This is a genomic window from Aerococcus sp. HMSC23C02 (assembly GCF_001806805.1).
GTDB lineage: Bacteria > Bacillota > Bacilli > Lactobacillales > Aerococcaceae > Aerococcus > Aerococcus sanguinicola.
In genome coordinates this window covers 326115-383785 of the sequence record NZ_KV786060.1, presented here as the reverse complement: position 1 = coordinate 383785, position 57671 = coordinate 326115, and the positions used below count along the sequence as shown (strand labels likewise).

Annotated in this window: 54 protein-coding genes and 1 CRISPR repeat array (1 of these 55 only partly in view); of the genes, 47 read left to right on the top strand and 7 right to left on the bottom strand. The window is 46.6% G+C overall.

All coding sequences use genetic code 11. The features are described from left to right. The 9 genes from HMPREF3090_RS08480 to HMPREF3090_RS08440 form a co-directional block, all read left to right on the top strand. A protein-coding gene (locus HMPREF3090_RS08480; protein ID WP_067974540.1) for a CRISPR-associated helicase/endonuclease Cas3 crosses the window boundary here: on the top strand, window positions 1-1158 show its final stretch. The gene continues 1623 nt to the left of window position 1, outside the view; only the last 1158 of its 2781 coding nucleotides appear in the window; its start codon lies beyond the left edge, outside the window; its stop codon occupies window positions 1156-1158. 1 nt (window position 1159) lies between these two features. Then, complete coding sequence (locus HMPREF3090_RS08475; RefSeq protein WP_067974549.1) at window positions 1160-2839, top strand: type I-E CRISPR-associated protein Cse1/CasA; 1680 nt, start codon at window positions 1160-1162, stop codon at window positions 2837-2839. Window position 2840: 1 nt separating this feature from the next. Continuing rightward, the gene (gene casB, locus HMPREF3090_RS08470; RefSeq protein WP_067974550.1) at window positions 2841-3476 is read left to right on the top strand and encodes a type I-E CRISPR-associated protein Cse2/CasB; all 636 of its coding nucleotides are present in this window, start codon (window positions 2841-2843) and stop codon (window positions 3474-3476) included. Next, a complete protein-coding gene (gene cas7e, locus HMPREF3090_RS08465; protein ID WP_067974552.1) occupies window positions 3469-4554 on the top strand; it encodes a type I-E CRISPR-associated protein Cas7/Cse4/CasC in 1086 nt (361 codons plus the stop codon). The genes casB and cas7e overlap by 8 nt, the downstream gene beginning before the upstream one ends. A 1-nt stretch (window position 4555) precedes the next feature. Then, the gene (gene cas5e, locus HMPREF3090_RS08460) at window positions 4556-5263 is read left to right on the top strand and encodes a type I-E CRISPR-associated protein Cas5/CasD (protein WP_070486455.1); all 708 of its coding nucleotides are present in this window, start codon (window positions 4556-4558) and stop codon (window positions 5261-5263) included. 1 nt (window position 5264) lies between these two features. Then, entirely contained in the window at window positions 5265-5906 is a 642-nt protein-coding gene (gene cas6e / locus HMPREF3090_RS08455; RefSeq protein ID WP_067974558.1) for a type I-E CRISPR-associated protein Cas6/Cse3/CasE, read from the top strand. 2 nt (window positions 5907-5908) lie between these two features. After that, window positions 5909-6853 (top strand): type I-E CRISPR-associated endonuclease Cas1e, encoded by a 945-nt coding sequence (gene cas1e, locus HMPREF3090_RS08450; RefSeq protein ID WP_067974563.1) that lies wholly within the window; start codon window positions 5909-5911, stop codon window positions 6851-6853. After that, window positions 6853-7749, top strand: a complete 897-nt coding sequence (gene cas2e / locus HMPREF3090_RS08445) for a type I-E CRISPR-associated endoribonuclease Cas2e (protein WP_067974566.1) — start codon at window positions 6853-6855, stop codon at window positions 7747-7749. The genes cas1e and cas2e overlap by 1 nt, the downstream gene beginning before the upstream one ends. Window positions 7750-7766: 17 nt before the next feature. Continuing rightward, a CRISPR array of direct repeats spans window positions 7767-8953; the repeat unit is 28 nt; unit sequence CTTCTTCCCGCATATGCGGGGGTGATCC. A 78-nt stretch (window positions 8954-9031) separates the two neighbouring features. Beyond that, a complete protein-coding gene (locus HMPREF3090_RS08440) occupies window positions 9032-9367 on the top strand; it encodes a helix-turn-helix transcriptional regulator (RefSeq protein WP_067974572.1) in 336 nt (111 codons plus the stop codon). A 301-nt stretch (window positions 9368-9668) separates the two neighbouring features. Here the strand turns inward: HMPREF3090_RS08440 and HMPREF3090_RS08435 are convergent, their stop codons facing one another. From HMPREF3090_RS08435 to HMPREF3090_RS08420, 4 genes are all read right to left on the bottom strand, one after another. After that, window positions 9669-10001 (bottom strand): hypothetical protein, encoded by a 333-nt coding sequence (locus HMPREF3090_RS08435; RefSeq protein WP_067974576.1) that lies wholly within the window; start codon window positions 9999-10001, stop codon window positions 9669-9671. A gap of 28 nt (window positions 10002-10029) precedes the next feature. Next, window positions 10030-11277: an aminopeptidase gene (locus tag HMPREF3090_RS08430; RefSeq protein WP_067974580.1), complete on the bottom strand. Its 1248-nt coding sequence runs from the start codon at window positions 11275-11277 to the stop codon at window positions 10030-10032. A 12-nt stretch (window positions 11278-11289) separates the two neighbouring features. Next, entirely contained in the window at window positions 11290-11748 is a 459-nt protein-coding gene (locus HMPREF3090_RS08425; RefSeq protein WP_067974583.1) for a flavodoxin, read from the bottom strand. Window positions 11749-11906: 158 nt separating this feature from the next. Further along, window positions 11907-12611, bottom strand: coding sequence for a winged helix-turn-helix domain-containing protein (locus HMPREF3090_RS08420; protein WP_067974587.1), 705 nt, complete (start codon window positions 12609-12611; stop codon window positions 11907-11909). Window positions 12612-12918: 307 nt separating this feature from the next. Here HMPREF3090_RS08420 and map point away from each other — a divergent pair, with 307 nt between their 5' ends. The 4 genes from map (at window position 12919) to coaD (ending at window position 16905) form a co-directional block, all read left to right on the top strand. Next, window positions 12919-13740 (top strand): type I methionyl aminopeptidase, encoded by an 822-nt coding sequence (map, locus tag HMPREF3090_RS08415; protein WP_067974590.1) that lies wholly within the window; start codon window positions 12919-12921, stop codon window positions 13738-13740. Between the two features lie 274 nt (window positions 13741-14014). Further along, window positions 14015-15469, top strand: a complete 1455-nt coding sequence (locus HMPREF3090_RS08410) for an LCP family glycopolymer transferase (RefSeq protein WP_067974592.1) — start codon at window positions 14015-14017, stop codon at window positions 15467-15469. 14 nt (window positions 15470-15483) lie between these two features. Beyond that, window positions 15484-16401, top strand: a complete 918-nt coding sequence (gene rbsK / locus HMPREF3090_RS08405; protein ID WP_067974594.1) for a ribokinase — start codon at window positions 15484-15486, stop codon at window positions 16399-16401. Window positions 16402-16410: 9 nt separating this feature from the next. Further along, window positions 16411-16905 carry a pantetheine-phosphate adenylyltransferase gene (gene coaD / locus HMPREF3090_RS08400; protein ID WP_067974597.1) on the top strand — a complete coding sequence of 165 codons (495 nt, stop codon included), beginning with the start codon at window positions 16411-16413 and terminating at the stop codon, window positions 16903-16905. A gap of 69 nt (window positions 16906-16974) precedes the next feature. Here coaD and HMPREF3090_RS08395 read toward each other — a convergent pair whose 3' ends face one another. Both HMPREF3090_RS08395 and HMPREF3090_RS08390 read right to left on the bottom strand, forming a co-directional pair. After that, window positions 16975-17496, bottom strand: a complete 522-nt coding sequence (locus HMPREF3090_RS08395; protein WP_067974602.1) for a PTS sugar transporter subunit IIA — start codon at window positions 17494-17496, stop codon at window positions 16975-16977. A gap of 109 nt (window positions 17497-17605) precedes the next feature. Further along, entirely contained in the window at window positions 17606-18241 is a 636-nt protein-coding gene (locus HMPREF3090_RS08390; protein ID WP_067974606.1) for a YigZ family protein, read from the bottom strand. 155 nt (window positions 18242-18396) lie between these two features. Between HMPREF3090_RS08390 and HMPREF3090_RS08385 the strand changes: the two genes are divergently transcribed. The 20 genes from HMPREF3090_RS08385 (at window position 18397) to trxB (ending at window position 42799) form a co-directional block, all read left to right on the top strand. Further along, window positions 18397-19767, top strand: coding sequence for an ATP-dependent helicase ComFA (locus tag HMPREF3090_RS08385; RefSeq protein ID WP_067974610.1), 1371 nt, complete (start codon window positions 18397-18399; stop codon window positions 19765-19767). Next, window positions 19760-20449 carry a ComF family protein gene (locus tag HMPREF3090_RS08380; RefSeq protein ID WP_067974613.1) on the top strand — a complete coding sequence of 230 codons (690 nt, stop codon included), beginning with the start codon at window positions 19760-19762 and terminating at the stop codon, window positions 20447-20449. The genes HMPREF3090_RS08385 and HMPREF3090_RS08380 overlap by 8 nt, the downstream gene beginning before the upstream one ends. Window positions 20450-20575: 126 nt before the next feature. Further along, window positions 20576-21133, top strand: a complete 558-nt coding sequence (gene raiA / locus HMPREF3090_RS08375) for a ribosome hibernation-promoting factor, HPF/YfiA family (protein ID WP_067974616.1) — start codon at window positions 20576-20578, stop codon at window positions 21131-21133. A gap of 171 nt (window positions 21134-21304) precedes the next feature. Then, window positions 21305-22424 (top strand): peptide chain release factor 2 gene (prfB, locus tag HMPREF3090_RS08370; RefSeq protein WP_180754567.1). Its coding sequence is split into 2 segments (ribosomal slippage): window positions 21305-21376 and window positions 21378-22424, totalling 1119 coding nucleotides; the frame shifts between segments, so codons are not numbered across the junction. A gap of 26 nt (window positions 22425-22450) precedes the next feature. After that, on the top strand, window positions 22451-23227 hold the full coding sequence (locus HMPREF3090_RS08365; RefSeq protein WP_067974623.1) for a response regulator transcription factor: 777 nt from the start codon (window positions 22451-22453) through the stop codon (window positions 23225-23227). Then, on the top strand, window positions 23224-25062 hold the full coding sequence (pnpS, locus tag HMPREF3090_RS08360) for a two-component system histidine kinase PnpS (RefSeq protein ID WP_067974626.1): 1839 nt from the start codon (window positions 23224-23226) through the stop codon (window positions 25060-25062). Before HMPREF3090_RS08365 ends, pnpS begins: the two co-directional genes overlap by 4 nt. 184 nt (window positions 25063-25246) lie before the next feature. Beyond that, on the top strand, window positions 25247-26134 hold the full coding sequence (locus HMPREF3090_RS08355) for a substrate-binding domain-containing protein (RefSeq protein ID WP_101603690.1): 888 nt from the start codon (window positions 25247-25249) through the stop codon (window positions 26132-26134). A gap of 96 nt (window positions 26135-26230) precedes the next feature. Then, window positions 26231-27109, top strand: coding sequence for a phosphate ABC transporter permease subunit PstC (gene pstC / locus HMPREF3090_RS08350; RefSeq protein WP_067974634.1), 879 nt, complete (start codon window positions 26231-26233; stop codon window positions 27107-27109). Further along, a complete protein-coding gene (gene pstA / locus HMPREF3090_RS08345; protein WP_067974638.1) occupies window positions 27109-27927 on the top strand; it encodes a phosphate ABC transporter permease PstA in 819 nt (272 codons plus the stop codon). The genes pstC and pstA overlap by 1 nt, the downstream gene beginning before the upstream one ends. A 25-nt stretch (window positions 27928-27952) precedes the next feature. Next, window positions 27953-28720 carry a phosphate ABC transporter ATP-binding protein PstB gene (gene pstB, locus HMPREF3090_RS08340; protein WP_219350802.1) on the top strand — a complete coding sequence of 256 codons (768 nt, stop codon included), beginning with the start codon at window positions 27953-27955 and terminating at the stop codon, window positions 28718-28720. Between the two features lie 190 nt (window positions 28721-28910). Further along, window positions 28911-31733, top strand: coding sequence for an excinuclease ABC subunit UvrA (gene uvrA / locus HMPREF3090_RS08335; RefSeq protein WP_070486450.1), 2823 nt, complete (start codon window positions 28911-28913; stop codon window positions 31731-31733). Window positions 31734-31793: 60 nt separating this feature from the next. Continuing rightward, window positions 31794-32954 carry an exonuclease SbcCD subunit D gene (locus HMPREF3090_RS08330; RefSeq protein ID WP_067974649.1) on the top strand — a complete coding sequence of 387 codons (1161 nt, stop codon included), beginning with the start codon at window positions 31794-31796 and terminating at the stop codon, window positions 32952-32954. Next, window positions 32951-36043: an AAA family ATPase gene (locus HMPREF3090_RS08325; RefSeq protein WP_067974653.1), complete on the top strand. Its 3093-nt coding sequence runs from the start codon at window positions 32951-32953 to the stop codon at window positions 36041-36043. The genes HMPREF3090_RS08330 and HMPREF3090_RS08325 overlap by 4 nt, the downstream gene beginning before the upstream one ends. 74 nt (window positions 36044-36117) lie before the next feature. Further along, on the top strand, window positions 36118-37482 hold the full coding sequence (locus HMPREF3090_RS08320) for a DUF4097 family beta strand repeat-containing protein (protein ID WP_067974656.1): 1365 nt from the start codon (window positions 36118-36120) through the stop codon (window positions 37480-37482). 13 nt (window positions 37483-37495) lie between these two features. Continuing rightward, window positions 37496-37792, top strand: a complete 297-nt coding sequence (locus HMPREF3090_RS08315) for a PspC domain-containing protein (RefSeq protein WP_070486448.1) — start codon at window positions 37496-37498, stop codon at window positions 37790-37792. A gap of 300 nt (window positions 37793-38092) precedes the next feature. After that, complete coding sequence (gene hprK, locus HMPREF3090_RS08310) at window positions 38093-39028, top strand: HPr(Ser) kinase/phosphatase (RefSeq protein WP_067974659.1); 936 nt, start codon at window positions 38093-38095, stop codon at window positions 39026-39028. Between the two features lies 1 nt (window position 39029). Further along, window positions 39030-39890: a prolipoprotein diacylglyceryl transferase gene (lgt, locus tag HMPREF3090_RS08305; protein ID WP_067974663.1), complete on the top strand. Its 861-nt coding sequence runs from the start codon at window positions 39030-39032 to the stop codon at window positions 39888-39890. Beyond that, window positions 39891-40964 carry an NAD(P)H-dependent glycerol-3-phosphate dehydrogenase gene (locus HMPREF3090_RS08300; RefSeq protein ID WP_067974667.1) on the top strand — a complete coding sequence of 358 codons (1074 nt, stop codon included), beginning with the start codon at window positions 39891-39893 and terminating at the stop codon, window positions 40962-40964. Window positions 40965-40986: 22 nt separating this feature from the next. Next, window positions 40987-41868, top strand: a complete 882-nt coding sequence (galU, locus tag HMPREF3090_RS08295) for a UTP--glucose-1-phosphate uridylyltransferase GalU (protein ID WP_067974672.1) — start codon at window positions 40987-40989, stop codon at window positions 41866-41868. A gap of 4 nt (window positions 41869-41872) precedes the next feature. Next, window positions 41873-42799 carry a thioredoxin-disulfide reductase gene (gene trxB / locus HMPREF3090_RS08290; RefSeq protein ID WP_070486445.1) on the top strand — a complete coding sequence of 309 codons (927 nt, stop codon included), beginning with the start codon at window positions 41873-41875 and terminating at the stop codon, window positions 42797-42799. 71 nt (window positions 42800-42870) lie between these two features. Here the strand turns inward: trxB and HMPREF3090_RS08285 are convergent, their stop codons facing one another. Further along, window positions 42871-43920 carry a hypothetical protein gene (locus HMPREF3090_RS08285; RefSeq protein WP_067974680.1) on the bottom strand — a complete coding sequence of 350 codons (1050 nt, stop codon included), beginning with the start codon at window positions 43918-43920 and terminating at the stop codon, window positions 42871-42873. Window positions 43921-44284: 364 nt separating this feature from the next. Between HMPREF3090_RS08285 and HMPREF3090_RS08280 the strand changes: the two genes are divergently transcribed. The 14 genes from HMPREF3090_RS08280 to HMPREF3090_RS08215 all read left to right on the top strand — a co-directional run bounded on the left by HMPREF3090_RS08280 (window position 44285) and on the right by HMPREF3090_RS08215 (window position 57638). Further along, window positions 44285-45166, top strand: a complete 882-nt coding sequence (locus HMPREF3090_RS08280) for a DegV family protein (RefSeq protein WP_067974683.1) — start codon at window positions 44285-44287, stop codon at window positions 45164-45166. A 17-nt stretch (window positions 45167-45183) separates the two neighbouring features. Further along, a complete protein-coding gene (locus HMPREF3090_RS08275; RefSeq protein ID WP_083272440.1) occupies window positions 45184-45645 on the top strand; it encodes an NUDIX hydrolase in 462 nt (153 codons plus the stop codon). Window positions 45646-45666: 21 nt separating this feature from the next. Continuing rightward, a complete protein-coding gene (locus tag HMPREF3090_RS08270; RefSeq protein ID WP_143485085.1) occupies window positions 45667-46455 on the top strand; it encodes a CpsB/CapC family capsule biosynthesis tyrosine phosphatase in 789 nt (262 codons plus the stop codon). A gap of 17 nt (window positions 46456-46472) precedes the next feature. Beyond that, window positions 46473-47213 carry a YveK family protein gene (locus HMPREF3090_RS08265; protein ID WP_067974691.1) on the top strand — a complete coding sequence of 247 codons (741 nt, stop codon included), beginning with the start codon at window positions 46473-46475 and terminating at the stop codon, window positions 47211-47213. A 12-nt stretch (window positions 47214-47225) separates the two neighbouring features. Next, window positions 47226-47960, top strand: coding sequence for a CpsD/CapB family tyrosine-protein kinase (locus tag HMPREF3090_RS08260; protein WP_083272439.1), 735 nt, complete (start codon window positions 47226-47228; stop codon window positions 47958-47960). Window positions 47961-48161: 201 nt separating this feature from the next. Beyond that, the gene (locus HMPREF3090_RS08255; RefSeq protein WP_070486443.1) at window positions 48162-49883 is read left to right on the top strand and encodes a phospho-sugar mutase; all 1722 of its coding nucleotides are present in this window, start codon (window positions 48162-48164) and stop codon (window positions 49881-49883) included. 61 nt (window positions 49884-49944) lie between these two features. Next, window positions 49945-50835 (top strand): RNase adapter RapZ, encoded by an 891-nt coding sequence (gene rapZ, locus HMPREF3090_RS08250; RefSeq protein ID WP_067974697.1) that lies wholly within the window; start codon window positions 49945-49947, stop codon window positions 50833-50835. Continuing rightward, window positions 50832-51860 carry a gluconeogenesis factor YvcK family protein gene (yvcK, locus tag HMPREF3090_RS08245; RefSeq protein WP_067974700.1) on the top strand — a complete coding sequence of 343 codons (1029 nt, stop codon included), beginning with the start codon at window positions 50832-50834 and terminating at the stop codon, window positions 51858-51860. Before rapZ ends, yvcK begins: the two co-directional genes overlap by 4 nt. A gap of 15 nt (window positions 51861-51875) precedes the next feature. Next, a complete protein-coding gene (gene whiA / locus HMPREF3090_RS08240; RefSeq protein ID WP_067974703.1) occupies window positions 51876-52808 on the top strand; it encodes a DNA-binding protein WhiA in 933 nt (310 codons plus the stop codon). A 188-nt stretch (window positions 52809-52996) separates the two neighbouring features. Then, entirely contained in the window at window positions 52997-53596 is a 600-nt protein-coding gene (locus tag HMPREF3090_RS08235) for an NfeD family protein (RefSeq protein ID WP_067974705.1), read from the top strand. Next, entirely contained in the window at window positions 53589-54569 is a 981-nt protein-coding gene (gene floA, locus HMPREF3090_RS08230; protein ID WP_067974708.1) for a flotillin-like protein FloA, read from the top strand. The genes HMPREF3090_RS08235 and floA overlap by 8 nt, the downstream gene beginning before the upstream one ends. Next, window positions 54569-55030, top strand: a complete 462-nt coding sequence (locus tag HMPREF3090_RS08225; RefSeq protein WP_067974711.1) for a hypothetical protein — start codon at window positions 54569-54571, stop codon at window positions 55028-55030. Before floA ends, HMPREF3090_RS08225 begins: the two co-directional genes overlap by 1 nt. 98 nt (window positions 55031-55128) lie before the next feature. Continuing rightward, window positions 55129-56100, top strand: a complete 972-nt coding sequence (locus HMPREF3090_RS08220; RefSeq protein WP_067974713.1) for a GMP reductase — start codon at window positions 55129-55131, stop codon at window positions 56098-56100. Between the two features lie 128 nt (window positions 56101-56228). Further along, window positions 56229-57638, top strand: a complete 1410-nt coding sequence (locus HMPREF3090_RS08215; RefSeq protein ID WP_067974717.1) for an aldehyde dehydrogenase family protein — start codon at window positions 56229-56231, stop codon at window positions 57636-57638. Window positions 57639-57671: the final 33 nt, after the last annotated feature.

Here is a 57671-nt window from a genome sequence, read left to right as displayed (position 1 = left end):
AATTTTGCGCCGCAGGAAAACCATCCCGTTGAAATCAAGCCGCTTGAAGAAGACCAATTATTTGATCAATTAGATGACTGGCTCAGTGGTGAAGGGGTGGTGGGCGTTGTAGTCAATACGGTGAAAAAGGCCCAAGACCTGGCTCAGAAGTGCGCAGCACGCTACGGGGATGATCTAGTCGATGTTTTGCACGCTTCTTTCATTGCGACCGAACGCAAACAAAAAGAGCGCCAACTCCTTAAAGAAATTGGTAAGGGGGCAGACCGACCCGCCAAGAAGATCATTATAGGCACCCAGGTGATTGAACAATCTCTAGATATTGATTTCGATGTGATGGTCAGTGATCTGGCCCCGATGGATCTGCTTATTCAACGGATGGGACGGCTCCACCGTCATGCCATCCAACGTCCTGCCCAACACCAAGAAGCGCGTTTCTATGTTATGGGTTTGTCAGATACTTTGGAATTCGATGAGGGATCCGAAAGTATCTATGGGAAAAATCTATTGATTCGGACCCAAGCTTTTCTACCGGAAGTTTTAAATATACCTGGGGACATCTCGCCCTTGGTGCAGAAGGTTTACGGTGATGCGCCCCTTGACTTAGCGGATGAGTTAAGACCGATTCTTGAAGAGGCTGAGCAGGATGAAGTAAAACATAAAAAGAAAAAAGAAAAAAAGGCAAAACACTATCTTCTCAAAGATAGATCAAAAAAACGTGCTAAGAGAAGAAAAGAAGAATCTTTGGTCGGTTGGTTGAATAACGCCAGTCCAAACCAGACGGAAGCGGGGGGCTATGCTCAGGTCCGCGACAGTGATGAGAGTATCGAAATTATCCTGCTAAAAGAGTTAGGAGAAGGTTATAGTTTTTTGGGTGAAAGTCGTGATATCTCAGAAGAGATTAGTGATTCTGACTTAGCAAAAAGGCTGGCCCAAGAGACCATCAAGCTGCCAGGCGTCTTGAGTAGGTCTTATAATATCGACAATACTATTCGATTCTTGGAAGATTATACACTCCAACATTTTAAAGACTGGCAAGATTCAGCTTGGTTAAAAGGCCAATTAGGTATTTTATTGGACGATGACAATAGCTTTATTTTGGATGGTTACCGCTTAACATACAGTCAAAAAATTGGTTTAATGAGAGAGAAGGAGGAATAGCATGGGGCACTTTAATTTGATTGATGAGCCTTGGATCAAAGTCTTAGATCTAGATGACCAGAACCAAGAAGTGTCATTAAAAGAAATCTTTCAGAATGCCCATCTCTACCAACGCCTAGCTGGAGAGACAGAAACACAAAACTTTGCGGTTTTGAGAATTCTTTTGGCCATCTTACAGACGACCTTTGATCGTTTTGATCTTGAAGGCGAACTCAGACCTCACTATCAGGATAATTGGAATATTGAAGATGATTGGGAAGTTCTGATAGATAATTTAGAAGATGATTGGGAAGAACTTTGGGAGGAACAGTTTCTTCCGAAGAGTCTATTTAACTATCTAGACCACTGGCATGACCGCTTCTACCTTTTTGATGACCGCTATCCTTTTATGCAAGTGACTGCGGAGGAGATTTCTGAAGATAAGATTAGTAAGAAGAAGGCTTCTAGTCTGTCGGGGAAAAATATTAACCGCTTGATTTCAGAAAGTGGGAATAAGGTAGCTCTTTTCTCACCCAAGTATGCGGCTAAAAAGAATAAAGAGATCCTCAGTGAAAGTGAAGTTGCTCGGTGGTTGATTACTTTGCAGGGCTATATCGGCCTTTCCGACAAGGTAATCTTTGGGCAAGAGAAATACAAGGCTTCCAAGGGTTGGCTCTTCGATATTGGCGGTATTTATCTAGAGGGAGATAATTTATTAGAAACTCTACTCTTAAACTGCCTGGCTGTGCATCCATATGATGAATTTTTGGGTAAAAAACAAAGACCAGCTTGGGAGTTATCTCCTGCTGAAAACGTTGAAGGCTATTTTACTCGCCTCGATCCAGACAACCTAGCTGAACTTTACACCCTGTGGTCTCGGGCTATCTATATCGACCCAGAAACGGACCTCAGCCAGCCTTTCGAATGTCAGGTGGTGAAACTGCCAGATCTTAGACACACGAATCAATTCCTCGAGCCAATGACTCTTTGGCGTCACAACGATTCAGGGGAGAACAAGGGATACTTTACCCCGCGCAAGCATCGGCCGGGACAGGCTATCTGGCGGTCCTTCGGTTTACTGGCTCTACCAGATTCGGATGCTGAAGACGAGAAGCAGCGGCAACCTGGAATTATCCAGTGGTTAAATAAACAAGACGAAATCATTGGCGAAAAAGTTATTAGCTTGCGCGCAGTAAGTATGGAGGATGACGGCAATGCTACTTCCTGGGTCCCGGTGAATGAAATTTGTGACCGTTTGGATATCCGCTCCTTTGCCCTGATCGATGTCGATGAGAGCCAATGGATGCCACGGATCAATGACACTGTGGATAAGACGAAGAAGATGATTGAAATTCACTTCCAATATTTTCTTAAAGATATTAATCAAATTCGAAATATTAAGCGTGACGATCCTAAGTATTATGGCTTCATTAACCAAAATATCGAAGAAGTCTACTTTCGAATCGATCGGCCCTTCAGAGACTGGCTACTTTCCTTAGAGATGTATGAATCTATGAATGAAAAAATCAAAGTTTGGGAGGATTGCCTCTATGATTTGATTAACCAGCAAGTCAATCAAATTATAGACAAGGCCGGGCCACGCGACTATACAGGAATCATTCAAGATAAAGAAGTAATGAATATTGCAACTGTCCACAATAAATTTTCTCGAATCTTGTGGAAAGCATTGAAGGAGGTATGACATGGCAGAAAGAATAGGGCTGTCGCAAGTGACTGAGTACCTCTTACACCAGCTCAGTCATAGTCTAGATAAGCCAGCAACCAAGGCAAGATTGGCTAACCTAAGGCACTCAATCGGGAGGGAGTTGAGTCAAAGCGTTGAAATCTGGCCTTTCCTTTTTGAAAATCTACCGGATGATTATCTGGGGCAGAGCGCAACTTTAACCGACCAGGAAGAAGCTATCCTACTTACCCTCCAGCTCTACGCCCTCTACCAACAAGGGAAGGACCAGGCAGTTTGGACGGAGGAAGTTGATCGACGTAAGAATTTCGGCCATTCGCTAGCTTATCTCAGACGAAATGAAGAAAATAAGGTGGCTACTGACCGGCGTTTTAACGCCATGATAACAGCGACAACTTATGAGGAATTTAAATACCACTTACGTCAAATGCTGCAACTGCTCAAGTCCAAGACGAAAGCAGAAGTGCCAGTTAATTTTGGCGGCCTAAGCCGAGATATTTATAACATCAAAGCAGACCGCTATGATTTTAAACATGATCGGCCTTATATCGAAGGCCTGCGCTTAAGCTGGTCTAAAGCCTACTATAGCTATCAAAGTAAAGAAGCGGACAAAGAAAAGGAGACTGACAATGACTAAACCACGTTTGTTTTTAGATATCCATGCCATCCAAACCCTACCTCCATCCAATATCAACCGGGATGATACGGGGAGTCCGAAGACCGCAAGATATGGTGGGGTACAACGGGCTCGGGTGAGTTCACAAGCTTGGAAGAAAGCTATGCGGGACTACTTTAAAGAATTTGGCGCCCTCGATAATGTTGGGGTGAGAAGTTTAGAAATTGTGCGTTATCTTGCTCATAAGATTCAAAAATTATCAGCAGACATGGCTTTAGAAGAGGCGATGGAACTAGCGGATAAAACCATTAATGCAGCTGGCGTAAAAACTAAAGACCAACGCGCTAAGGCCCTCTTCTTCCTTGGCGATCTCCAAGCAGAAAAATTAGCCCAAGCTGCACTTGATGGAGTCACAGACAAAAAACAATTGAAGGCTATCTTAAAAGATAATCCAGCCATTGATATTGCTCTATTTGGGCGGATGGTAGCCGATGATCCTTCCCTTAATGAAGATGCTTCCTCCCAGATTGCTCATGCCATTTCGACCCATGCGGTACAGACGGAATTTGACTTCTATACTGCCGTTGATGATTTTGGCAAAGAAGATAATGCGGGCGCTGGTATGTTAGGGACTATCGAGTTTAACTCGTCCACTTTATATCGCTATGCGGATGTAGCTGTCCATGAATTCCTTCAGCAATTAGACGGTGACCAAGAAACCCTTAAACGAAGCCTAAATTTATTCCTTAAGGCCTTCCTTAACTCTCTCCCTACTGGTAAAGTAAATACTTTTGCTAACCAGACTATTCCTCAAGCTGTTCTTGTTTCCTTGCGGTCCGACCGACCACTGAGTCTAGTGTCGGCTTTCGAGTCGCCGGTTCGCGCAGAAGACGGCTTTGTGAAACCTTCCATCGACCGTTTGCTAGCTGAAGTAAATAAGGCAGAAAAATTATTAGATCCCGCGATCGCAACGTTCTATCTTAATTTAGACGGGGATGAGCGTGATCTAGACCGTGTACAGACAGTGGATTCTCTAAGTCAACTTCAGGAAGCCGTGGATCAGCAAGTATCCGAGCAATTAGATCAAGCAGGTGAGTAAGTTGAAATCAATCGTTTTGAAGTTTGCTGGCCCCTTACAATCCTGGGGAACGCAGTCTCATTTCGAAAGCCGCCATACGGATTTGTATCCTTCGAAATCAGGGGTGGTCGGTTTATTAGCTGCTAGCCTAGGTTACCGGCGTGACCAAACCGAAGATATCCAAGCCCTCAATCAACTCGATTTTGCGGTCCGTGTTGACCAAGAAGGTGGGCTGAGGCACGATTATCAAACAGCTCATAAGTACAAGGCAAATGGTCAGCCAGATCGAACTTATGTGACTAATCGCTATTACCTAGAGGATGCGGTTTTCCTAGTCGCCTTGTCCCATACGGATGAAGAATTTATGGCAAAGATTGCCCAAGCCTTAAAGCAACCTTATTTCCAGCCTTATATGGGGCGTCGGTCTTTACCTCTTCCCTTAGATTTTATTATTGCGGAAACGGATCTGGGAGCAGTGGAGACTCTACAAAGCTTAGACTGGCAGGCTGCTCCCTGGTACCAAAGGCAGCACAGCCGGATTTTGGATGCTTATGCCGATGCAGGTTTAATAGAGGACGCTAAACGAGAACAATGGCGAAAAGATTTGGTGGTATCCTTCGACCAAAAAAATCGCCATTTTCAAACCCGGCGGGAGCTTAAGTTTCAAATCGAGCTTCCCAGCTTGATCCAGGAAACAGAACATGATGCTTTTGGCGAGTTAGGAGGTTAAGATGTATCTTTCACGTGTACAGATCGATAGTCACAACCGTCAAAAAATTAAGGATTTGACCCATGCGGGGGCCTACCACAATTGGGTAGAGCGGAGCTTTCCCGAAGAGTTCAACTCAGGCGAAAGAAGTCGAAAGCTTTGGCGCTTAGACCGCTTGCAGGGTAAAGATTATTTGTTGATTGTGAGTGAAGAGGAGCCAGACAAGGGACAATTAGAACGCTATGGCCTTCCAGGTAGTGCTGAAACTAAGTCTTATGATAATTTTCTAGGACAGATTGAAGACGGCATGCGTTTAGCTTTCCGTGTGACTTTAAATCCGGTAGTTTCTAAGAGTTCAGGCGAAAAAGGTGTACGTGGGCGCGTGATGCCCCATGTGACAGAAGAGCACCAACGCCAATTCTTGCTTGATCGAGCAGAAAAAAATGGTTTTATTTTAGAAGCTGAGGATTTTAAAATCGTGGAGAGTAAACGTGCCCTTGTCAAAAAATCTGGACAGCGGAACTTGCGCCTCATTCAAGTGACCTATGAGGGTGTATTGACGGTGGCGGATAAGGACCGCTTTATTAAGACCTTAACACAGGGCTTCGGCAAGAAAAAAGCTTACGGTTTTGGCCTGATGACAGTTATTCCATTGAGGGATTAAAGATGGATAAAAAATTTGGAGCTAAAAAGACTGAACTCCAAGAATTGCCTCGGATTGGGGACCGCGTCAGTTTTATTTATATTGAGCACGCAAAAATTAACCGCATCGATAGTGCCATTACGGTAAGGGATAAGCGGGGCGTTGTTAGGATACCCTGTGCGATGATTGGCGTTCTTCTCCTAGGGCCGGGGACCGATGTGAGTCACCGGGCGGTTGAACTGATAGGTGATACCGGAACTTCTATGGTCTGGGTGGGTGAACGGGGTGTCCGCTTCTATGCAGGGGGACGGCCTCTTGCCCATTCTACGCGTCTGCTCGAACGGCAAGCTAAGTATGTATCCAATCGCCGCTTGCGGCTAGCAGTTGCTCGTAAGATGTATGAAATGCGTTTCGATAATGAGGATGTATCCAAGTTAACTATGCAACAATTACGTGGCCGTGAAGGTGCCAGGGTTCGGCGGACCTATCGTTACTATGCCGATAAGTATGACGTTCCTTGGGACAAGCGCCAGTACAAGCCAGACGATTTCTTGGCTAGCGATGTGGTCAACCAAGCCTTATCAGCGGCTAATGTTTCGCTTTACGGTTTGGTCCACAGCATCACGGTGGCTTTAGGACTATCCCCAGGGCTTGGCTTTGTCCATACTGGGCATGATAAAGCTTTCGTTTATGATATTGCTGACCTTTACAAAGCAGAATATACGATTCCCTTGGCTTTCCAGATTGCCAGTGAATATACAGCTGAGGATGATATCGGTCGCTTGACGCGGTTAAGACTCCGAGATAATTTGGTTGATGGCAAATTAATGAAGCGCATTGTAAAAGATATCCAAGTCCTGTTAGATATCTCTGAAGAAGAGGAGATTATTGCAGAAAACTTTGGCCTCTGGGATGATAAAGAAGAATTAGTCAGCTATGGGGTTAGTTACGATGAGGAGGGAGATTGATGCCTTTCACCGTAATCACCCTCTCAAAGACTCCAGCTTCTCTAAAGGGAGACTTGACTAAATGGATGCAGGAAATTTCAACAGGAGTCTATGTGGGCAACTTTAATCGACGGATTCGCGAAAAATTATGGGAAAGAGTGAAAGAAAACGTAGGCAATGGAGAAGCAACGATTTCCTATGCGGCCCAAAATGAAATTGGCTATCGTTTTGAATCCTATAATACCTCGCGTCAGATGATCGAACTAGAAGGTATTCCGCTTGTCTTGCTCCCTCAGGCCGAGGACAAGGGAGCTTATATTAAACAAAGAGGCTTTAGTAATGCCAGTAAGTTTCGCAAAGCAAGGAAATTCTCACGACCAAACTCTATCAATGTTCCTAGCTACATTATTCTCGATATCGAGACAACAGGATTAGATCCTAAAAAAGATCAAATGATCGAAATAGGCGCTTTAAAGATAGATGGGTCAGAAGAGAACATCTTTCATTCTCTGATCGCTAATAAGAAAATCCCTGAGCAAATTCAAAAACTAACAGGGATTAGCCAGAAAGACATAGATGAAGACGGTAAAGATGAATCGCAAGTACTTGCAAAGCTTCTCGAATTTATCGAAGGTCAGGTTATTGTCGGTTACAATATCAATTTTGATATTAGTTTTATTAATGAGCAATTGAAAAAGATGGGACAGGAGAATTTATCTAATCCAATTCTTGATTTAAAGACTATTGTCAAAAAGGAGAAGATGTTTCTAAAAAATTTTCAATTGCAAACAGTTTTAGCGAGTTACGGGATCAATAAAAAAGTCCCCCACCGAGCCTTGGAGGATGTTAGATTAATGGCTGAGCTCATTTCTAAAGTGAATAAATTTCCAGTTTACTTAAAAAAGAAAGCCCGGTAATACAGGGATCCTTTAGTCTTCTTCCCGCATATGCGGGGGTGATCCTCAGCGTGTTTTCTGGGTACTTGATAGGGGTTCCTTCTTCCCGCATATGCGGGGGTGATCCTCACGGCCTAGGGACGCGCTATCCCCTTGTGCACTTCTTCCCGCATATGCGGGGGTGATCCTGACAACACGGGGAGCTACCTCCGCCAGGGGGACTTCTTCCCGCATATGCGGGGGTGATCCTCTTTTCGTTTCCGATGTTTATCTTTAAGGCACCTTCTTCCCGCATATGCGGGGGTGATCCTACTTACTACTATTGTTACTAACTGGAAGCATACTTCTTCCCGCATATGCGGGGGTGATCCCACAAAGTCTTCATCAGCAAATAGATCATACCCCTTCTTCCCGCATATGCGGGGGTGATCCCTAGACCGGGCGACTTCAAACATGCTTTACATGCTTCTTCCCGCATATGCGGGGGTGATCCCTTCAGGGAAGCTTGTCATCTCATTTAATGACTCTTCTTCCCGCATATGCGGGGGTGATCCTACTGGGGCAGTCATTAAACAGGGCGACACCACCTTTTTCCCGCATATGCGGGGGTGATCCCTACGGCCTCAATATCAACTGGGGCGGGTCCTGCTTCTTCCCGCATATGCGGGGGTGATCCAAGTTCCTGATGACTTGAATGAATATGTGTTAGCTTCTTCCCGCATACGCGGGGGTGATCCTCTAATTGAAATGTGATAAAGCTCCCGACCAGTCTTCTTCCCGCACATGCGGGGGTGATCCTCCCGAACATCTGCGAAGCGGTCGCCTCGTAGACTTCTTCCCGCACATGCGGGGGTGATCCCGCCCTCCAGTCGTGGTGGATAAGTACGCCAATCTTCTTCCCGCACATGCGGGGGTGATCCCGGAGAATTAGGCCTGATGCACCTAAAGAAGTTCTTCTTCCCGCACATGCGGGGGTGATCCCAACTACTTTGGCATGAAGGCTAGCCCCAGTTGCTTCTTCCCGCACATGCGGGGGTGATCCTGACGGCCACTATAGCTATGATATTGCGATTTTCTTCTTCCCGCACATGCGGGGGTGATCCCTCGTCCTCCTTAATTGCTCGATTGGCAACTACCTTCTTCCCGCACATGCGGGGGTGATCCTATATAAGCATAAAGTTCATAAAACGTGAACTTCTTCTTCCCGCATATGCGGGGGGTGATCCTATTAGCGTTTACCCTCTAAATATTGCAAATTGTAATATATAATTAAGAAAAGAAGTGAATAAAGGGAGGTATAAATATGTTTCCTGAGATTTTGAAGAGCTACAGAAAATCAAGAGGCTTGACTCAGAAAGAATTGGCGAATAGGCTACACGTTTCTCAACCTACTATCGGGAGTTGGGAAGTTGGCAGGACGGAGCCTAACCAAGAAATGCAGAAGAAAATAGCCGATTTTTTCGGCATTTCTGTAAATACCCTATTGGGAGTAGATGATAACGATTCGGTTGACTTGAAAGTGTTACTTAAAAATTCAAGCATGACATACGGCGGAAAAGAAATAAGCGATCACGACTTAAAAGTCTTGGAAGGCATAGTGGAATCGCTGCTTGGCGGTGATGAAGGTGGGGATAGATAGCTTAATTTCAGATTTAATCGCTAAATATAATACAAACGATCCTTTTGAGATAGCAGAAAATGAAGGAATACTCTTCTCCTTCTTCCCGCACATGCGGGGGTGATCCTAGAAATAATTTGCAAAAGTTATAATAGATAAACTTCTTCCCGCACATGCGGGTGTAATTTCGGTAGCCAGCCTTGCAATGACCACTTCTTTCCGCATAAGCGGGACCTATAAACTTAAAGCAAGGCAAAAGAAAAAAGCCAGAAAGAATATTTCTTCCTGGCTTATGTTCATTATAGGCTAGCTTATAGCTTATTTAAGGCATCTTGCTTTCTAGATCGGAAATTCGTTGCTCGAGCGATGAGATTTCTTCATGCATACTTGAGATTTCCTCGGTCATTTCATCAATGGTATTAGGGGGAATCTCTTCTTGGCGTGGATTGTTTTCGATAACCAGCCAAGCAATAAAGAAGATGGCAGTCACCGCAAGAATGACATAAATCCAATTGAGTTTGGGTGAGCCGTGGTCTAATTGCTCGAGGGCTTCGTCGACGGTCAGATTCTCCAAACGTTTCCGCTCGCGTTCACTGAGGTTTTCCAAATCCTTTAAGCGATAATATAATTTTTGGCGTTTCGCTTTTTTAGTCATTTTTGTCCATCCTTTTTACTAGCCTTGATTATACTGAGAAGGCCCATTCGCCTTGCTTAAAGATAGGAACTTCTTCGCCGTTTGCGCGGATGCCGTAAATATCCATAGCTTCGGAGCCTATCATGAAGTCGACATGGACATTTGAGACATTTAAGCCAATAGCTTGAAGTTCTTCATCCGACATTCCTTCCGTGTTTTTAACCGTGGTGGGGTAGGCGGCACCGATAGCTAAGTGGTTGGAAGCATTCTCATCAAATAAGGTGTTATAGAAGGTGAGATTGCTTAAGGAGATTGGGGACCGGTGAGGAACGAGGGCGACTTCGCCCAAGCCACGCGCTCCATCGTTATTTTCAACGAGATCTTCGAGGATCTTTTGTCCTTGCTCAGCCGTAATTTGGCTAATTTGCCCATCTTCAAAATGGACTTCAATGCCTTTAATGGTAGTGTTAGCATAGGACAAGGGCTTGGTTGAACGCACATAGCCAGACATCCGACGCGTATCTGGGGCGGTAAAGATTTCTTCTGTCGGCATATTGGCGATAAAAGGCTTTCCATCTTGACTAAGGCTTTCTGCAGAGGTCCAGATGTGGTCCTTGGGTAAACCGAGATAGAGGTCTGTCCCCGGAGCTAGATAGTGGAGGCTGTCGAACTGTTGGTCGTTCATATAAGCCGCGCGTTTTTCTAGATTATCTTTGTGCTGGTCCCAAGCGGCTACGGGGTCGTCTTCATAGACCCGGCAAGCTTTAAAGATTTCGTGCCAGAGAGCGTCCACGCAAGCTTTGGGGTCATCCGCTAATTCGGGGAAGACGTGTCGGGCCCAACCATAGGAAGCAGCTCCAGCAACGCCCCATTTAATGGCATTTTTCATGGTGGCTTCTCGGCGAGTTTCGAAGGCCAGGCTATTGGCTTTTTGAACCCGATGGACTTTTTCATCAGGAATCCCATCTAGCAAGTTAGGATCGCTGGAGATGATGGATAGGCGGCTAATTTTCTTGTTTTCAATCAGGTCTTTATCGCGAGCGATGGTGTACTCTTCGATAGTGGTTAGATTTTCGCTGGCCACATATTGGTAGTCCATCTTTTTTATCGAATCGTCTTGCCAGGTGAAGTAAACGCGCTTGGCTCCTGCTTCATAGGCATGTTTGGCAAGTAGACGGGCCAGGGGAGCTTGGTCGATGTCAATATAAATCATGACATTCTCCTGACTTTCTACTTGGATACTTTTTTGGATAAGGAGTTGGGCGTATTTATCGAGTAGTTCATTGAAATTCTCCATAAGGACCTCCTTTTAAGCATTCATGGATTGGTAGCATTCAAGGCATTCCGAAGCAAGTTTTTCGATAGCTTGGATGTCGTCTTCTTCTGGATTTAAGTCAACCTTGACAGATTCGCCTCCGCGTGTCGCTCCGGTTTCTGCCAAACGTTCGTCGAAGTCAATAACAGACTGGCAGAATTTTTCATAGAAAAGGTCGCCTGAACCCAAGGCAGCGTAGACTTTACCTGTTAGGTCAACCTCTTCTAGGTCTTCGTAGAGGTCGACGATTTCATCGGGCAGGTCGCCGTCTGTGCCGTAGGTGTAGGTGGCAACTACGCAAATATCTGCGTCTAAGAAGTCTTCGCCGTAAGCATCGGTGCATTCGACCATTTCACAGTCAACACCTAGGTCTTCAAAGGCGGCAGTCATCACGTCGGCAATTTCTTCTGTATTACCAGTTAAACTGGCATAAATTATTAAGGCTTTAGGCATAACATTTCCTCCATTACTCAATTTAAAGCTTTCTCTCTAAAAGTATAGCAAATTATCTCTCTAGCTGCGACTTCCAATGACTCAATAAGGAAGTATAAATAAGAGAGGCCGAATGGTCACAAGAGTGAAGCATTCGGCCAAGCAAGGGCTAGTTTGAATTAACGTAAGGCGTAGATGCTGTGGCTTTCAAAGTCGTCTTGGATATCTTCTGGTAACCAGTTCAATGTACTGCGGACAAGCATTTCTGCAATCACGCGGGTATCGTCAAAACGGTTGTGGGTCATTAAGTAAGAGATATTCTCGACATACATTAAAATCCAAATTTGTGTGGAGAAGAAATCATTCTCCTCATTGCCCATACTATCATTGACTGCAGCAATTAAAGCACGACAGGCTTCAACGCATTCTTCCTCTAAGAAGTCGTGGTCTCCGAGTGAGGTTAAGGTTCTAAGAATTTCTAGTAAACCATTGTAGAAATTTTCACGGTTGTGGTCGTTGAAGGCTTGCTTTAAACCTCTTAGTAACTGGTCACACTCTTCTTTGATTACAGCCCCATCTGTTTGGTTCTTTACCATGCGGTCGAGCAGGCGGAACCAGAGAATGAGCGCATAACGCCCCCTTAAGGCAATAATGCTTTCGTTATTTGGTGCTTCTTTAACAAAGTATCCTCGGTAAGGACGTGTTTCAACAATTCCTTCTTCTTCAAGTACGCTCAAAGCAGCCCGTATCGGACTCCGACTCATACTCAAACGATCTGAAATATCAGCTTCAACGATATGGTGGCCAGTTTTCCAATTATCGCGTAGGATCTGGTCCTTAATATACAAATAGGCCACTTGCTCAAATTTTTGTGTTTTACCCATAATGAATCACCCTTTGCCTTTTTTTGTTCTTATTTTATTTAAGAATTATATATCCCATTCAATTTTATTTTGCGTGAATATCGTATAAAAGTCAATTATTATGTTTTTTAAAGCCATTAATTATGCGAAAACATTGACTCTAAAGCTTTGCATAAGTACCATATTGTTTTTTATGCCTTTCGATACGACGGGGCTATGGAAAAGCGATTTAGGCTATCCAAAAATATTGCATCCAGGTCCTGTCAAAGTTAACATTTTCATGTATACTAGGAACAGTAGTAGAATGAAGAAAGGAAGTCAAATTTTTATGATTACTTTGAAATCCGAACGTGAAATTGAAGCAATGGATCGTGCTGGGTCGATCATTGCCATGATTTTTGAAGAATTAAGAGATGTCGTGAAGCCTGGTATTACGACGGGAGAAATTGACCAGTATGTGGAACGTCGTATTCGCGAAGAAGGGGCCATCCCGGAAGAGGTTGGTTTTGAAGGCTATCCTTATGCGACCTGTACGTCGACCAATGATGAAATTTGTCACGGCTTCCCTGACCGCAAACGGGTGTTGAAGGCAGGGGACATTTGTTCAGTGGATACAGTTTTATCTATCGATGGTTTCTTTACGGATTCTTGTACCACCTTTGCGGTTGGCGAAATTGATCCTGAAACCCAACGTTTACTCGATGTGACCAAGAAGGCCATGTACCTTGGCATCGAGCAGTGTGTAGCTGGTAACCGCATTGGTGATATCGGAGCGGCTATTCAAGAATATGTTGAAGCAGAAGGCTTCTCCGTAGTGCGTGAATTTGTGGGACATGGTATCCAACCCACTATGCATGAAGAACCAGCCGTTCCTCACTATGGGACAGCTGGTCGTGGCCTCCGCCTGAAAAACGGAATGACCCTCACCGTAGAACCCATGGTCAATGTGGGTGCCTGGAAGTCAAAAATGGATGATAATGGTTGGACGGCTCGAACCATTGATGGAAGCCTCTCTGCCCAATATGAACATACCTTGGCGATTACACCAGATGGGCCTAAAATCCTTACCATGCAGTCACCTGTCCCAGGCGAGGATGCTTTAGGTCTTGACCAATTGAAGATTAATTATAATTATCCAAAATCAAATTAAAAAATAAGAAAGGTGCGGCAAAAAGTGTTCAGTGCTAACTGAACTTTTGTCGCACTTTTTACTTGGGTTCAGGCTGTTAGAAATAGTCCTCTTTACAAAGATCCGTCGAAGATGTCTAGTCTTCTCTGTTGCTTTGCTCCAGAGGTCCACTTCTACCCGCGCTCCCTCACACCCTTCTTTAAGAAATGCTAAAGTTTATCTTGTGATTGCTTGGCTATGGTATAATTCATCTATGTATTAGTGAAAGGTATTAAGGTAAAGGAGACTCGAGCCTATGGATGAAGATAAGTATTTAGCGCGTCGTGAAAGGCGGCGGTCGAAAACCTTGAAAAAGAAGCGGCCAGGCTGCTTCATTTTGCTGGGCCTATTGCTTATTTTACTCGCTTTAGCAGGTTTTGGGGCTTATAAGTTCTATGGGAGCCTCTCTCAATTTACCAATAGTATCTATCAGCGTGTTGCCCGGGATAATATGCGGGATGCTAATGTATCCTTGCGCAAGGGAGAGCCAGTCTCGATTCTTTTAGCAGGCATCGATAATGGGGCCCTCTTCTATAAAGATGTGCCGGATGGACGCTCCGATGTCATGATGGTGATTACCATTGATCCCGAAAATAAAAAGTCCCAGCTTTTGAGTGTGCCGCGTGATGCCCTTGGCCCCATGGACCGCACGGATGACTTTGATAAGCTCAACCATGCCTATATGGATTACGGGATTAAGGGGACGATTAACTCCTTGCAGCGTTATCTTGACCTGCCCATTGATTATTATGTCGAAGTGAATATGAAGGGCTTTATCGACATTATCGATGGCATGGGGGGGATTGAGATCACTCCTAATCAAACTTTTACCCAGAATGGCGCCAAGTTTGAGGAAGGGGTGACACGGACCTTAACGGGTGAAGAAGCTATTCACTATGTGCGGATGCGCAAGGCTGATCCAGAAGGCGATATAGGTCGCGAGAAGCGCCAGCAACAGTTGGTCAAAGCAGTGATTGATAAGGTGCTGACCCTCGATACGATCACGAATTTCAGGGAAATTATGGCTGCCCTTGGTAATAATCTGAAGACGGATTTGAGCTTAAATGATATGATGGCCTTGCAGAAGAATTATCTTCCGGCCCTGGCTTCTATTGAACGCTTGGTCTTCAAAGACCACCAAGATCTTAATTTAGACTTTGGCTATTATCTCTTGGTACCAGAGAAAGAGCGCCGGGAGATGTCTAATAAGCTAAGAGCTAATCTGGGCTTAGGACCGACGCAAAAAGTTATTGTTTACCCTCCTAGTTATGGGGTAGTCAACCGTTACTTCAGGGTGATCGATGAAGATGAAGACGGTCAGATAAGTGATGATGACCTCTTGACCTCGGCAAGTGACTATACCATTGCTGATTTGAAAGAAAGGATTCACAAGGCTTCGATGAAGCAGGGGATTAATTACTTTGAAGATGTCTACATGGATGATGAAGGCGTAATGCAACCATCGCTCCTTTACACGCCTAAGGATCAAATGTTGCTTCAAGCAAACCAATTGAAACGTGCCGACCGTTTTGGTGGATCGATCGATTCGTCGGAAGGAAGTGGGGGCCAAGTGCCCTTAGAATCGGGCCAGGGCCTAGGACCAGTTGACCAAGGACCGAGTGCTTTGCCGGGTTCTTCTGGCTTAGTTGATCCTAGTTTAACAGCACCATCAACTGGTTCAGAAGAGACAGGGACAGAATACGCTTATTAACGAGGAGGCTAGTTATGATTGCTGTAATAGGAAGTTTATCAACAGACTTTGTCGTGGAAACGGATATCTTGGCTGATCGTGGTGAAACGGTTACTGGGCGGGACTTCCACACGCTTTTTGGCGGTAAGGGGGCCAACCAGGCTATTGCCGCAGCGCGTTTAGGAGGGCAAGTCACGATGTTTGGCTGCGTAGGAGATGATGTCTTCGGGGCAGAAATCCTAGCTAATCTCAAAAAAGAGGGAATAGACAGCCAGGCAGTGGAAATTATTTCCAATCAGTCTTCGGGTTCGGCCCATATTACTGTTTACCAAGCAGATAATGCGATTATTTATATTCCTGGCGCCAACCAGGAAGTGACAGTGGCTTATCTCAAGCGCCACCAAGAGGCCCTTTTGGCTGAAGAGTTTTTTGTTATTCAAAATGAAATTCCTATCGAGAGTATCCAGTATTTGATTGACTTGGCCCAAAGCCATGGTAAGCAAGTGATTTATGACCCTGCTCCAGCGATTGCCCTGGATGAAAGCTATGTTGAAAAATGTAGTTACCTGACACCGAATGAATTCGAATTGAATAACCTATGCCCCAATGCATCAATCGAAGAGGCGATTCAGCGCTATCCCGAGCGCCTATTAGTCACTCTGGGAAAAGATGGGGTGACCTATGCCCAGCAGGCTGACCGTGCGATTCAACATGTGCCGGCTTTTTCAGTCCAAGCGGTGGATACCACAGGAGCAGGAGACACCTTTACTGGAGCCTTTGCCTATGCCTTGAGCCAAGGTCTGCCCCTCAAAGAGGCGGTGGCTTTCGCTAATGGGGCCAGTGCCCTATCCGTTCAAAAGCTTGGGGCTCAAACGGGTATGCCGACCTGGGAAGAGCTGATAGCTAGTGAGTATTTCCAGGAAGACTGGTTGACTTATTTTGAAAAGAATTAAGGAGGATTTATGAGCAAAAAAGCCTTGTATGCAGGAAGTTTTGATCCGATCACGCGGGGCCATCTCGATATTATCCAACGGGGCGCCCGGCTCTTTGACCAAGTCTATGTCGCGGTTGCCAGCAATACCTCTAAGCAAGCCTTTTTCAGTCCAGAAGAGAAGGTAGCCTTAGTTGAGGAAGTGACAGCTGACCTGGCTAATGTGCAAGTGCTGCAGTTTACAGAGGGTCTCACAGTTGACTTAGCCCGAGACGTGGGGGCTAGCGTCCTACTTCGTGGGATTCGTAATAATACAGATTTTGAGTATGAAATGAATATGGCTGAGATTAATAAGCTCCAAGCCCCTGATATTGAGACGGTGATTCTCTTATCTGATGCGGCATACCGTGCCTATTCATCAAGTATGATTAAGGAAGTGGCTAGCTTTGGCGGAGAAGTTGAGGCGGCGGTACCTAAAGTCGTTGCCCAAGCCATGTTTGCCAAATATAAGGACTTGAATGCATAAAAAGACTCCTGACCAGCAGCTGCTGGTTCGGGAGCCTTTTTCATTGGTGAGTTTTTAATCTTGACTGGCTTATCCAGCGCTAATTTGACCGACCACGTCATCATGCTTGACTTGGCCTTGGGCTGTGATAGTTAAGTCGTCAACATCTTGCATATTGGTACAAATGACAACAAAAGTGTCATCCTTACCAGCTTCGCGGATGGCTTCTAAGTCAACCTTGGTTAAGAGATCGCCTTGTGCAATCACTTGCCCTTCATGGACCTGGTGTTCGAAGGGTTTCCCCTCCAATTCAACCGTATCGAAACCTAAGTGGATAAGGAACTCGAGGCCAGATTCGGTAGTAATGCCCATACCGTGTTCAGTTGGGAAAATCGTCTTAATCTCACCATTAATAGGGGCATAGACTTCACCTTGGCTGGCCTTAAGCGCATAGCCGTCGCCAAGCATTTTCTCTTGGAACATAGGGTCACTGACATCCTCTAACTTGACCATTTCGCCATCGGAAATGGCATAGAGTTCTTGGATACTGTCATCATAGCTAGTTTCTTCTTGGCTTTCCTTATGCTTATTTCGTTTAAAGAAGTCAAACATCTGCACTCCGCCTTTCTATATCTAAATGTATTATAGCCCTTTCTGGGAGCGGTCTGCAACACCAAAGCGCCAAAGCATTAATTCTTAAACATCTCCTCAAGAATATGGCCTAGGCGTCAACGGGGACATCGACATAGACCTTATCTCCAAGTTCAAAATTGGCCTGGCCGCTGCTGAGATTGGTGATGGCTTCTTGGCAGGCTTCTACTTGGTCTTCGGCAACCCCGAGATGATAGCAAACATCTGCAAGATAGGTCGTATCCAGCAGCTGGTAGGGGCTATTTTCAATCCAATGTTCCATGGGCCCGGTGAGCGGGTAGTCCACTTTGACAGCGACTTCTTGTTGGATCTGGCGTTCAACGATACCGATAGCTTGGAGGGCTTCACTCACCGCATGGCTATAGGCGCGGACAAGTCCCCCTGCTCCCAGTTTGGTGCCACCGAAATAGCGGGTGACGATGACAATGATGTTTTTTAAGTCCATTTGTTTAAGAACTTCGAGCATAGGAACACCCGCTGTCCCGCTCGGTTCGCCGTCGTCCATGGCACGTTGAATTTGATTGCGTTCGCCAATTTGGAAGGCAACGCAATTGTGGGTGGCCTTCCAATGTTTTTTATTAATTTCTTGGATGAAATCCTGGGCTTCTTCCTCGCTAAAGACCCGTTTGGCCTGGCAGATGAAGCGGGATTTTTTGATTTCAATTTCATGTTCTCCTGCTTGGCGTATGGTGCGATAAGCTAACATCGCCTTCACCTCATTTCTATACTTACTTTCATTTTACGCGAACGAGAGTCAAATTTCGACTTTTTTATCTTTTTAAGGAAAGTATCTTTACTTTTATAAAAGCATTTAGTGAATAAACGAGCTTTTGGTTTATATATGAGTAAGGAGGGAGAAAGATGGAGGAACATTCAACTGACGCTTTGCGTGGTCGTTTGCTGACGGCGGAAGAAGTGGAGCTAGCCCCTGAGCAAATCGAAGGCTTGGAAGGGGTCCAGTGCCTAGAGGCGGTGTCTGGCCAGTATGGGCAGTTAAGCTGCCAACGCTGCCACAACCAGGACCAGGCGGCTTTTTACCGGAATCCTTGTTTCCAACGTGAAGACTGCTATTATTGCCTATCTTGCCTACAATTTGGCAAACTTTCTTCTTGTGATAGACTCTACCACCTTCCTCGCAAGCCGGCGGTTAAGCCTTCGGAAGCGGAAGTATGTCTAGCTTGGCAGGGGCAATTATCCAACCAGCAGGCAGAAGGCGCCCAAAAGATCCGGCAGAGCTTCGAAGAGGGGAAAGATTGTTTTATTTGGGCAGTAACTGGAGCAGGGAAAACGGAAATGTTATTTCCGGCCCTCCAAGTCGCCATGGCGGACGGCAAGCGTTTGGCCTTAGCCAGTCCACGTTTGGATGTCTGTAATGAGCTCTACCCCCGCTTACAAGCGGCCTTCCCCCAACTTGATATTGCGCTCTTGCACGGGCAATCCGACCAGTCTTTTCGTGACTGCCCGTTGACCATTTGTTCCACCCACCAGCTCATCCGTTTTCAAGCATATTTTGATGGCATTATTATCGATGAAGTGGATGCTTTTCCTTTTGTCGATGATCAAACTTTACATTTTGCGGCTGAGCGTGCGCTAGTTGAAGGGGGCGTGCGGATTTTCTTATCGGCAACCCCTAGCCGGCGACAGGAAGCAGCGATTAAAAAACAAGAGGTGGCAGCTTTTATCCTACCTGCCCGCTACCACCGCAAGGCCTTGCCCGTTCCCCACTATGTATGGGTTGGTAATTGGCGGCAATCCCTGAGTCAGGCTAAATTGCCCCGCCGATTGGATCACTGGATAGGCAGTAAGCTAGAGGCCAAACGCCGCTTTTTGCTCTTTTTACCCCATATTCCTTTGATGCTAGCCTTGGAGGAGGTCTTACACCGTGTTTTTGACCAGGCCCGCCTAGCTAGTGTATCGGCTAAAGACCCTGAACGCACAGCCAAGGTCCAGGTCATGCGGGAGGAGGGCTATGATTTCTTACTCACGACGACGATTCTCGAAAGAGGGGTGACCTTCCCCAATATTGATGTAGCAGTTCTCGGTACGGAAGATCGGACTTTCACCCAGCAGGCCCTAGTTCAGATCAGTGGCCGGGTGGGACGGAAGGCGGACGCAGCGACAGGAGAGGTGGTCTTCTTCCACCAGGGAAAAACGCGGGCCAGCCAGGCAGCAATCAGGCAGATTAAAGACATGAACCGGCTTGCCCATGAGAGGGGGCTGCTCGATGACTAGGTGTCTCTTGTGCCAAGAAAGCATGCCGGCTCATTTCTCGCTCAAGGATTTTTTAGCTTTCCGCCCTATTACAGAAGCTAAGTTATGTACAGCTTGCTGGCAAAGCTTTGCTTGGATAAGTGGGCAAACCTGCCAGCAATGCGGCCGATCTCATGAAGACTCGGATACTGCTTATTGCAGGGACTGCCTGCGCTGGCAGGACCAAGGGTGGTACTTTAAAAACTGCGCCCTCTTGCATTACGACGCAGCCTTTAAGGCCTGGGTCCACCAATTCAAACGCTTGGGGGATGTGCGATTGGCTGCTTCTTTTGAACAAGTCTTGCGTGACTTTCATCAAGGACAGCCGGAAGCTATCTGGCTACCTCTGCCATCGAGCGAGGCCAATTACCGTAAGCGGGGCTTCCACCAAACCGAATGCATCCTAGAAGCAGTCGGCCTTCCCTATGACCAAGCTTTCTTACCCAGCCAGCCCAAGGAAGGGAAGCAAGCACTCAAGGGCCGACGCGAGCGCCTGCAAGCGGACCGCGGAATCCGTTTAGCCCCAACTTTTTCTTATCCCAAAGACCAGGCCTTTATTCTTTTCGATGATGTCTATACCACGGGAGCCACCATGTTTGCCTGCTACCAGGCGCTCGACCAGGCGGGTTATCAGAATTTATCCGGCTTTACTTTGGCACGATAGATTGAACAAATTAAATTTCAAAGGCCTTTTCATTGAAAAAGAAAGCGTTATTTTTTATAATAAGATTAGAATCAAGAAAGCGAATGAGCTTTCGCCAGGAAACTGGTTAGAAAGGAATGAGTATTTATGTTTACTTATAATGTTAGGGGAGAAAATATTGAAATCACTCCGGCTATCCGTCAATATGCGGAAGATAAGATTAGTAAGCTAGAGAAATATTTCGATAATGATCCAGAGGCAACAGTATACGTGAATGCTAAGGTTTATCAAAACCATGATGCGAAAGCAGAAGTTACCATTCCTCTCCCACGATTGACGCTCCGTGCAGAAGTTACTTCACAAGACCTCTACGGGAGCATCGATTTAGTGGTAGATAAACTAGAGCGCCAAGTTCACAAGTATAAAACACGGATGAACCGCCGCTCTCGGGAAAAAGGACTCGGTGAAATTGCTGCTGATGAGCAGAAAGCTGGGGGCGACGATCATGGGATTGAAATCGTTCGTCAAAAAACTTTCTCAGTTAAACCGATGTCAGCAGAAGAAGCTGTTCTCCAAATGGACTTACTCGGCCACAACTTCTTCATCTTTGAAAATGCAGAGACCGAAAGCTTTGCCTTAGTTTATAAACGTCATGATGGCAAATATGGTTTAATTGATATTGAAGAGGAATTTACTAAAGATTAAGCTCAGCCTGATAAAATTTATCTGTCTTAAAGAGTCAGCTTAAAGCTGGCTCTTTTTGTATGCATTTGAAAATGTTTAGAAAGAGGATTCAACTTGTGCTTGTTAGAAATTTCTTTATAATTAGAATTGAAGGTTTTTAGCTAATTATATAGATAGAAAGTGTGGGATATAATGGAATTGTACGAAATTCGTCATTTGCTCGATGGGGACCGCGATCAATTGGAAAGCTTCAGGGGGTCTCTTTGACTTAGACAGTTTGGAAGAGACGATTGCTGAAAACGAAGCGAAAATGCTGGATCCATCCTTTTGGGACGATTCGGACAAGGCGCAGGAATTGATTCAAGCCAATAACCAGGCGAAGTCTGTTTATCAAACCTTCCATGACTTGGAGGAAGAGTACGAGGAGCTTGAGACGCTCTATGAATTGGTCAGTGAGGAACCTGATGATCCCGATCTTGGGACAGAATTGCAGGATAAGATGCAAGCTTTCACCCAAGCAATGGTTAAGTATGAACGAAACATGCTGCTAAGCGGCGAGTATGATAAGCTTTCAGCGATCGTTGAAGTTCATCCGGGAGCCGGGGGAACGGAATCCCAAGATTGGGCAAGTATGTTGACCCGGATGTACGAACGTTGGGCGAGCCAACATGGTTATAAGATTAATTACTTAGACTATCAATCTGGGGATGAAGCAGGCATTAAGACGGTTTCGATGGAAATTCTCGGCCACAATGCATATGGTCTCTTGAAGTCTGAACATGGGATACATCGTTTGGTAAGAATTTCACCCTTTGATTCCAATAGTCGCCGGCATACCTCCTTTGCCTCAGTAGAGGTGATGCCAGAGATTGACCAACAGACAGAGATTGAGATTAATCCTGATGATATTGAAATGGACGTTTTTCGTGCGTCAGGGGCTGGGGGCCAGCATGTTAACAAGACATCATCAGCTGTCCGCCTCAAGCACTTGCCCACGGGAATTGTTGTTGCCTCCCAAGACCAGCGTTCCCAGTTCCAGAACCGGGAAGTCGCCATGCGGATGCTCCAAGCTAAATTGGCTCGGATTCTAGAGGAAGAAAATGCTAAGGAGTTGGATGAAATTCGCGGTGAGAAATCTCAGATTGCCTGGGGCTCTCAGATCCGGTCTTATGTTTTCCATCCTTACAACATGGTCAAGGACCACCGAACGAATTGCGAAACAGGCGATGTCGATGGGGTGATGGATGGTGAGATTGATCTCTTTATTGATGCCTATCTTAAGGCTCAGTTGAATAATGAAGTTGAGAATTAAGTCGTGATGAAGATGGGGTGTAAGGAATGAAAAAGGTACTAATTGTTGATGATGAAGCGTCAATCCGTAAGTTATTGCAATTCAACTTGGAAAAGGAAGGCTATGACGTGACGACGGCGGAAGATGGTAACCGGGGTTACGAATTAGGGAAAAGCAATGAATTTGACCTGATCATCCTGGATATTATGTTGCCAGGTATTGATGGGATGGAAATTTGTCGCCGTCTCCGACAAAAAAATATCGAAACAGCCATCCTCATGTTAACAGCTAAGGACCAAGAGTTGGAGAAGATTATCGGACTTGAACTAGGGGCGGATGACTATATGACGAAGCCTTTCAGTCCGCGTGAAGTCCTGGCACGGATGAAGGCGATCCTGCGCCGGTCCACTCGGCAGTCGGAAGAAAAAGCCAAGTCCCAAGCAGAGGCTGACTCCCTGCGCCAGCATGTGGCTGAAAATTCCTACCCAGTTCCAGCAGATGACTTAGAGGAAGATGAGTTAGTTAAGGTGGGAGATATTATCATCAATACGGGAGACTTTTCCGTTAGCGTGCGGGGCGAGCTTGTTGATATGACACCTAAAGAATTTGACTTGCTTTACTATATGTCCAAACGGGTGAACCGGACCCTATCGCGGGAACAATTGCTACAGAAAATATGGGATTTTGACTATCCAGTGGAAACGCGTATTGTGGATGTTCATATTAGCCATTTGCGGGAAAAAATCGAAGAAGATACTAAGAAACCTCAATATATTAAGACGGTTCGGGGCTTCGGCTATAAGTTTGAGGTTCCTAAGCCATGAAGCGGCTCACAGCACGTTTAACGGGTCTTTTTGCCCTACTTTTTATTCTTTATAGTTTTCTTTTTGCCTATAATGCCAACTTAGTGGTGGAACACGTTGTAGGTGAGGAAACACAGGAACAGATGACAGAGACAGCCGCTACTTTGCGCAAGTCCTTTATGTCCTTAAATGAAGAAAATATTCAAAATCGTGACCGCAAATGGGTGGGAATGATTAATAACTTGATTGGTGTTCTCAACCCAGCTGAGCGGATCATTATTTACGATATGGACAAGCGGGAATTAATTGCTATGGGGAACGCGGACTTGCCTGCTGCACCTCGAGAAAGTCAAGCTTTTGACAGGGCCTGGGCCAATACGACAGATTTTAAGACCCATGATAACAATTCGGAAGATAATACAATCTATCAGTATACGGAATTTATGCGCAATAGTAAGGGAGATCCCATTGCCTATATTCAAATTATCCGGGCGGTGTCCGATCTTTCTGCTGCCCAGTCACGCTTGATGGGGATTGCATTTATCTGTTCGATACTGGCTATGGCTGTCTTATTAGCCTTGCTCTATTATTATTTCAAACGTTTGTCAAATCCTGTCCAGGCTATTACCCGGATTGTCGATGACCTTTCTCATAATGATTATCAGAGTCGCTATGAAAGTAAGGGGATCGAGGAGTTCGATGAAATCGGTCGCAATATTAACGGGCTTGCAGAGAATTTAGAACGGCAGCAGGGGCAGATTCTAACCCAACAGAAACGATTAAACCAGCTGATTGACTATCTGATTGTTGGGGTCCTCCTCATTGATGACCAGCAGCGTATCCAGGTAAGTAACTCAGCCTTCTTTACGATACTAGGTATTGAGACGGATGATATTTGGGGCAAGCGCTATGATAATGTGCTCCATGGTTACCGGCTCAAACAGATGATTGAGAATTGTTTTCAAGACAAGAGTAATTACAACGATGAGGTTTACTTATACTATCCCAAAGAAGTTATCTTAGATGTGAATGTGATTTATATCGAGGAATCGCCGGCGGGTCCTGATACGGGCAGCCAGGTGATTGTTCTGATTTATGATATCACTGAAATAAGACGCTTAGAGAAGGTTCGAACAGATTTCATTTCCAATGCCTCCCACGAGTTGAAGACGCCGATTACCTCGATCCAAGGCTTTGCTGAAACTCTCTTAGATGGGGCCTTGGAAGATCCTGACTTGGCCCAGGAATTTGTCGGCATCATAGCCTCTGAGAGTAATCGTTTAACCTCCTTGATTTCAGATATTTTGGACTTGTCTAAGATTGAACAGGATCAGATCGGCCATAAGGTAGAAAGTATTGACCTGGAAGTTCTGGCTAACGGCGCTTTGGTGAAAGCGGAAGAATTAGCCTTGCGGAAAGGAATCTCACTGCATACGGTGAATCTCCACGAGGAACCGATTATTTTCAATAGTGAAGCTGGCCGGATCGATCAAATATTAACGAATCTCGTGAACAATGGGATCAAGTACACTAATCCGGGTGGCGATGTCTGGATTATCTTAGACCTGATGGAAGCAGAGGGTTACGTTCATATTAGCGTCAAGGATAATGGTGTCGGGATTCCCCGTGAAGACTTGCCCCGTATTTTTGAACGCTTTTACCGGGTGAGCAAGGACCGGTCAACCAATTCAGGAGGGACAGGTCTCGGTTTATCTATTGTTCGTAACTTGGTCAATAGCATGAACGGGAAGATCCATGTAGAGAGTCAATATGGCCAGGGCTCTTGTTTCAATGTCTATCTGCCTATGCTCGATTTGGAAGATAATGATGACGGAATTGAGATTTTAGAAGAATAGTTTTTTTAATTTTAAGTTATAACAAACTTTACATAAAATTTACAAAACTTTAACATTACTCGCTGATTTTTAGCCCAAACTATACAAGAAATTTACAATTAACGTGTATGATTAATATATAGCAAAAAATATTAATCCAAATGAACTCCAAGAGTTTAGGAAGGACGGTTAATTCATGGTAGAAATGAAGAAGTTTTCAAAATTAATCACTGTATTAGGGAGTGCGGCTCTATTAGCTGCATGTGGTAACTCAGCTAGCGATAGCGGTGATTCTGAAGCTGATGCAGGTGGCGCTTCTGGTGCTCCTGAAGGTTTAATCCAAGTGATCAGCCGTGAAGAAGGATCTGGTACACGTGATGCCTTTGTTGAAATTACAGGTGTTAAAGAAGGCGACAACGATAACACAACGGATATGGCAGATATCCAAAACTCAACAGACGGCGTGATGACTTCTGTCGCTGGGGACCCAGCAGCTATTGGTTACATTTCTTTAGGGTCATTAAACGATACCGTTAAGGCCTTAAATGTCAATGGCGTTGAACCAACTGAAGAAAATGTTGCTTCTGGTGAATATGCGATTGCTCGTCCATTTAATATTGTTCACAAGGGCGACTTAGAAGGCGCAGCTCAAGACTTCCATGACTTCATCTTCTCTAAGGAAGGCCAAGACATTATCTTAGCTGAAGGCTATGTGCCAGTGAAGAGTGATGCTGAGGCTTATGCCGGCGACGGTTCTGCAGAAGGAAATATCAATATCTCTGGTTCCACTTCTGTTGGCCCTGTTATGGAAAAATTAAAAGAAGAATATGAAAAGTTAAACCCAGGTGTAAGCATTAACATCACCCAAAACGGTTCTGGTGCAGGGGTACAAGCTGCCCAAGAAGGAACCGCTGATATCGGTATGGCTTCCCGTGAACTTAAGGAAGACGAAACAGATGTTGAAGCAGAAGCAATTGCCCAAGATGGGATTGCTGTTATTGTAAATAATGAAAATGGTTTAGGAGATATTACTTTAGAAAGTGTTAAAGGTATCTTCGTGGGTGAAATCACAGATTGGTCAGAAGTTAAATAGTGACCTAGCTTAAGAAGAGAGGAGGACAGCTACTATTGAACACTAGTAGCTGTTTTCCAATGTTTATGAGACTTGTATATTTTAGAGGAGAAAGCAATGAATCAAAATAATACACTTGAAGTCGTAATGAAGTGGATTTTCTTCATCTGCGCCTTGCTGTCTATCTTTGCTTTAGCAGCAATTTGCTACTTCATTTTTGCACGCAGTATTCCTTTCTTAGCTGACTATGGCCTGGGAAGCTTTCTGTTTGGTGATACTTGGAAGCCAACTAATGATATCTATGGGATTGCTCCAATGCTGGTTGGATCTTTCTATGTAACCTGCCTGGCTATTTTGTTTGGGGTTCCGACTGGCATTTTTACAGCAGTCTTTATGGCCTTCTACTGCCCTGACAAATTGCATAAAATCCTTAAACCTGGGGTCAACCTGATGGCTGGGATTCCATCCATCGTTTATGGTTACTTCGGTTTGGTGGTTTTAGTTCCGATTATCCGTAAGACGGTTCGGTCGATGGGAATTCCTTCCAGTGGGATGAGTGTATTTACAGCTGGCCTAGTTTTGGGTATTATGATCTTACCGACTATTATTACCATGTCCGAATCATCCTTGCGTGCGGTTCCTAAGTCCTATTACCAAGCTTCTGTTGGTTTGGGGGCAACTCACGACCGGACAGCCTACCGCATTATGGTACCAGCTGCTCGCTCGGGGATTCTGGCCTCCGTTATTATGGGGATTGGTCGGGCTGTCGGCGAAACCATGGCGGTTATCATGGTAGCCGGGAACGCGGCTGTCTTCCCTAAAGGTCTCTTCCAAGGGACCCGGACCATGACAGCTAACATTATGCTAGAAATGGCCTATGCATCTGGCGACCACCGGAGCGCTTTGATTGCCACAGGGGCTGTACTCTTTGTCATCGTCCTAATGATCAACGGGATCTTAGCAGTTGTTAAACGCAAAGGAGGCGTGCAAGGCTAATGGATAGAGCATTAAAGTACCTAACCTATTTCTTTACTATCGTAACTTTTGCTTGGCTTATCTATATTATCGGCTATGTGTTAATTAATGGGATTCCTTACCTATCAGCAGACCTTTTTGCCTTTGAGTATACAACAGATAATGTGTCGATGATGCCCGCCATTATCACAACCATTTATGTGATCCTAGGAGCCTTGTTAATTGCTGTACCTCTGGGGGTCTTCGCTGGTTTTTATTTGATTGAATATGCTGGTAAGAACAATAAATGGGTAGAAGCCATTCGGGTAGCTTCTGACACCTTATCAGGGGTTCCATCCATTGTTTATGGTTTGTTCGGGATGCTAGCCTTTGTTATTGCTGCTGGCTTCCAATATTCATTACTAGCAGGTATCTTGACCATGGCGGTTATGGTCCTTCCATTAATTATTCGGAATACCGAAGAAGGGCTGATGTCTGTTAGTGACAAGATGCGTGAAGGGAGCTTTGGTTTAGGGGCTGGTAAGCTACGGACCATCTTCAAGATTGTTTTACCAGTGGCTATGCCTGGTATCCTATCCGGTATCATCTTAGCGATTGGACGGATTGTTGGGGAAACGGCGGCTCTTATGTACACCTTAGGGACCGCAACTAGCTTGCCCGATAGCTTATTTGCATCTGGTCGGACACTGGCCTTACACATGTATATTTTATCAACAGAAGGCTTGCACCGTGACCAAGCCATGGCAACAGGTGTTGTCTTACTATTATTTGTATTAATTATCAACGGATTATCGACTTGGTTATCCAATAAATTAGGAGCTCAAGGGGGACAAAAATAAAATGGCAGAAGAACACAAAGTAACAATGACTGCTCGGAATATGAGCCTATTTTATGGCAATTTCCAAGCCTTGGAAGATATCGATATGGATATTTATGAAAAACAGGTAACCGCCTTAATCGGCCCATCAGGTTCAGGGAAATCAACCTTCTTAAAGAGTTTAAATCGTATGAATGACTTAATTGAAGGTTGCAAAATTACAGGTGAGATTGCTTTAGATGGTAAGGATATCTATGCCAAGGATGTCAATGTTAACCACTTGAGAAAACGGGTGGGGATGGTTTTCCAACAACCTAACCCCTTCCCTATGAGCATTTATGACAATGTGGCTTATGGTCCACGGACTCATGGCACTAAAGATAAGGCAGAATTAGATGAAATCGTGGAAACTTCTCTTAAAGGGGCTGCCATTTGGGATGAAGTCAAAGACGACCTCAACAAGTCTGGTTTAGCGATTTCTGGTGGTCAGCAGCAACGGGTATGTATTGCACGTGCGCTTGCAGTAAAACCAGAAATCTTATTGATGGATGAACCAACTTCAGCTTTGGACCCAATTTCAACCCTTAAAATTGAAGAACTTGTTCAAGAGTTGAAAGAAAAATATACCATTGTTATCGTAACCCACAATATGCAACAAGCAGCTCGGGTATCTGATTATACAGCATTCTTCTATGCTGATCCTGATCGTGCGCCTGGCCATTCACGGATCATTGAATTCGGGCCAACCGAACAAATCTTCAATAATCCAAATAACGAACAGACAGCCGACTATGTTGCTGGACGTTTTGGTTAATCAAAATATATTTTACCTAGCCGGACCTCGAGTCCGGCTTATTTTTTTGCAAATCATTTGAGAATCGACTAGGAAAGCTTTAGAATGGGGCGTGGAGTATAATAATAGTTAATTCATTTAATCCATGCTATAATGAATCAGAACACTTGTTTGTATAGGTAAATAAATTGTCAAAGAAAGAGTGAAGTCTGTGAGAGATGAAATAGTGGTTCGTGGGGCACGTTCTCACAATTTAAAAAATATTGATGTTGAAATTCCACGCAATGAAATGGTCGTTGTAACAGGCTTATCAGGTTCGGGAAAGTCTTCTCTAGCCTTTGATACGCTCTATGCGGAGGGACAGCGTCGTTATATTGAAAGCCTGTCAGCCTTCGCTCGTCAATTCTTAGGGAATTCTCGCAAAGCAGATGTCGATAGTATCGATGGGTTGAGTCCTGCTATTTCAATTGACCAGAAGACCACCAACCGTAATCCTCGGTCAACCGTTGGAACGATTACAGAAGTGAACGATTACTTGCGTTTACTTTACGCCCGGGTAGGTCAGCCTATTTGTCCCAATGACGGGACACCCATCGCTAGCCAGTCCATTGACCAGATGATCGAGCGGGCAGAAGCCTTGGAAGAGAGAACCCGCGTCCAAGTTATGGCACCGGTGGTTTACGGCAAGAAGGGCCAGCATAAACGATTATTGGAGAAGATTCAACAGCAGGGCTATGTCCGAGTTCAAATTGATGGCGAGCTCTATGATATCGAGGACCTGCCAGAACTAAATAAAAATCAGAAGCACAATATTAATATTGTAATCGACCGCTTAGTCATTAAGGAAGGTATCCGGACGCGCTTAGCGGATTCTTTGGAGACGGCTCTCCGCCTAACGGATGGCTATGCCCTTTTGGATATCATTGATGGGGAAGAGATCCTTTTTTCTGAGCATTATGCCTGCCCCCTATGTGGCTTTACCGTAGGAGAACTGGAACCTCGGCTCTTTTCCTTCAATGCCCCTTATGGACGTTGTGAAGTTTGCGATGGTTTGGGACAGAAATTGGTGGTTGACTTGGACTTACTGGTCCCTGATCCATCGAAAAGTCTAGAAGAGGGCGCCATTCAAGCCTGGAATTCTAATTGGTCAGGCTACTATCCAACCCTCTTAAAACAAGCAGCGGAAGCCTTCGATATTCCTTTCGATAAAGCCTTTGAAGATTTGACTGAAGAGCAGAGGGACTTATTGCTCTATGGGTCTAAGGATGAGACCTTCCATTTTCACTATGTCAATGATTTTGGCAAGGTTCAAGATAAGGATATGACCTTTGAGGGAGTTGCTAATAATGTCAGCCGGCGTTACCATAACAGTTCATCCAATATGGTGCGCGACAATATGCGACAATACTTAGCCGAATTGCCCTGTGACAAGTGCCATGGCAAACGCTTGAATGAGCGGGCCCTCTGCGTCAAGGTCGAAGGTGAGGATATAGCAGAAGTAACGGCCATGCCCATTGAAAAAACAATCCACTTCTTTAAGCAACTCCACTTGGGTGAACAGGATAGTGAAATTGCTGCACCGATTCTTGAAGAATTGCGGTCCCGGCTGGGCTTCTTACAAGAAGTTGGTCTCGATTATTTAACGCTCGACCGGTCAGCCGGTACCTTATCGGGTGGGGAAGCCCAACGTATTCGTTTGGCTACCCAGATTGGATCTAACCTATCGGGTATCATGTATGTCCTAGATGAGCCTTCGATTGGTCTCCACCAAAGAGACAATGATCGCTTGATCCGCTCTCTGCAGAGAATGCGTGATTTAGGGAATACCCTCATCGTAGTGGAACACGATGAGGAGACCATGTGGGCTGCAGACTACCTGATCGATATGGGACCAGGCGCTGGAGAGCATGGGGGCGAAGTCGTGGCTAGCGGCACCCCCCAAGAAGTAGCTCAAAATCCTGATTCGCTGACAGGCCGCTATCTGAGTGGAGACCTTGCCATTGAAGTCCCATCAGAGCGTCGTCAGGAAGATAAGGGCTGGCTAGAGATTAAGGGCGCCCGTCAAAATAACCTGAAAGGGATCGATGTCCGCTTGCCTATTGGGCGTTTGGATGTCGTGACCGGCGTTTCCGGATCGGGTAAGAGTTCGCTGATCAACGAAGTCCTCAAGAAGACCTTGGCTCGCGATCTCAACCGGGCGCAAATTCATCCCGGTAAGTCAGACAGTGTCTCGGGTTATGAGGGCCTAGATAAGATTATTGATATTGACCAGAGCCCAATCGGTCGGACACCCCGGTCGAATCCAGCGACCTATACCTCTGTATTTGACGATATCCGGGAACTCTTTGCCCAAACCAATGAGGCGAAGATCCGTGGCTACAATAAGGGACGCTTTTCCTTTAATGTCAAAGGAGGGCGCTGTGAGGCCTGCAAGGGTGACGGGATCCTTAAGGTAGAGATGCACTTCTTGCCGGATGTCTACGTGCCTTGCGAGCTCTGTAAGGGGACCCGCTACAATGCGGAGACCTTGGAAGTCACTTATAAAGGAAAGAATATTGCGGAGGTCTTGGACATGCGGGCTGAGGAAGCCTTAGACTTCTTCTCTGCGGTGCCAAAGATCAAGCGTAAATTACAGACCATGGTGGATGTGGGCTTGGGCTATGTTAGCCTGGGTCAACCTGCGCCCTCGCTTTCCGGTGGTGAAGCCCAACGGATGAAATTAGCTAGTGAGCTCCAGCGCGTGGCGACAGGGAAGACGGTCTATATCCTTGATGAACCAACGACCGGCTTACATAGTCATGATATTAAGCGTCTCTTAGAGGTCCTCCAGCGTCTAGTGGATGCGGGAAACACGGTGATTATTATTGAACATAATCTAGATGTGATTAAAACCGCCGATTATATTGTTGATCTGGGACCAGAAGGCGGCGAAAAGGGTGGCCAGCTCGTTGCTGGTGGGACCCCTGAGGAAGTGGCCCAAGTGGAAGCTTCCTACACCGGTCAATACCTAAAACCATTACTGGAAAAAGAATAAGTTGTGTCAAAGAGGGTGGACGAATTTACCAGCCTCTTTTTCACCGAGTGAGGAGTCCATATGAAAATTATCCATACTTCCGATTGGCATATCGGAAAAGTGATCAATGAAAGAAGTCTGCTCGATGACCAGGCGGATGTTTTAACGGCATGGATCAGTCAGGTAGCAGAGATGGGGCCAGATCTTGTGATTATTGCGGGGGATCTTTATGACCGGTCCCTTCCTAATCGCGAGAGTGTCCACCTGTGCAATCAATTATTGACCCAGATGTCGGAAGAAATCGCTTGCCCCATTTGTATTATCTCGGGCAACCATGATAGCGGGGAGCGCATCGACTATGCTTCCGCTATCTTAGAAAAGGAGGGCCTCTACTTAGAGGGCATGGTCAAAAAAGAAATCCGCCGTGTCTGTCTGGAAGAGGCTGATGTTTATCTCCTGCCCTACAGTGACTATGGTCAAATCCAAAAGTTATACCCTGACCAGACAATCCGCTCTATGGCCGATGCGCTAGCGGTTCAAATCCAAACCATTAAGGCGGGGGACTGGCGACCTGACCGGCTCAACCTCCTAGTCTTCCATGGCTATGTAACCAATGTCGATTTGGACGAGGCGGGGGCAGATTTAGAGCACACGGAGTCTGAACGTCCCCTGAGCATGGGGAACTCTGCCTATGTTCCTGCTGATCTTTTTGAGGATTTTGACTATGTTGCCCTAGGACACTTGCACGGCCGCCAGTTTGTTAAAAACCAGCATATCTACTACAGTGGGTCTCCCTTAAAATACTCAAAATCGGAAGCCCGCCAGCGCAAGGTTTTTTTAGAAGTTGATCTGACCAAGGAAGACCTGACCGTTACCCCCCATCCCATCCAGCCTAAATATGATTTGCGGCAGGTAAAGGGGACTTTTGAAGACTTAATGGCCGACCAGTCTGATGACTACCTCTATGTGGAACTGACCGATGCCCAGCCCGTCCATGAAGCGATGGCACGCTTGCGCCAAGTCTATCCCCACATTATGGCCTTGACCTACTCGGCCCTAGAAGTCGATCAACCACAATCTGAAACAGGCTACCAGGCCCAGCAAAAAGAAGCTTTAGACCAGGTCTTTGCCGATTTTTATGAAGATCAAACGGGCCAGGTCTTGACGGCTTACCAAGAGCAAGTGGTTAAGCAAATCATGGCTGAGGCCCAAGGCAGAGGAGAGGAGGCAGGTGACCAATGAAACCGATTATATTAGAGATGCAAGCTTTTGGTCCCTACCGTGAGCGGATGCAGATTGATTTCCGGGACCTAGGCCAGACCCAGTTGTTTCTAATTACGGGACCCACTGGCGCTGGTAAGACAACCATATTCGATGCCATTGTCTATGCCCTCTATGGTAAGACCAGCGGCAGTTCGCGCCAGGAGGCTGAGCTCAAATCAGACTTAGCCAGTGACCATGAACTGTCCTATATTTATTTGAGCTTTGAACTTGGCGGAAAGACTTATTCCGTTAAACGTATTCCCCAGCAAAAGGGCCCCAGTCCCAAAACCCAACGTCCGATCAACCTGAAGGCAAGTGTGACTTTCGACCGAGGGGACCGGGTCTTCCAAAAGACCCAAGAAGCCAACCAGGCCCTAGAAGAACTATTAGGCCTCAGTGTCGACCAGTTCCGACAAATTGTGATGCTGCCCCAGGGTGAATTCAAGCAGCTCTTAGAGGCCCCTAGCCGTGAAAAAGAGGTCATCTTTCGCAAGATTTTTACGACCTACCATCTTAAAAACTTCCAGGATGACCTCCTGGCTAAGAAACAAGCTTTAGAAAAAGAAATGGGCCAAGACTACCAAGCCCTTAAGGAGGACAAAACGGATATCCTGGACCTGCTAGATGAAGCGAGTCAAGAAGCTTTAAGAGAAGCTGCTAATCAAGAAGACTTCGCAGCTTTTGCGGACCAAGTGGCGGAGGCTTTGGAAAACCAGCGAGCAGGTGTTAAGGCAGCGGAAAAGAAGATCGGAGACGGGCAAGCAGAAAGTCAGGTGCTCAACCAGCACTTAGAGCGCTTAAAAGAAGCGGACCGCTTGGCCCAAGCACAAGTTGACTTGGATCAAAAGTCTTCGGTCTATCATAAGGCCAAGGCGGACTGGGACTTCTATCAAAAAACGCGGCCCCTGGCTAAGAACCAAGCTGACTTGGAACAATTGGCGGAAGTCATTAGCCAGGAGAGAAAGCGCCTGGGGGAAGTCGAAGCAGAAGCTAGCCAATACCAGGCCGCTAAAGAAGCTGCTCAAACTAGCTTAGAAGCCAGTCAAGACTCCTATGCCCAAGTCGACGACTGGGAGGAAAAGCTGGCTCAGATGCGCTTGGAGGAACACGACTTAAAGACCTGGTTGAAGAAAAGGGAAGGTGCCCAAGCACTTGACCAATCCATCCAGACGAGTCAAAAGAGACTTCTTGCGCTTCAGGAAGACCAGGAAGGCTTCGCGCAAAAGATTGACCTAGCTAAAGAAAAAGCTCAGCAGCTCCAGAATCAGTGGCTGAATCCTGACGACTTGCTTAAGGAGCGCTACCAATTGGAAAATAAGCAGGCAACTTATGCGACTTACCGCCACTTAATGGCAAGCAAGCAGGAGCAGACAGACCAGCTTAGCCAGCTGGAGCTAGACTACCAAGCGGCTCAAGAGACTTGGCGGCAGACTCAGTCGGCGCTTGAAGCAGGTCGGCTCAGGGAGCAAGCGGATTACCTGGGCAAGTTAGCGGCTGACTTAGTCCCTGGCCAGGCTTGTCCGCTTTGTGGGAGCTTGGACCACCCGGCAGTTTATGAAGGGACAAGTGACCAAGAGGGGCCGGTGCCAGACACTGACAGTTTAGAAGCTGAGGAGCGCCAGGCCTACCAGGATTTGACCCAGCTGGGTAGCCAACTGGGCTATGCCCAAAAAGAAATGCAGAAGCTTACAGACCAGCTAGAAGACCAGGCAAAAGAAGGGAATTTCTCTTCTGACTTAGTAGAAGAAGATCGTCGCCTAAAGACCCAAGCGGACCAGCTACTAGCTAAAGAGAAGGCCCAAGCTCAGCGACAAAGGGACTATGACCAGGTCCAAGAAGATCTCGTGACCTACCAAGAAAAACAAGTTGCGGTCAGACAAGAAGAAGGTCAGCTCGAGGAACGTTTGGATAACCAGGAAAGGCAGTATAAGGACTTAAAAGAAGACATGCAGGCTTTGGCTGCCCAGCTAAACTACCAGGAAATGGATGACCTCCTGGCTGCTGAAAAAGAACTTGAACAGAAAATTCAAAAGGTAAAAGAGGCCTATCAAAAAGCTCAAGCCAGCTTCCAAGCAGCAAGTGACCAAGTAGTTCGCTTAAAAGCACAGAAAGCGGGCTTGGAAGAGAGCCTGGGACGGCAAGACCAGCGTTACCAAGAGGGCTGGTCACACTTCCAGGCAAGCCTAACCGATTTTGATCTCACGGCCGAAGACCTTTCTAACTACCACCGTGCGGATAAAGATTGGTCAGCTGTGGAGAAATTTTGGCGAAATTATGAACAGGACCGTTATGCTCTGGACCAACAAATAGCCAAGAATCGGCAGGCCTTGGCTGCTAGGGAGGAGGCTTTAGACCTTGACCAAACTCAAGCCCGTCTCCAGGAAGTAAGCGAGCAAGTTCAAAAAGAACAACAATACCGGGATAGACGCTTGACCCAGCTGACCCGCCTAGACCAGCTCGACCAGGCCTTCAATGCCCGCTTAGCCCGCTACCAAGCGCAATCCCAACATTACGGGGAATTGGTCTTACTCGCTGAAGTCGCTAACGGGACACGATCAGGCAGCCAACGTATTTCTTTTGAGCGCTATATCTTAGCTTATTACTTTGATCAGATTATCCAGCAGGCCAATCGACGCTTTAAGCAGATGACGAGTGGCCGCTATCAGTTCTTGCGTGAACGTACAGACAAGGGGGGAACAGCTGCTAAGGGTTTAGACTTGGCGGTAATGGATTATTATTCCGGTAGCAGCCGCAGCGTCCAGTCCCTATCAGGGGGTGAGAGCTTTAAGGCTTCACTCTCCCTGGCCCTAGCCTTAAGCGATGTGATCCAAAATCATGCAGGTGGTATTGAAATTTCAACCCTCTTTATTGACGAGGGCTTTGGTAGTTTGGATGAAGAGTCCCTCCACCAGGCCATGGATACCCTGATTGAGCTCCAGGAAGCCAGTGGCCGCTTGATTGCGATTATTTCCCACGTGGAGGAATTGAAGCAGGAGCTGCCCGTTCAATTGGCGGTGACAGCCAGTCCAGCAGGCAGCCGCTGTGCCTTTCGGGGGCTTACAAGATAAATACATCTCAGGGCCTATGTTAAAACTTGAAAAAATTGAGATAATAGGTTCAAGATAAACAAGGAGGCGACACGATGAGTGAGGACAAACAACGTATACTGAAATTAGTTCAAGAAGGTTTACTCAGTCGAGAAGAAGCCTTGGTGCTTTTAGAACAGCGCCAAGCTAAAGAAAGTGATAACCAAAAGCAGAAGCAGAGCCTCTCATTTGAAGAAGCACAAGCCTTGGCGGAATTCTATGAAGACCAAGGCCAGGATGACTTAGCCCAAGCGATTCTGAAAAATTATTACTTAGATCGCGAAGAAAAATTAGAAGCTGAATTAGATGCCAAGGAGGCTGCCTTAGAAGAACTGGGGTTGGCTGAATCAACGGACGAAGCGGAGGCCAAGTTGGCCTTAGAAGAAGAAATCAAGGGTCTCAAAACAGAATTGACTTACTTGCGTGACCAAGCGAACCAATCAAATAATGACTCAGCAGACGGACCAGCAGAGGAGCCAAAAGCAAAGACCAGCCAGGCAGAGAAGACAGGATTGGGTCAAATGTTCAAGGACCTTAAGACGGCCGTTGAAGGAACGGTTCACTTTGACCGGGGCCGGTCGGGGATCCCCCGTCCCCACTTAGTCACCCGGCAATTTGAAGAACGTTTTACTTTTGACGAGATCGCCAAGAATTTTGATTTTTCAATCTCTAAGGGAGACATCCTGGTTGAAGTCGCCGAGATCGACCGGGTGGAAGTCTTAGTGACAGGGACTATCCTAGGTAAGTACCAGGAAGAAAGCGTTGAAGAAGCCTTTAGAAAAAGAACCCTGATTGAAAACCAAGGCGGATGTTTACGTTTTGAATTAAATAACCGCCTGCTATCTACTAATATCCACTTGCGCCTTCCCAAAGTAAAATTCGGCCAATTAAATTTTAGGAGCTTATTAGGAGGCATCCAGCTGACTGGTTTAGAAGCGGAAAACCTGGATCTTTATACCATTGATGGGGATATCCGGGTCGCTGAGTGCCAGGCAAGCAGTGGCCGGGTGAATACCAAGAACGGTTTAGTAGTTTTGGACCAAGTTGCCTTTGACCATCTGGATGCGCAGACAGCCAATGGGGACCAGCGCTTCATTGGAGCGGTTCGCGAGCTGGCCATGGATACCCTGAATGGGAACTTGCGGTTGACGGTGACAAGCCCGGACTTAGAGACCGTTAACTGCCAGACCACTTCGGGAGATGTCAAGCTCAATGTTAATCCAGCAACGAGTTTGAATGCTGACCTGCGTTCCAATAATGGGACTATACGTTGGCGGCAAGAAAGCTTTAAGGTAGAAACCTTGGCTGATTCTCGCTTTAACCAAGCGAAGAGCATATATTATTTAGGCGAGACACGCCCTGCCCAAATCAACCTGTCATCCGTTTCTGGAGATATCTGGTTGAAGGCAGAGGCTAAGTAATAGGAGGATAACCATGACTAAAAAATTAAGAAGATCCAAAACAGACCGCGTTCTAACCGGCTTACTAGGGGGCCTGGCAGCTTATTTTGGCGTCAGTTCAACCCTTATCCGCTGGCTTTACGCCATCTTCACTTTCTTCAATCCCTTCCTCATCCTGATCTACATCGTGGCGGCTTATTTGATTCCAAGTGAAGGAAAGCCTTTTAAGCGCAAGGCTGAGAAAACCCACCGCCACCCCCGAGGTTTCGGTCGCATTAAAGAAGCTGAACACATTGATGATGACCAGCAGGGAAATTGGAATGACTTTTAACCTATAATAAAGAGAGTGTGACAAAAGTCGGTTAGTCCTGAATCACTGGAGCGAACTATGGGAAATCGTTGGAAAACGATTGGACATAGTTCATGAAGTGGATGTCAGGACTGACTTTTGGAACAGATTTTTGCTAAAAAAGTTCGTTATTTTAAAAGAGGCCGGGGCTTTTGTCCCAGCCTCTTTTATTTTCTTTGCCTGCCTAAGGGGCGGTCCTTGATGTCGGTGAAGCTTCTTGGGGGAATCTATGGTAAAATAGGAGAAAAACAGCATTGATGCGAAGGATGGAAGGAGTTCTACATGGCGGTAGTTACAGTTCGTGAGCTAGTAGAGGCACTCAAGATGAATATTATTTCTGGTGAGGACTATCTGGATCGAGAGATCACAGTATCAGATATTTCGCGCCCGGGATTGGAATTGACCGGTTATTTTAATTATTATCCTGAAGAACGGATCCAACTTTTTGGCCGTAACGAGCATTCTTTTATGAGCAAGATGACCAGTGAAGAACGTTTATTGGTGATGCGGCGTCTAGCCCGGGATAAGACACCGGTTTTTGTTTTTTCCCGCGACTTGCGGCCGGAGTACGAAGTGATCCAGGCAGCTAATGAAAACCATATTCCGGTGATTGGGATCAATACCTCGACCACCCACCTCTCTTCTCGCTTGACGACCTTTCTTCAGGAACGTTTGGCGACCCGTACCTCGCGCCATGGTGTCTTTGTTGAGGTTTATGGTTTAGGTGTGCTCATTATGGGCGAGAGTGGCGTTGGTAAGTCGGAAGCTGCCCTCGAACTGGTTAAGAATGGCCACCGCCTGGTTGCTGATGACCGGGTCGAACTCTATCAAAGAGATGAATATACCATTATGGGGGAGGCGCCCGCTATCCTTGAAAACATGATGGAAATTCGGGGCCTGGGCATTATTAATATTATGACCCTCTACGGCGCAGGAGCTGTCCGCCAGAAGCAACAGGTGAACTTGATCATCCAGTTGAAGCTCTGGCACAAGGAGGACAAGTATGACCGTTTGGGAACCGCTGCCGAAGAGGAAGATATCTTTGGGGTGAAGGTGGCTAAGATTACCGTTCCGGTTCAGATGGGACGGAATATTTCTAGCATCGTCGAAGTAGCTGCCATGAATTTCCGAGCCAATGATCTCGGCTACAATTCAGCCAAGGAATTTGAAGACCGTTTAACGCATTTGATCGAAAGTAACAGTCAAGAGGAAGGATAATATGTTGAGTGATCGTGTTTTAGCAGCCATTGATCCCGTCGCTTTCGAGCTATTTGGCTGGCCCATTCGTTGGTATGGGATTATCATAGCTGGAGGTATCCTTTTAGCTATTCAATTGGGTAGCCGTGAAATTAAGCGGCGGGGCTGGCCTGAGGATTTAATTTTAGATGTCTTGGTTTGGGCCATTCCCATTGGCTTTATCGGGGCTCGACTCTATTATGTGATCTTCGAATGGGATTATTACCGCCAGCACTTGGATGAGATTATCCAAATTTGGAATGGTGGGATTGCCATCTATGGGGGCGTTTTAGCGGCCCTATTGACTATTTACCTTTATTGTCGGTCTAAGGGCTGGCGCTTCCTACTTTTGACAGATGTGATGGCGCCTTACCTCCTGCTTGCCCAAGCCATTGGCCGCTGGGGAAATTTTGTTAACCAGGAGGCCCATGGAGGCCCCGTGTCGGTAGAATTTCTTCGTGACCGCCTCCACTTACCTGATTTTATTGTGGAAGGTATGCAGATCGACGGGGTCTACTACCATCCGACCTTTCTTTACGAATCACTATGGAACCTTTTAGGGGTTGTGGTTCTCTTGTATTTACGTAATATTAGGGGCAAACTGAGAGTAGGGGAGACGACCTTCCTCTACTTGATTTGGTATGGGATCGGACGTTTCTTTATTGAGGGGCTGCGGACAGATAGCCTCTATTGGGGGCCCTTCCGTGTCTCCCAAGTCCTATCCTTAGTCTTGGTGCTTATTGGCCTGGGCGCAATTATCTGGCGACGTTGGCAAAAAGCTCCCACTCCCTACCAGGAAGCGAGTCTCTATGCGATTGAACAGAAGAAAACGGAGGAGAACTAAATGCAAAGTTATCGTGTTGCAGTATTAGGCGCTGGCTCTTGGGGGTCGGCTCTCGCCATGGTATTAAATGACAACCAGCACCAGGTTCGGCTCTGGACCGTTGATGCAGACCAAGCAGAAGAGATCCGTCAGACGCGGATTAATGCTGCCTACCTGCCCGACCTGCACCTAGCTGAGGATATCTTAGTGACGACGGATTTGAGCGAGGCACTCAAACAAGCTGATATGGTCTGTTTTGTGGTGCCGACCAAGGCAATCCGGTCTGTCAGCCAACAAGTAAAGGAAGTTTTAGCCTCTGATCAAGCTTCGGGAGCGGACAAGCCGCCGCTTATCCTCCATGCTTCTAAGGGCTTGGAACAAGGTAGCCATTTGCGGATCAGTCAGATTATCGAAGAAGTTCTAGAAGACTGTGACTACCGCGGCATCGTGGCACTGTCTGGGCCAAGTCATGCGGAAGAGGTGGCGGTCCGCCATATCACAACGATCACAGCAGCGAGCCGAGACTTAGAAGCGGCCAAGGAAGTCCAAGCAGTCTTTCTCAACCGCTATTTCCGGGTTTATACCAACACTGACTGTATCGGTGTGGAATTGGGTGGGGCCCTGAAGAATATTATTGCGGTCGCGGCCGGCGGGGTAGATGGCTTAAACTATGGGGATAACACCAAGGCAGCCTTGATCACGCGTGGTTTAGCCGAAATTACTCGTTTGGGCCTGGCTATGGGTGCGGATCCCCTAACCTTTTCTGGCTTAAGCGGAGTGGGGGATCTCATTGTGACCTGTAACAGCGTCCACTCACGGAATTGGCGGGCCGGCAACCAGATTGCTCAGGGAGCTAGCCCTGAAGAAGTAGAAGCTAAGATGGGCATGGTCGTTGAGGGAATTCCGACGACCAAGGCGGCATACGAATTAGCGGCTGACTTAGGTGTCGATATGCCCATTACCAATGCTCTCTACGCTATTCTCTATGAAGGCATGCCGGTGGAAGAAGCCCTAACCCAGCTGATGATGCGGGAAGGTAAGGAAGAAGCCCAATTACGAAGCGCATTAATTGACTATCTGGCGAAAAGAACTTAAAGTAATTTCTTAAGGAGGACTTATGAAAAAAGTACGTAAAGCAATTATTCCAGCGGCTGGTTTTGGAACCCGTTTCCTACCAGCTACTAAGGCGATGGCTAAAGAGATGCTACCGATTGTCAATAAGCCAACCATCCAATTCATAGTGGAAGAGGCATTAGCGTCGGGAATAGAAGATATTTTAATCATCACAGGTAAGAGTAAACGCCCTCTAGAAGACTACTTTGATTCGAATATTGAACTCGAGGGCGTCCTCAAGCAGAAGGGTGAGGACCAATTACTAGAACTAATACAGGAGAATGTTGGGCTTAACCTCTACTTTAAGCGCCAATCCTATCCACTAGGCCTCGGTCATGCGGTTCTTCAAGCCAAGGCTTTTGTTGGCGACGAACCCTTCGTGGTCATGCTCGGGGACGATTTGATGGTAGATGAGGAACCATTAACCAAGCAATTAATTGGCGCCTATAATGAGACCCATGCTTCCAACATTGCCGTGATGCCCGTTGCCGAGGAAGATACCGATAAGTATGGCATCATTGATCCTGAAGCGAAGTTCCGCGATGGCATCTACAATGTTCGCCGCTTTGTCGAAAAACCGGATCCTTCTGTGGCCCCTTCTAACTTGGCTATTATTGGCCGCTATTTACTAACACCTGAAATCTTCGGCCTTTTAGAAACTCAAAAAGCAGGAGCAGGCAATGAAATCCAATTAACTGATGCCATCGATCGTTTGAACCGCACTCAGCGGGTATTTGCTTACGAATTTAAGGGCCAACGCTATGATGTGGGGGATAAGCTTGGCTATATGAAGACAACCATCGAGTATGGCTTAGGCCAAGAGAGTATCCGCCAGGGCCTGACTGACTATCTCCTGAGTCTTGAGGACGAATTAAATAAGGAGTGAGAGAATGAGCGAAGAAATTAAACAATATGATGTCTTAGTCATTGGCTGTGGGCCAGCGGGGATGACTGCCGCCCTCTATACCTCACGGGCAGCCCTATCGGTTCTAATCTTAGAGCGGGGTGTACCGGGGGGCGAGCTCTTGAATACAGCTGAAGTAGAAAACTATCCAGGCTTCCCTAGCATCCAAGGGCCAGACCTGGCGACCAGTATGTATGAAGGGGCCATGCGTTTCGGGGCAGATTATGCCTATGGGAATGTTAAAGCGATCCATCCCGGCCAACCCTACCATACGATTGAAACCGATACGGCAACCTACCAAGCTAAGGCGATTGTGATTGCAACGGGGTCCACCCACCGTCTCCTGGATGTGCCAGGTGAGGCCGACTATGCTGGGCGCGGAGTTAGCTACTGTGCTGTCTGCGACGGAGCCTTCTTCAAGGATGGTAAGTTGATCGTTGTAGGTGGAGGAGACTCAGCTGTTGAAGAAGGGGCTTACTTGACCCAGTATGCCAAGCAAGTGACCATTGTCCACCGACGCGATCAGTTACGGGCCCAAGCGATTCTCCAAGAGCGGGCCTTTGCTAATGAGAAGATTGATTTCACCTGGGATGCCCAAGTCCAAGAAATCCTAGGCGACGGTCAGAAGGTGACGGGAGTTCGGATTGTTAAGAAGGATGGCTCTTCTTATGTGGAAGACTGCGATGGGGTCTTTATCTATATTGGCCTCCTCCCCAACCAAGCTGGCTTTGATGACCTGGGCATCACCGATGAGGAAGGCTGGGTCATCACTGACGAGAACATGTTGACGAAGGTCCCTGGTATCTTTGCTGCTGGTGACATCCGCCAAAAGAAATTGCGGCAAATTTCAACCGCAGTTGGTGACGGCGGCCAAGCTGGCCAAGAAGCTTATAATTATATTCAAAGCTTATAACTAAATAATGCCAACAAAAAAAGCGCCCGACTAAAGGCGCTTTTTGTCTATCTAGCAATAGCTAATTTAGACTAGATATGATTTTCATTGGCTTCTTCTGTGACGAATTTTGTCCCGAAGTAACCACCAAGAGCTGAGAGAATGGCACCAAGTAAGAGTCCGACAAAGGCCCAGATTGAAGCTTGAGCAGTCGTGTCAGAAGCTTTGTTGGCTTCATTCCGTAATTGTGCAATCGCGTCTTGAGCTTCAGACTTGGTTTGGTCAAGCGCTTGGCTAGCCTGGTCAATTTGTTGACGGGCTTCGCTGGCTGCACGGTTGTACCCTTCGACAATATTTTGAGTAGTTTGTTCAGCTTCCGCTTGGGATAAATCAGAGTTAGATTCGATGGCATTGGCAACGGCTTGTTCATCCACGTTTTCCGTGATGCTTTCTGTCCGTGCTTGCAATTGATTACTTAATTGGTCAAAGATAGCATCTGAATTCTCAGGATTCGTTACCAAGTCTTTAGCAGCTTGGCTGATGTCGTCAGTTGCCCCTTGGAGCTGCCCCTTCAAGTATTCTGGTTGGAGCTCTTTGATATTGGTATCACGTAGGACGTCGTTGACATCGTTTTCTAAACTTTGGATGTCACTTTGGTTCACATCAATTTGGTCAGTGAGGGCATTAACGCCATTGGAGACGCTATCAGCTGCTGAAGAAGTTACACTTTCAACGCTTTGACCGGCTGTCTGTGCCACTTGGCCAAAGAAAGTCCCCACGGATGACAGGATCGACACGGTAGCGACTGAAAGTAAAATAAAGGTTGCGATGGTTGATACAGCCCAGGTTAAGAAACCGTGAACCACACCCACGCGACGGGCGGTAATCCCAGAAACAAAGCCAGCCCCTAAGAATGAAAGGATTAATTGGATAACCGTCCAAATTAAGACCCCAGTTCCAACGCCTGACATTGGATTGCTCGCTTTAGGACTCACTGTCCCGAAGCCAATGGCATTACCAATAAAACCGAGGGTGATCATTAAGGCGATAAAAGTAACAACGCCTGCAAAGATCGCTCCCCATGATAGGTTGTAGCCGGCTTCTTTGTCGCCAGCTCCTAGATAACGATTAAATCTATGCATAAATAATTCCTCCTTTTCCATTAATTTAATCTTTATGTATGATAAATTCAAGGCATAAGCCTTTCCATGACGGGCATTTGGTCTATTCCACCCTGTAAGCGCCCTCTTTTATGAAAATAAGAACAATAATTGTATTAAATCTCTGTCAGAAAGCCAATGAAAAAATTCCCTTAGTGAGTATTTATATATTTTTAAAAATTAATCAGAAGGCATGAAGACAAGATTGTGCTAGACTTAGGAAGAGGCTTTACCCGCCGCTTTCATATCATTTAAAGGTCAGATTTGTTATAATGAACATATACGCTTGCTTGCAAGCGAGACTCTACGAATGAAGTTATTTTGCGATAACTTGGAAAGGTTAGATATGAAAACAGCTTATATTATTGACAGTACAGCGTCCTTACCGGAAGCTTACCAAGACCATCCCGATGTCTATCAAGTTTACCTATCGATTCATTATGCGAATGGTGATAGCTTGCGTGACACGACAGACCCCGAAGCCCTACAGCGTTTCTACGAAGACTTACCCAAAGAAGAAGAGATTCCGACGACTTCCCAGCCCCAACCCCAGCAGTTCTACGATATTATGGACGACTTAGTAGCGGAAGGTTATGAGGCGGTTTACGGTTTCTTCTTGTCTGCCGACCTAAGTGGGACTTATCAAACCGCCTATTCAGTCATGCACGAGTATGATGACCGCTTAACAGTTCATGTGATTGATTCTAAGTCGATTTCTCTAGCTATTGAAGCCCTGCTTGACCATACGATACGTCTCCAAGAAGCCGGGGCTAGTGAAGGGGAGATCCTTGACCACCTGGAAAAAATGGTGGATCAGACAGCGCTTTTATGTTGCTTTGAAGACTTGTCTTACCTGGTTAAGGGAGGGCGAGCTGGTAATGCCTCGGCCCTCATTGGAAAAATATTGAATATCTTCCCTGTGCTAGAGGTCCATAGCAAGGTAGAAGTTTTTGCTAAGGTGCGGTCGCGTAAACGTGTTTATGCGACAATTGTTGATGAAATCGAGAAGCGGATCCAGGACTATCCTGACGGGGTAGAGCGGCTGATTGTTTTGGATGCCCTCAATCCAGAAGGGGTGGCAGCCCTAGAGCAAGCTTTTACAGCTGCCTATCCCCACATCAGGGTGGAGAAGACTTATCTAACCCCAGTAATTGGTATCCATGCAGGTCGGGATGCTTATGGCGTGATTGCCGTTCCTAATTTACCTCGCCGCTACCAAGCCAATTAAAGAAGAGGAGGCAGGACTTGCAATTAACGAGTTTAGTTTATCTGATTGACGGTGATGAGGTTCTTATGCTCCATCGGACTAAGAAAGCTAATGATATCAACCATAATAAATGGTTAGGTGTAGGCGGTAAGTTCGAATGGGGAGAGAGTCCTTTAGAATGTGCCCGAAGAGAAGTGAAGGAAGAAACGGGCCAAGACCTTCTAGAAGCCCAAGCTCGGGGCGTGATTACCTTTTTCTTTGCCGATGACGAGCCCCTCTACATCTTCCTCTATACTGGTCGCTTGGCTTCCCGGCAAGTGATCCAGACCTATGAAGGGGACTTAGAATGGGTTAAGCGCGACCAGATTCCCGATTTAGAACTCTGGGAAGGAGATCGGATTTTCCTTAAGAAATTATTTGAAAGCGACCAGTATATTGATATGAAATTAAGTTATGATGCGGAGAGTCGTTTGCTTGCTTGTGAAGATTTCTCCCACTAGCCTAGTGATTGAGAGGAGTTGATGCGTGTGCTTGTTGATGTTCATACCCATATTCTTCCGGAAGTGGAGGAAGGCTTGCGTTTTGAAGATACCTTGCCCAGGGTCAATCAAATCTTACAAGCAGGCACTAGCCATGTCTTGTCGCTAGCTCCTTACCAGCACGATACGACCATTGCACCGCTCGCTAAATTAGAAGCTGTCGCTGAGGCCTACCAGGAGGCGCTTGACCGCAGAGGCTTGCCCCTCCGTCTTTATCCAGGCCACGAAGCCTTGTTAGAAGCAAGCTTAGCCGATGATGTCTTAGCGGGAAAAGTTTCTTTCGCAGACCTCAACCAACGCTATTTATTCATTCGTTTTCCCGACCAAGATTTGCCTGCCTATACCCAGGAAGTTCTCTTCAGCTTGCTTGCTCATAATATTCGGCCCATTATTAGCCAACCGGAAAAGCAAGCCTGCTTTCAAAACAAGCCCCAGCTCCTTTATGATATTTGTGAGCAGGGTTGCAGTATTCAAGCTTCAGCGACTTCCTTGCTGCCCTCCAGCCCAGATCCCGTTTACCGCTTGACCTGGGACTTGGTTGAGCGCCGCTATCTTCATGTGATTGCCTCAGGGGCTTTCTGTGCTAGCGATTCCTGGCGAGGGGACAGTTTGGCTAGCGTTTACCAATACTTAGAAGAAAAATATGGTGAAAGTTTTAGCTTTGATTTAAAGCAGAATGCCATTAGTTTATTGAATGGGGATCCCATGGTGACCCATTATCAGTTGAAGAAGAAACGGACATTTTTTGACTTCTTCAAGCGCCAAAAGTAAGAAGAAAGGTGGTTCTTATGGCGAAGAAACAGCGCAAACCTCTAACCGAGATTCTAAAAATTATGAAAAATAAGCTGGCCTTTATCATTATGGCAACGGTTATCGGGATGATCCTGGCCAGCCTTATCTCCTTCCTCGTTCTTGAGCCCCAGTATGAAGGGACAGCCCAAGTGATTGTCCACCAAAATACGGAGGAACAAACGACTGCCCCCTTAGCTGACCAGGCCAAGACACTGACCGATACTTATAAGGAAATTGTTGTAACACCAGCTGTCCTGGAACCGGTCGCTCAAGGAGCGGAGGAGGACTTGTCCTACCAGGCTCTGCGTGATCGGGTGCGTGTGACGACCAATGAGGAGTCCCTCGTGCTACAAATTGCAGTGGTCGACCATTCGCCCTACACGGCTTCCGACTTAGCCAACCAGATTGCCTCAAGCTTCGGCAAGCAGGTGAATGAAATCTATCCCAATAGCCAGGTCAAGCAAGTGGCTGATGCAAAAACCCATACAAAAAAAATCCGGCCTAAACCCGTTTGGGATATCTTGATCGGTGGTGGGCTAGCCTTCCTTCTCGCCTCGCTTTGGGCCCTCTGGCAAGCCTACCGCGATAAGACAGTCCGCAGCGAAGAGATTGTCAGCGAGATGGGCTGGCATTTAATTGGGGTCCTACCCGAAATGAGCCAGACAGAAGTACGAGAAACGCGCTTCAAACGGAAGGGCCGGTCAGCTAACTACGACGACAATAAACGTCGCATCTAGGAGGTGTTAAGAATGTTTTCTCGTTTCAAACAAAAAGAAATCGTCAAAAAGAACCGGGAACAGCGCCAAGGTTCCAGCTTGATTACCCTCCAGCGCCCTAATGATATTGTCTCGGAACAGTTTCGGACTATTCGAACCAATATTCAATTCGCCATGGAAGAACAGAAATTCAAATCCATTATGTTTACTTCCTCGGGAGCTTGGGAAGGGAAGTCGACCATTGTAGCCAATATCGCAACGGTAATGGCCGACCTGAACTTACGGGTCTGCATTGTAGACTGTGACCTGCGTAAGCCTACGATTCATAAGACTTTTGACGTGGATGAACCTTCTGGCCTGACCAGTCTGCTGACCCAAAGAGAACTGAAGACCATGAATTATGTCCAATATGTTCCTGAGGCTAATCTCTATGTCTTGCCGGCTGGTCCTAAGCCGCCAAACCCTGCCGAACTCCTGAGTTCTCAGCGGATGGCAGATATCATTGATGAACTGGAGCAGCTCTTTGACTTGGTGATTATTGATACGCCACCGATCCTCTTGGTGACCGATGCCCAGATCATGGCATCACGGGTCGATAATGTCATCTTCGTTTTGCGGGAGAATGTCTCCCAGATTCGCAATGTCCAAAAGTCCAAAGAACTCCTCGATGCTGTCAATGCCAATGTCCTCGGTGCCATCTATAATGGGGCCGTAGGGGATGCGATCAACTCCTACTACGGCTACGGTTACCACGACGAAGAAGTTTAAGAATGATGATTTAGCATGGTCAAGAGCCCAGCTAACTAGGCTTTTGACTATGTTTTTTATTTGCTTAGGCTAATAGCTATCCTAAAAGAGACTGATCTTTGTTAAGGGCTTACATCTTTTGAAAATTAGGATAAGATTAGAAGCCTTTACGGGTAAAATTTGCTATAATATAGGAAAAGAATATGATGAGGAGTGTTAATCATGACTTGGCAAGAAAACTTTAAACACTGGGACGACTTTGAAGACCTCGATCCAACTCTAAGAGAAGAATTAGACACTTTAAAAGAAGATCCCGAAGCTTTGGAAGATGCCTTCTACCAACGAATTGCTTTTGGGACAGCAGGTATGCGCGGACTCATGGGCCCAGGAATTAATCGCTTGAACATCTATACGGTTCGCCTATCTACAGAAGGGCTGGCCCGCTTAATGGAAGATTATGGGGCCGAGGCCAAGGAAGCTGGGGTGGCGATTGCCTATGATGGCCGCCATGATAGCCAGCGCTTTGCCTATGAATCAGCAGCTGTCTTGGCCAAGCATGGTATTCCAACTTACGTTTATGAATCCCTGCGTCCAACCCCAGAGCTTTCCTTTACCGTGCGTAAACTGGAAACCTTTGCGGGGATTATGATTACTGCCAGTCATAATACTGCTGAATATAACGGCTATAAGGTTTATGGCGCGGATGGCGGCCAGATGACGCCTGAAGATGCCGATGCCCTGGTGGCCCACACGGAAGGGGTTGACCTCCTAACGATCCCTAGCTTGTCCCAAGAAGAACTGAAGTCGAGTGATCTCTTAACCATTATTGGAGAAGAGCTTGACCAGAAATACCTGGCCCGGGTAGCAGAAGTGACCATTGACCAAGACCTGGTTAAAGAAATGGGCGACCAAGTAACCATCGTTTACACCCCTCTGCACGGAACTGGTCAAATGCCGGTTTCACGGGCTCTAGACCACGCCGGTTTCGAGTCAGTTGTCTTTGTTGACGAACAGAAGAATCCGGACCCTGATTTCACCTATGCGCCAGATCCTAACCCTGAAGATGCGGCAGCCTTTGAATATGCTATCAAGTACGGGGAAGCAGAAGCAGCTGATATCCTGCTAGCAACCGACCCCGATGCTGACCGGATGGGGGGCGCTGTCCGCCTACCTAATGGCAAGTACCAAATCTTAACCGGGAATCAGATTGGGGCCCTCATGACCCACTACATCCTCCAGGCCAAGAAGGATGCCGATGAATTGCCTGATAATGGTGTTATTTTGAAATCTATTGTTTCATCGGAACTTCCAGCTAAGATTGCAGCGGCCTATGGGGTAGACACCGTTAATACTCTGACTGGCTTTAAGTGGATCGCGGATAAGATCAAACAATATCAAAAAGACCAAAGCAAGACCTTCCTCTTTGGTTTCGAAGAGAGCTATGGCTACCTGGTTAAGCCCTTTGTCCGTGATAAGGATGCCGTTCAAGCTATTCTCCTAATGTCAGAAATGACCGCCTATTATAAAAAACAAGGTAAGACGCCTTATGATGGCCTGCAAGAAATCTTCCAGGAGTATGGTTACTTTAAAGAAAAGACCATTTCTGTTAAACTACCTGGACAGGCAGGTGCCGCTAAGATTGAGCAATTGATGAAGGGCTTAAGAGAAGAACCCCTCAAGGAAATTGCGGGGGTTCAAGTTAAAGCAACTTCTGATTTTGCCGACCAGTCCAAAACTTATGCGGATGGCAAGCAGGAAAGTTTAGACCAAGCCCCATCAAATGTCTTGAAATATGAACTTGAGGATGGGACCTGGATTGCTGTTCGCCCAAGTGGGACCGAGCCTAAGATTAAGTTCTATATTGGCGTAGAGGCAGAGAATGAGTTAGCTGCTCAAAAAGCCCTCAACCAATATGAAGCAGCGATGAAAGAATTTACAGCATAAAAGTTGAATCCAAGCTAGGGCAAAGACCTGGAAAGTCCCATCTTTTTATAGGAGTGATCGAATGACCAAAAATAATATTAAACTTGTGATAATTACGGGGATGAGCGGGGCCGGCAAGACGGTCGCCTTGCAATCCTTTGAAGATATGGGATATTTCTGTGTCGATAACTTGCCACCTTCCCTCTTGACTTCTTTTTGGGACCTCTTGCAAGGTTCGGATACGATCAGTAAGGTTTGCCTAGTGATTGACCTGCGTTCGCGGGATTTCTTTACCGAACTCAACCAAGTCCTTACGAATATGGACCATAAAGATTTTATGAAATTGCAAATTATCTTCCTTGAAGCGAGCGATAGCAAGTTGGTATCGCGTTATAAGGAATCTCGTCGCAGCCACCCGCTCCAACAAGACGGTACAGTTTTAAACGGTATCCAGCGTGAGCGCGAGCAATTAGCTGCCGTTAAGGAAAATTCGCATCTAGTAATCGACACCTCGTCCTTGTCACCGAGGGAGTTGCGGGCAACCTTAATACGTGAATTCCATAGCGGGGATGATGCTATTTTTACGGTAGAAGTGATGTCCTTTGGCTTTAAATATGGAATTCCAATCGATTCAGATATTGTCATGGATGTGCGTTTCCTCCCTAATCCCTATTACCAGACAGAGCTCAGACCGCTGACGGGTCAGGATGCACCGGTCTATGATTATGTCATGGCCCAGTCCGATACCCAGATCTTCTTTGATAAATTTACAGATATGATCGACTTCACTCTGCCACTCTACGAAGCAGAAGGAAAGAGCAGTGTGACGATTGCCATTGGCTGTACGGGAGGCCAGCACCGGTCTGTCGCTTTGACCGAGCGCATTGGAGACCATATCAAAGCGCTGGGCTACAATGTCCATGTTTCCCACCGGGATGCCAGTAAGAGTCAGGCGGCGGTGAAGCATTCATGATTAACCGCGACTTGCTTAACCAAGCCAAGAACGATAAGCTAAAAATTACTGTCATTGGAGGGGGGACAGGCCTCCCCATCCTCCTGTCCGGTCTCAAACAGGCCAATTGTGAGATTACGGCAGTGGTTACAGTCTCTGATAATGGGGGAAGCAGCGGCAGTATCCGGACCTCCCTCAATACCATTCCACCAGGTGATATTCGAAATTGTATTGTGGCCTTATCTGAAGTCGAACAAATCTATAAGGATATTTTCCAATACCGCTTTGCACCAGAAGACCAGGAGTTTTCAGGCCATGCGATTGGGAACCTGATTATTGCTGCCTTAGCTGAGATGCGCGGGGATGTCTTTAGCTCCCTCCGTCTTTTATCGGCGATGATGAAGGTCAAGGGGCGGGTCCTCCCGGCAGCTGAAGAGCCGCTTGTCTTACGGGCCCACTACAATGATGGGCAGACGATTGATGGCGAAACGGAAATTGTTGGCCAGCGCCGGCCAATTGACCGGGTAAGTGTCCACTGTATGCCAGGCAGTCCCTGCCAGGACCGGAAACCCCAAGCAGGTCGTCAAGTGGTCTCGGCCATTCGCGAGGCAGATCTGATTGTTTTAGGACCGGGCTCCCTCTATACCTCGATCCTTCCTAATTTAGTGATTGAAGATATCCGCCAGGCAGTTCTAGAAAGCCCAGCCAAGGTCGTCTATATTTGTAACATTATGACGCAGTTAGGGGAGACGGAGCACTTTTCTGATGCGGACCATGTCCGGGTGATCAATGACCACCTCCAGGCTAAGCGAATTGACTATGCCTTAATCAACAAGGCCCCGGTTCCCTATGAATACATGGAATCTGACCTCACCCCAGAGTACTTGGTCCAGGTGGAAAGAGACCGGGCAGGGATTCTCCAAGAAGAAGCCCAAATTGTTGCAGCTGATTTCCTTGACCTCAGAGAGACAGGCGTGTATCATGATCAAGATAAACTTGTCGAAACGATTTTACGTCTTTATGAAGCGGATAAAGGTTTCGAGTAGAGAGGAATACCAGTCGTGAGTTCATTTGCTGCAGATGTCAAAAAAGAATTAACCCGGATTGAAGTGAGTGTTGCTGAGGCTCAGGCAGAGCTTTCTGCTTTGGTCAGGATGAATGGTTCGATTAACTTATTGAGTCAAGGTCTGGTCTTAAATGTTCAGACAGAGAATGCGGCCATTGCCCGGCGGATATATAGTCTTTTTAAGAAAACCTACCAGGTGACAGGCGAGATTATTGTGCGCCGGAAGATGAAATTAAAAAAGAACAATGTCTATATTGTGCGTATCCATGAAGAAGCCCAGGCCATCTTGTCTGATATGGAGATCCTAGACCGCTTAATGATTATCCCCCAGGTTCCCCAAGCTATTAAAGCGGATCCTAAATTGGCCAAGGCCTATCTACGGGGCGCTTTTCTAGCGGCAGGATCGGTGAATAATCCAGAGACGTCGAGCTATCATCTGGAAATTTATTCCATCCACCAGTCCCACAACCAAGACATTATCGAGCTTATGAACGCTTATGATCTCAATGCCCGGCAGATTGAACGACGGAGCGGCTATATTACCTATCTTAAGGAAGCGGAAAAAATTTCTGACTTCTTAGCCTTACTGGGTGCCACCCAGGCTATCCTTCGCTTTGAAGATGTCCGGGTGATGCGGGATATGCGCAATTCCATCAACCGGATTGTGAACTGTGAGAGCGCTAATTTGAATAAGACGGTCACCGCTGCCGGTAAGCAAATTGAAAATATTAATTATATCGAAGCCCGTGTCGGCTTAGGGGAATTGCCAGTCAAATTACGGGAGATTGCAGAGGCCCGCTTGAAACACCCAGGGGCCAGCTTGAAGGAGCTGGGTGAGACCTTGGAGAGCGGTCCGGTTTCCAAGTCTGGCGTCAACCACCGCCTCCGCAAAATCAACCAATTTGCCGAAGAATTGCGCCGGCAGTAGAGTGTGCAAAATAAGTGCTTTAGCTATGGAGGCACCCCATACAAATTTAGAGAGTTGGTCTTTGGCCAGCTCTTTTTGTATGTCCGAACTTATAACTTAGCTTGTGGATTGCAGGAAACTTGGCAAGTATTGTATACTCGTATCAGAAGATAACCGTCAATGGAAGTTAGGTGGAGGGAGGTCTTAAGATGGCGCTTATCATCTTTATCATTTCTATTCTTTGCTTGGTCTATGGCTTTCAAGGTAAGTACCGATTGGGAGCAAGTGCCTTAAGTTTAGGCTTGGCTTTAGTCGCTCTCTATCTCTGGGATCCGGGCCATTATGCCTTTATCGGTGTCCTGGCCCTAGGCTTAGCCTTAGTGATTTTTGAGGCCTTTTTACCTTCTTTAGGAATCTTAGGGCTGATAGGTCTGGGGATGCTGGCTTTTGAAATCTTCCAGCAGCGCTTGTCTCTCGGCGCTTTAGGCTTTGAAGTTTTGGCTGCTCTTTATTTGGGCCTAGTGACTGCTGTTTTGATGATCCGTCTGGTCCTTGCTAGTCCCCAAGCCCAAACACTTGTCTTAAAAGACCAGCCAGGCTCTCAAGGCAAAAGAGGAGACCAAGAACTTTTATTGGGCCAGCAAGCTAAAGTTGTCGCCCCTTTGAGACCGGTTGGTAAGGTGCGGGTCTCAGACGGTCGGGTAGTTGAAGCGATCAATGAGCAAGATTTTGTTGACCGTGGACAAGCCGTTGAAATTATTGCAGTTCGGACAAAAGACGTGAAAGTGAGGAGAATCGATCATGACTAATGTGTGGTTAGCAGCTTTTCTAGTATTTTTAGCCTTTATCCTGCTTATCCTATTCTTTATCTTTGTGCCTGTGGGCCTTTGGGTAACGGCTCATTTCTCAGGAGTTAAGGTAGGTTTAGGGGACTTAGTGGGCATGCGTTTGCGCCGGGTGAATCCGTCTCGTATTATTAAACCCCTGATTAAGGCGACTAAGGCGGGGCTTGACTTGGACCTCAACGACCTGGAAGCTCATTACTTGGCAGGTGGGGATATTAACATGGTGGTGGATGCCCTGATTGCAGCCCAACGCGCCATGATTGACTTGGAATTCGAACAGGCAGCAGCCATTGACCTGGCAGGCCGTGATGTCTTTGAAGCTGTCCAAGTTTCGGTTAATCCGAAAGTCATTGAAACGCCCGTGATTGCCGGGGTCGCCATGGATGGGATCGAAGTTCGCGCCAAGGCCAAGGTAACGGTGCGGGCCAATATTGAACGCTTAGTCGGTGGGGCAGGGGAATCAACCATCATTGCCCGGGTTGGTGAAGGGATTGTGACGACGGTCGGCTCGTCTAAGACCCATACCATTGTTCTCGAAAACCCTGACTCTATCTCACAAACCATCCTGCGCAAGGGTCTGGACTCAGGAACTGCCTATGAAATTCTCTCCATTGATATCGCTGACGTCGATGTTGGACGCAATATCGGAGCCAAACTGCAAGCCGAACAAGCAGAAGCTGACAAGCGGATTGCCCAAGCCAAGGCTGAAGAAAGACGGGCGATGGCTGTGGCCAATGAACAAGAAAATATCGCCAAGACCCAGGAAATGCGTGCCAAGGTCGTCGAAGCCCAGTCTCAGGTGCCTCTTGCCCTGGCTGAAGCCTTGCGTTCAGGACGTTTAGGAGTGATGGACCATTATCAATTAGAAAATCTCCAAGCTGACACGAAGATGCGTCAGTCCTTTGGGGAAGAGGAAAGCCCAGCAGGTGACGACTAATGTGGGCGTGGGTCTTACTGGCTTATGTTATTTACCGTCTCATTAAAGCTCTAATCCAGGCACTGGGCCCTAGTCAGGAGGCAGCTGAAACAAGTGAAGAGACTGTTGGTGAAGGGGAAGCACTCACCCCCATTGAATTAGAGGAAGGCCACGAAGAAAATGCTGGAACCTATGACCTGGACCAAGATCTAGACTTGGCGCCAATGTCTTCAGATACGACCAACGAAGCGATTGATGATGCCGTTGACCGTTTCCATGAAGACCATGAAGACTTTAAGGCTTACTTGGATGACCATGCCCGAGCTCTTTTGGCAGATCAGGACCAGGCTGCTGCTGATCTTCCGAAGATTAGTTCGAAGAGAGACTCAGGCCCTAAGCGCCGTCCAAGTAAACAAGAGATTCGCCAGGGCTTGAAATGGCAAGTTTTGCTCAACCCACCGCCCAGTCGTCGGAAGAAATAATGAGATTGTTTTAAGGAAAACCTTGCTTTTGTGGCTAATATAGAGTAAAATATTCGGCGGACAATTATAATGAATAGCCAAGCAGAAAGGTGAAAATCGTGCAAACTTTTGATTACGAACAGGTTCAATTAATTCCCGCTAAATGTATTGTGAAAAGCCGTCGCGAATGCGATACAAGTGTTGAGTTTGGTAAACATCGCTTTAAAATTCCGATGGTACCAGCCAATATGCAGACGGTGATTGACGAAGCACTCGCTATCCAATTAGCTGAGAAGGGCTACTTCTACATTATGCACCGTTTCCAACCCGAAAAGCGCCTCGACTTTATCAAAATGATGAATGAAAAAGGCCTCTATGCTTCCATTAGTGTGGGAGTTAAAGATGAGGAGCGCGACTTCATCCGTGAAGTGAAGGCTTCGGGGCAGGCAGTGGATTATATTACGATCGATATTGCCCATGGGCATTCACAAACAGTGATCGATATGATCCGCTTTATTAAGGAAGAATTACCCGATACTTTTGTGATTGCGGGGAATATTGCCACACCAGAAGCTGTTCGCGATTTAGAAAACGCCGGTGCTGATGCGACTAAGGTGGGAGTTGGCCCTGGTCGGGTATGTATAACTAAGATTAAGACTGGTTTTGGGACCGCTGGCTGGCAGCTAGCTGCTGTCCGCCTCTGCGCTAAAGCCGCCCGCAAGCCGATCATTGCTGACGGGGGGATCCGGACCAATGGTGACTTAGCGAAGAGTATCCGCTTTGGAGCCAGCATGGTGATGGTAGGGTCACTCCTTGCCGCCCATGAAGAGTCCCCTGGCGAGCAGGTCGAAGAAGATGGCGTCACTTATAAGGAATACTTCGGTTCAGCTAGCCAATTCCAAAAAGGCATCTACAAAAACGTCGAAGGCAAGCGGATTTTAATTGAGAGCCGGGGCAGCCTCTTCTCTACCTTGAAGGAAATGGAAGAAGACTTGCAGAGCTCAATTTCCTATGCAGGAGGACGCGACTTGGGGGCGCTGCGTACCGTTGACTATGTGGTGGTACCAAGTATTTACAACGGCGACCGGTAATTTATAGGAAAGATATAAGCAATAAGTCGATAATTTCGGCTAAACTGTGTTACAATGAGATAACCCTAAGCTAAATAGAGCAAAAGCTTAGCGTATTCTCATTAAAATCAGAAAGAAGTGATATTGACATGACAGATTATCAATTTTATATTGATGGTGAATGGCGTAATGCCTCATCCAATGAATGGATGGAAGTAAAGAATCCAGCCAATGGTGAAATCGTGGGGCGTGTTCCTCGGGGGACTGCCGATGATATGAATGCTGCGGTTGCAGCGGCAAAAGCGGCCTTCCCAGCATGGAATGAAACCAGTGTGGAAGAACGGACTGCTTTATTGAAAAAAGTGCGTGACGGTATTGCTGACCGCCAAGATGAAATCGCTGATATTATCGTCCAAGAATTAGGCGCACCGATTAGCCTCGCTCGCTCTAAGCATGTCCAACAACCAATCAAAGAAATGGATGACATGTTCGATGACTTAGAAAATGTTCATTTCGAAGAAGATATTGATGGGACGCAAGTGGTTAAGGAAGGCTTCGGCGTAGTAGCTTGTGTGACGCCATGGAACTTCCCATTAACTCAGATTGAACGTAAGATTGGGCCAGCTCTGATTGCGGGTAATACAGTGGTTGTAAAACCTGCGACTGATACCCCAATTACTGCTGTCCTCTTAGCTGAAATTTGCGAGGAAGCCGGCTTACCTAAGGGCGTCTTTAACTTAGTGACAGGCCAAGGTAGCCAAGTTGGCGACGTGCTAACGGAACACAAGGATGTTGATGTCATTTCCTTTACAGGGTCAACAGAAGTGGGCCGCCATCTTTACCAACATGCCAGCTTTACCATTAAAAAGTTAATCCTAGAACTTGGTGGTAAATCCCCATTGATCTATATGCCAGGTGGCGACTTGGACTATGCAGTGAAGAAATCCATGGATACCGTAGTCAATAACTGTGGGCAAACTTGCTCAGCCTTGACTCGTCTCTTGGTTCCTCGCGAGGAATTGGAAGCGGCTAATCAAAGTATTTTGAACTACTATGAAAAGAATGTCGTAATCGGCGATCCGACAGATCCTGATACAGTGGTAGGTCCAGTTGTTTCCGAACGTCAAAAAGAAACCGTTGAATCCTATATTCAAAAGGGTAAAGAAGAAGGCGCACGTGTACTTGTCGGCGGGGGTAAAATCGACCGCGAAGGCCACTATGTTGAACCAACTGTCTTTACCGATGTGGATAACAAGATGGTTATTGCCCAAGAAGAAATCTTCGGCCCAGTTCTCTGTGTCATTCCTTATGACAGCTTAGAAGAAGCCATTGAAATTGCTAATGATACAGAATACGGCCTATCCGGTGCTGTCGTTGGCCCAAGCGATGAAGAAGCTATCGCAGTTGCCCGCAAGATCCGGACCGGCTCTGTCTACATTAACAAATCCGGCAAGAGCAACAAGGCACCATACGGCGGTTACAAACAATCCGGTATCGGACGCGAAAACGGCCGCTACGGCGTCCAAGACTACCTCGAAATCAAATCCATTTATAAATAAAGGGTGTGAGCAAAGGCGGTTAGAAAGGGATGA

Excerpts from the sequence above, each read along its gene's own strand:
- HMPREF3090_RS08395 (WP_067974602.1), bottom strand. The coding sequence starts at position 17,496 with ATGTTTGACTTCTTTAAACGAAATAAGCATAAGGAAAGCCAAGAAGAA.
- HMPREF3090_RS08285 (WP_067974680.1), bottom strand. The coding sequence starts at position 43,920 with ATGCATAGATTTAATCGTTATCTAGGAGCTGGCGACAAAGAAGCCGGC.
- pstB (WP_219350802.1), top strand. The coding sequence starts at position 27,953 with ATGACTGCTCGGAATATGAGCCTATTTTATGGCAATTTCCAAGCCTTG.
- HMPREF3090_RS08380 (WP_067974613.1), top strand. The coding sequence starts at position 19,760 with ATGACTAGGTGTCTCTTGTGCCAAGAAAGCATGCCGGCTCATTTCTCG.
- pstC (WP_067974634.1), top strand. The coding sequence starts at position 26,231 with ATGAATCAAAATAATACACTTGAAGTCGTAATGAAGTGGATTTTCTTC.
- hprK (WP_067974659.1), top strand. The coding sequence starts at position 38,093 with ATGGCGGTAGTTACAGTTCGTGAGCTAGTAGAGGCACTCAAGATGAAT.
- HMPREF3090_RS08280 (WP_067974683.1), top strand. The coding sequence starts at position 44,285 with ATGAAAACAGCTTATATTATTGACAGTACAGCGTCCTTACCGGAAGCT.
- HMPREF3090_RS08355 (WP_101603690.1), top strand. The coding sequence starts at position 25,247 with ATGAAGAAGTTTTCAAAATTAATCACTGTATTAGGGAGTGCGGCTCTA.
- yvcK (WP_067974700.1), top strand. The coding sequence starts at position 50,832 with ATGATTAACCGCGACTTGCTTAACCAAGCCAAGAACGATAAGCTAAAA.
- HMPREF3090_RS08225 (WP_067974711.1), top strand. The coding sequence starts at position 54,569 with ATGTGGGCGTGGGTCTTACTGGCTTATGTTATTTACCGTCTCATTAAA.
- HMPREF3090_RS08265 (WP_067974691.1), top strand. The coding sequence starts at position 46,473 with ATGGCGAAGAAACAGCGCAAACCTCTAACCGAGATTCTAAAAATTATG.
- HMPREF3090_RS08440 (WP_067974572.1), top strand. The coding sequence starts at position 9,032 with ATGTTTCCTGAGATTTTGAAGAGCTACAGAAAATCAAGAGGCTTGACT.
- lgt (WP_067974663.1), top strand. The coding sequence starts at position 39,030 with ATGTTGAGTGATCGTGTTTTAGCAGCCATTGATCCCGTCGCTTTCGAG.
- HMPREF3090_RS08385 (WP_067974610.1), top strand. The coding sequence starts at position 18,397 with ATGGAGGAACATTCAACTGACGCTTTGCGTGGTCGTTTGCTGACGGCG.
- HMPREF3090_RS08300 (WP_067974667.1), top strand. The coding sequence starts at position 39,891 with ATGCAAAGTTATCGTGTTGCAGTATTAGGCGCTGGCTCTTGGGGGTCG.
- galU (WP_067974672.1), top strand. The coding sequence starts at position 40,987 with ATGAAAAAAGTACGTAAAGCAATTATTCCAGCGGCTGGTTTTGGAACC.
- casB (WP_067974550.1), top strand. The coding sequence starts at position 2,841 with ATGGCAGAAAGAATAGGGCTGTCGCAAGTGACTGAGTACCTCTTACAC.
- cas6e (WP_067974558.1), top strand. The coding sequence starts at position 5,265 with ATGTATCTTTCACGTGTACAGATCGATAGTCACAACCGTCAAAAAATT.
- HMPREF3090_RS08410 (WP_067974592.1), top strand. The coding sequence starts at position 14,015 with ATGGATGAAGATAAGTATTTAGCGCGTCGTGAAAGGCGGCGGTCGAAA.
- coaD (WP_067974597.1), top strand. The coding sequence starts at position 16,411 with ATGAGCAAAAAAGCCTTGTATGCAGGAAGTTTTGATCCGATCACGCGG.
- rapZ (WP_067974697.1), top strand. The coding sequence starts at position 49,945 with ATGACCAAAAATAATATTAAACTTGTGATAATTACGGGGATGAGCGGG.
- floA (WP_067974708.1), top strand. The coding sequence starts at position 53,589 with ATGACTAATGTGTGGTTAGCAGCTTTTCTAGTATTTTTAGCCTTTATC.
- HMPREF3090_RS08425 (WP_067974583.1), bottom strand. The coding sequence starts at position 11,748 with ATGCCTAAAGCCTTAATAATTTATGCCAGTTTAACTGGTAATACAGAA.
- cas7e (WP_067974552.1), top strand. The coding sequence starts at position 3,469 with ATGACTAAACCACGTTTGTTTTTAGATATCCATGCCATCCAAACCCTA.
- HMPREF3090_RS08435 (WP_067974576.1), bottom strand. The coding sequence starts at position 10,001 with ATGACTAAAAAAGCGAAACGCCAAAAATTATATTATCGCTTAAAGGAT.
- HMPREF3090_RS08215 (WP_067974717.1), top strand. The coding sequence starts at position 56,229 with ATGACAGATTATCAATTTTATATTGATGGTGAATGGCGTAATGCCTCA.
- raiA (WP_067974616.1), top strand. The coding sequence starts at position 20,576 with ATGTTTACTTATAATGTTAGGGGAGAAAATATTGAAATCACTCCGGCT.
- cas1e (WP_067974563.1), top strand. The coding sequence starts at position 5,909 with ATGGATAAAAAATTTGGAGCTAAAAAGACTGAACTCCAAGAATTGCCT.
- cas2e (WP_067974566.1), top strand. The coding sequence starts at position 6,853 with ATGCCTTTCACCGTAATCACCCTCTCAAAGACTCCAGCTTCTCTAAAG.
- HMPREF3090_RS08270 (WP_143485085.1), top strand. The coding sequence starts at position 45,667 with ATGCGTGTGCTTGTTGATGTTCATACCCATATTCTTCCGGAAGTGGAG.
- pstA (WP_067974638.1), top strand. The coding sequence starts at position 27,109 with ATGGATAGAGCATTAAAGTACCTAACCTATTTCTTTACTATCGTAACT.
- HMPREF3090_RS08330 (WP_067974649.1), top strand. The coding sequence starts at position 31,794 with ATGAAAATTATCCATACTTCCGATTGGCATATCGGAAAAGTGATCAAT.
- pnpS (WP_067974626.1), top strand. The coding sequence starts at position 23,224 with ATGAAGCGGCTCACAGCACGTTTAACGGGTCTTTTTGCCCTACTTTTT.
- HMPREF3090_RS08235 (WP_067974705.1), top strand. The coding sequence starts at position 52,997 with ATGGCGCTTATCATCTTTATCATTTCTATTCTTTGCTTGGTCTATGGC.
- map (WP_067974590.1), top strand. The coding sequence starts at position 12,919 with ATGATTACTTTGAAATCCGAACGTGAAATTGAAGCAATGGATCGTGCT.
- rbsK (WP_067974594.1), top strand. The coding sequence starts at position 15,484 with ATGATTGCTGTAATAGGAAGTTTATCAACAGACTTTGTCGTGGAAACG.
- HMPREF3090_RS08390 (WP_067974606.1), bottom strand. The coding sequence starts at position 18,241 with ATGTTAGCTTATCGCACCATACGCCAAGCAGGAGAACATGAAATTGAA.
- HMPREF3090_RS08325 (WP_067974653.1), top strand. The coding sequence starts at position 32,951 with ATGAAACCGATTATATTAGAGATGCAAGCTTTTGGTCCCTACCGTGAG.
- HMPREF3090_RS08260 (WP_083272439.1), top strand. The coding sequence starts at position 47,226 with ATGTTTTCTCGTTTCAAACAAAAAGAAATCGTCAAAAAGAACCGGGAA.
- HMPREF3090_RS08365 (WP_067974623.1), top strand. The coding sequence starts at position 22,451 with ATGAAAAAGGTACTAATTGTTGATGATGAAGCGTCAATCCGTAAGTTA.
- HMPREF3090_RS08430 (WP_067974580.1), bottom strand. The coding sequence starts at position 11,277 with ATGGAGAATTTCAATGAACTACTCGATAAATACGCCCAACTCCTTATC.
- HMPREF3090_RS08315 (WP_070486448.1), top strand. The coding sequence starts at position 37,496 with ATGACTAAAAAATTAAGAAGATCCAAAACAGACCGCGTTCTAACCGGC.
- HMPREF3090_RS08420 (WP_067974587.1), bottom strand. The coding sequence starts at position 12,611 with ATGGGTAAAACACAAAAATTTGAGCAAGTGGCCTATTTGTATATTAAG.
- HMPREF3090_RS08475 (WP_067974549.1), top strand. The coding sequence starts at position 1,160 with ATGGGGCACTTTAATTTGATTGATGAGCCTTGGATCAAAGTCTTAGAT.
- HMPREF3090_RS08320 (WP_067974656.1), top strand. The coding sequence starts at position 36,118 with ATGAGTGAGGACAAACAACGTATACTGAAATTAGTTCAAGAAGGTTTA.
- HMPREF3090_RS08255 (WP_070486443.1), top strand. The coding sequence starts at position 48,162 with ATGACTTGGCAAGAAAACTTTAAACACTGGGACGACTTTGAAGACCTC.
- trxB (WP_070486445.1), top strand. The coding sequence starts at position 41,873 with ATGAGCGAAGAAATTAAACAATATGATGTCTTAGTCATTGGCTGTGGG.